Origin of the sequence: Streptomyces sp. NPDC058678 (genome assembly GCF_042714835.1) — a bacterium.
Taxonomy (GTDB): domain Bacteria; phylum Actinomycetota; class Actinomycetes; order Streptomycetales; family Streptomycetaceae; genus Streptomyces.
Genome location: NZ_JBHXSG010000020.1, coordinates 56,039 through 112,451, shown reverse-complemented (window position 1 = coordinate 112,451; position 56,413 = coordinate 56,039). Strand labels below are relative to the sequence as shown.

54 protein-coding genes and 1 pseudogene (2 of these 55 cut by a window edge) are annotated in these 56,413 nt (G+C 70.9%); 43 read left to right on the top strand and 12 right to left on the bottom strand.

Going from position 1 to position 56,413, the window contains the following annotated elements:
* The 4 genes from ACFWWR_RS20015 to ACFWWR_RS20000 form a co-directional block, all read left to right on the top strand.
* Positions 1 to 714: the 3' portion of a dihydrolipoamide acetyltransferase family protein gene (locus ACFWWR_RS20015; RefSeq protein WP_384304493.1), read on the top strand. It extends 618 nt beyond the left edge of the window; the window shows 714 of its 1,332 coding nt (coding positions 619–1,332); its start codon lies off the left edge, out of view; it ends in the stop codon at positions 712 to 714.
* An 81-nt stretch (positions 715 to 795) separates the two neighbouring features.
* On the top strand, positions 796 to 1,713 hold the full coding sequence (locus tag ACFWWR_RS20010) for an NTP transferase domain-containing protein (RefSeq protein WP_384304491.1): 918 nt from the start codon (positions 796 to 798) through the stop codon (positions 1,711 to 1,713).
* Complete coding sequence (locus ACFWWR_RS20005; protein WP_383862142.1) at positions 1,710 to 3,089, top strand: molybdopterin molybdotransferase MoeA; 1,380 nt, start codon at positions 1,710 to 1,712, stop codon at positions 3,087 to 3,089. The genes ACFWWR_RS20010 and ACFWWR_RS20005 overlap by 4 nt, the downstream gene beginning before the upstream one ends.
* On the top strand, positions 3,086 to 4,183 hold the full coding sequence (locus ACFWWR_RS20000; RefSeq protein ID WP_383862139.1) for a potassium channel family protein: 1,098 nt from the start codon (positions 3,086 to 3,088) through the stop codon (positions 4,181 to 4,183). Before ACFWWR_RS20005 ends, ACFWWR_RS20000 begins: the two co-directional genes overlap by 4 nt.
* Positions 4,184 to 4,201: 18 nt before the next feature.
* Here ACFWWR_RS20000 and ACFWWR_RS19995 read toward each other — a convergent pair whose 3' ends face one another.
* Positions 4,202 to 5,050, bottom strand: coding sequence for an ABC transporter permease (locus ACFWWR_RS19995; RefSeq protein WP_383862137.1), 849 nt, complete (start codon positions 5,048 to 5,050; stop codon positions 4,202 to 4,204).
* A complete protein-coding gene (locus ACFWWR_RS19990; protein WP_383862134.1) occupies positions 5,047 to 6,084 on the bottom strand; it encodes an ATP-binding cassette domain-containing protein in 1,038 nt (345 codons plus the stop codon). The genes ACFWWR_RS19995 and ACFWWR_RS19990 overlap by 4 nt, the downstream gene beginning before the upstream one ends.
* A 235-nt stretch (positions 6,085 to 6,319) precedes the next feature.
* Between ACFWWR_RS19990 and ACFWWR_RS19985 the strand changes: the two genes are divergently transcribed.
* Positions 6,320 to 7,300, top strand: coding sequence for an NAD(P)H-quinone oxidoreductase (locus tag ACFWWR_RS19985; RefSeq protein ID WP_384304488.1), 981 nt, complete (start codon positions 6,320 to 6,322; stop codon positions 7,298 to 7,300).
* A 3-nt stretch (positions 7,301 to 7,303) separates the two neighbouring features.
* Here ACFWWR_RS19985 and ACFWWR_RS19980 read toward each other — a convergent pair whose 3' ends face one another.
* Entirely contained in the window at positions 7,304 to 7,846 is a 543-nt protein-coding gene (locus tag ACFWWR_RS19980; RefSeq protein ID WP_384304486.1) for a hypothetical protein, read from the bottom strand.
* A gap of 147 nt (positions 7,847 to 7,993) precedes the next feature.
* Here ACFWWR_RS19980 and ACFWWR_RS19975 point away from each other — a divergent pair, with 147 nt between their 5' ends.
* The 13 genes from ACFWWR_RS19975 (at position 7,994) to ACFWWR_RS19915 (ending at position 21,347) form a co-directional block, all read left to right on the top strand.
* The gene (locus ACFWWR_RS19975) at positions 7,994 to 8,536 is read left to right on the top strand and encodes a bacterial proteasome activator family protein (protein ID WP_217242994.1); all 543 of its coding nucleotides are present in this window, start codon (positions 7,994 to 7,996) and stop codon (positions 8,534 to 8,536) included.
* Positions 8,537 to 8,675: 139 nt separating this feature from the next.
* Entirely contained in the window at positions 8,676 to 9,176 is a 501-nt protein-coding gene (locus tag ACFWWR_RS19970) for a hypothetical protein (RefSeq protein ID WP_384304484.1), read from the top strand.
* 219 nt (positions 9,177 to 9,395) lie between these two features.
* Positions 9,396 to 9,926: an EF-hand domain-containing protein gene (locus tag ACFWWR_RS19965; RefSeq protein ID WP_383877223.1), complete on the top strand. Its 531-nt coding sequence runs from the start codon at positions 9,396 to 9,398 to the stop codon at positions 9,924 to 9,926.
* A 160-nt stretch (positions 9,927 to 10,086) separates the two neighbouring features.
* Complete coding sequence (locus ACFWWR_RS19960; RefSeq protein WP_384304481.1) at positions 10,087 to 11,265, top strand: DegT/DnrJ/EryC1/StrS family aminotransferase; 1,179 nt, start codon at positions 10,087 to 10,089, stop codon at positions 11,263 to 11,265.
* A complete protein-coding gene (locus ACFWWR_RS19955) occupies positions 11,262 to 12,386 on the top strand; it encodes a DegT/DnrJ/EryC1/StrS family aminotransferase (RefSeq protein ID WP_383877227.1) in 1,125 nt (374 codons plus the stop codon). The genes ACFWWR_RS19960 and ACFWWR_RS19955 overlap by 4 nt, the downstream gene beginning before the upstream one ends.
* A 27-nt stretch (positions 12,387 to 12,413) precedes the next feature.
* Positions 12,414 to 13,391, top strand: coding sequence for a UbiA family prenyltransferase (locus ACFWWR_RS19950; protein WP_383877229.1), 978 nt, complete (start codon positions 12,414 to 12,416; stop codon positions 13,389 to 13,391).
* The gene (locus ACFWWR_RS19945) at positions 13,388 to 14,767 is read left to right on the top strand and encodes a protoporphyrinogen/coproporphyrinogen oxidase (RefSeq protein ID WP_383877230.1); all 1,380 of its coding nucleotides are present in this window, start codon (positions 13,388 to 13,390) and stop codon (positions 14,765 to 14,767) included. The genes ACFWWR_RS19950 and ACFWWR_RS19945 overlap by 4 nt, the downstream gene beginning before the upstream one ends.
* Before the next feature lie 11 nt (positions 14,768 to 14,778).
* On the top strand, positions 14,779 to 16,356 hold the full coding sequence (locus ACFWWR_RS19940; protein ID WP_383877253.1) for an AMP-binding protein: 1,578 nt from the start codon (positions 14,779 to 14,781) through the stop codon (positions 16,354 to 16,356).
* Positions 16,357 to 16,378: 22 nt separating this feature from the next.
* A complete protein-coding gene (locus ACFWWR_RS19935; RefSeq protein ID WP_384304478.1) occupies positions 16,379 to 17,206 on the top strand; it encodes a methyltransferase domain-containing protein in 828 nt (275 codons plus the stop codon).
* Entirely contained in the window at positions 17,203 to 18,963 is a 1,761-nt protein-coding gene (locus ACFWWR_RS19930; RefSeq protein WP_384304475.1) for a CoA transferase, read from the top strand. Before ACFWWR_RS19935 ends, ACFWWR_RS19930 begins: the two co-directional genes overlap by 4 nt.
* The gene (locus ACFWWR_RS19925; RefSeq protein WP_384304473.1) at positions 18,960 to 20,582 is read left to right on the top strand and encodes a class I adenylate-forming enzyme family protein; all 1,623 of its coding nucleotides are present in this window, start codon (positions 18,960 to 18,962) and stop codon (positions 20,580 to 20,582) included. Before ACFWWR_RS19930 ends, ACFWWR_RS19925 begins: the two co-directional genes overlap by 4 nt.
* Before the next feature lie 247 nt (positions 20,583 to 20,829).
* Positions 20,830 to 21,192: an SAM-dependent methyltransferase gene (locus tag ACFWWR_RS19920; protein WP_383877238.1), complete on the top strand. Its 363-nt coding sequence runs from the start codon at positions 20,830 to 20,832 to the stop codon at positions 21,190 to 21,192.
* The gene (locus ACFWWR_RS19915) at positions 21,183 to 21,347 is read left to right on the top strand and encodes a hypothetical protein (protein ID WP_384304469.1); all 165 of its coding nucleotides are present in this window, start codon (positions 21,183 to 21,185) and stop codon (positions 21,345 to 21,347) included. Before ACFWWR_RS19920 ends, ACFWWR_RS19915 begins: the two co-directional genes overlap by 10 nt.
* Before the next feature lie 548 nt (positions 21,348 to 21,895).
* Here ACFWWR_RS19915 and ACFWWR_RS19910 read toward each other — a convergent pair.
* Both ACFWWR_RS19910 and ACFWWR_RS19905 read right to left on the bottom strand, forming a co-directional pair.
* A complete protein-coding gene (locus ACFWWR_RS19910) occupies positions 21,896 to 22,354 on the bottom strand; it encodes a pyridoxamine 5'-phosphate oxidase family protein (protein ID WP_383877242.1) in 459 nt (152 codons plus the stop codon).
* Positions 22,355 to 22,751: 397 nt separating this feature from the next.
* Positions 22,752 to 23,129: a DUF805 domain-containing protein gene (locus ACFWWR_RS19905; RefSeq protein ID WP_383877244.1), complete on the bottom strand. Its 378-nt coding sequence runs from the start codon at positions 23,127 to 23,129 to the stop codon at positions 22,752 to 22,754.
* A 192-nt stretch (positions 23,130 to 23,321) separates the two neighbouring features.
* On the opposite strand from ACFWWR_RS19905, the gene ACFWWR_RS19900 reads away from it, so the two are divergent.
* The 19 genes from ACFWWR_RS19900 to hypE all read left to right on the top strand — a co-directional run bounded on the left by ACFWWR_RS19900 (position 23,322) and on the right by hypE (position 41,894).
* Positions 23,322 to 24,020 (top strand): TetR/AcrR family transcriptional regulator, encoded by a 699-nt coding sequence (locus tag ACFWWR_RS19900; RefSeq protein ID WP_383877245.1) that lies wholly within the window; start codon positions 23,322 to 23,324, stop codon positions 24,018 to 24,020.
* Positions 24,021 to 24,527: 507 nt separating this feature from the next.
* On the top strand, positions 24,528 to 25,544 hold the full coding sequence (denD, locus tag ACFWWR_RS19895) for a D-erythronate dehydrogenase (protein WP_384304467.1): 1,017 nt from the start codon (positions 24,528 to 24,530) through the stop codon (positions 25,542 to 25,544).
* Between the two features lie 616 nt (positions 25,545 to 26,160).
* Positions 26,161 to 26,475, top strand: a complete 315-nt coding sequence (locus ACFWWR_RS19890) for a DUF6400 family protein (protein WP_383877250.1) — start codon at positions 26,161 to 26,163, stop codon at positions 26,473 to 26,475.
* The gene (locus ACFWWR_RS19885) at positions 26,462 to 26,719 is read left to right on the top strand and encodes a hypothetical protein (RefSeq protein WP_383877251.1); all 258 of its coding nucleotides are present in this window, start codon (positions 26,462 to 26,464) and stop codon (positions 26,717 to 26,719) included. The genes ACFWWR_RS19890 and ACFWWR_RS19885 overlap by 14 nt, the downstream gene beginning before the upstream one ends.
* Positions 26,720 to 26,877: 158 nt before the next feature.
* Complete coding sequence (locus tag ACFWWR_RS19880) at positions 26,878 to 28,569, top strand: enoyl-CoA hydratase-related protein (RefSeq protein ID WP_383863621.1); 1,692 nt, start codon at positions 26,878 to 26,880, stop codon at positions 28,567 to 28,569.
* Between the two features lie 138 nt (positions 28,570 to 28,707).
* On the top strand, positions 28,708 to 29,796 hold the full coding sequence (locus ACFWWR_RS19875) for a hydrogenase expression protein HypE (RefSeq protein ID WP_383863618.1): 1,089 nt from the start codon (positions 28,708 to 28,710) through the stop codon (positions 29,794 to 29,796).
* Between the two features lie 87 nt (positions 29,797 to 29,883).
* Positions 29,884 to 31,668, top strand: a complete 1,785-nt coding sequence (locus tag ACFWWR_RS19870; RefSeq protein ID WP_383863615.1) for a nickel-dependent hydrogenase large subunit — start codon at positions 29,884 to 29,886, stop codon at positions 31,666 to 31,668.
* Entirely contained in the window at positions 31,665 to 32,201 is a 537-nt protein-coding gene (locus tag ACFWWR_RS19865; RefSeq protein WP_383863612.1) for a hypothetical protein, read from the top strand. The genes ACFWWR_RS19870 and ACFWWR_RS19865 overlap by 4 nt, the downstream gene beginning before the upstream one ends.
* Entirely contained in the window at positions 32,198 to 32,866 is a 669-nt protein-coding gene (locus tag ACFWWR_RS19860) for a DUF5947 family protein (RefSeq protein WP_383863609.1), read from the top strand. Before ACFWWR_RS19865 ends, ACFWWR_RS19860 begins: the two co-directional genes overlap by 4 nt.
* Positions 32,863 to 33,555, top strand: a complete 693-nt coding sequence (locus tag ACFWWR_RS19855) for a DUF6084 family protein (protein ID WP_383863606.1) — start codon at positions 32,863 to 32,865, stop codon at positions 33,553 to 33,555. Before ACFWWR_RS19860 ends, ACFWWR_RS19855 begins: the two co-directional genes overlap by 4 nt.
* Positions 33,552 to 34,985, top strand: a complete 1,434-nt coding sequence (locus ACFWWR_RS19850; protein ID WP_383863603.1) for a hypothetical protein — start codon at positions 33,552 to 33,554, stop codon at positions 34,983 to 34,985. Before ACFWWR_RS19855 ends, ACFWWR_RS19850 begins: the two co-directional genes overlap by 4 nt.
* Positions 34,982 to 35,527, top strand: a complete 546-nt coding sequence (locus ACFWWR_RS19845) for a hydrogenase maturation protease (protein WP_383863600.1) — start codon at positions 34,982 to 34,984, stop codon at positions 35,525 to 35,527. Before ACFWWR_RS19850 ends, ACFWWR_RS19845 begins: the two co-directional genes overlap by 4 nt.
* An 11-nt stretch (positions 35,528 to 35,538) precedes the next feature.
* A complete protein-coding gene (locus ACFWWR_RS19840; protein ID WP_374200275.1) occupies positions 35,539 to 35,643 on the top strand; it encodes a DUF6893 family small protein in 105 nt (34 codons plus the stop codon).
* Positions 35,644 to 35,768: 125 nt separating this feature from the next.
* Positions 35,769 to 36,164 carry a hydrogenase maturation nickel metallochaperone HypA gene (gene hypA / locus ACFWWR_RS19835; protein WP_384304465.1) on the top strand — a complete coding sequence of 132 codons (396 nt, stop codon included), beginning with the start codon at positions 35,769 to 35,771 and terminating at the stop codon, positions 36,162 to 36,164.
* A 3-nt stretch (positions 36,165 to 36,167) separates the two neighbouring features.
* Complete coding sequence (gene hypB, locus ACFWWR_RS19830; RefSeq protein ID WP_384304462.1) at positions 36,168 to 36,956, top strand: hydrogenase nickel incorporation protein HypB; 789 nt, start codon at positions 36,168 to 36,170, stop codon at positions 36,954 to 36,956.
* A complete protein-coding gene (gene hypF, locus ACFWWR_RS19825; RefSeq protein ID WP_384304459.1) occupies positions 36,953 to 39,346 on the top strand; it encodes a carbamoyltransferase HypF in 2,394 nt (797 codons plus the stop codon). The genes hypB and hypF overlap by 4 nt, the downstream gene beginning before the upstream one ends.
* A 31-nt stretch (positions 39,347 to 39,377) precedes the next feature.
* On the top strand, positions 39,378 to 39,698 hold the full coding sequence (locus ACFWWR_RS19820; protein WP_383863587.1) for a HypC/HybG/HupF family hydrogenase formation chaperone: 321 nt from the start codon (positions 39,378 to 39,380) through the stop codon (positions 39,696 to 39,698).
* A complete protein-coding gene (gene hypD / locus ACFWWR_RS19815) occupies positions 39,695 to 40,822 on the top strand; it encodes a hydrogenase formation protein HypD (RefSeq protein WP_383863584.1) in 1,128 nt (375 codons plus the stop codon). Before ACFWWR_RS19820 ends, hypD begins: the two co-directional genes overlap by 4 nt.
* The gene (gene hypE, locus ACFWWR_RS19810) at positions 40,815 to 41,894 is read left to right on the top strand and encodes a hydrogenase expression/formation protein HypE (protein ID WP_383863581.1); all 1,080 of its coding nucleotides are present in this window, start codon (positions 40,815 to 40,817) and stop codon (positions 41,892 to 41,894) included. Before hypD ends, hypE begins: the two co-directional genes overlap by 8 nt.
* A 112-nt stretch (positions 41,895 to 42,006) precedes the next feature.
* Here hypE and ACFWWR_RS19805 read toward each other — a convergent pair whose 3' ends face one another.
* Positions 42,007 to 42,390, bottom strand: coding sequence for a hypothetical protein (locus tag ACFWWR_RS19805; protein WP_384304456.1), 384 nt, complete (start codon positions 42,388 to 42,390; stop codon positions 42,007 to 42,009).
* 180 nt (positions 42,391 to 42,570) lie between these two features.
* Between ACFWWR_RS19805 and ACFWWR_RS19800 the strand changes: the two genes are divergently transcribed.
* Entirely contained in the window at positions 42,571 to 43,344 is a 774-nt protein-coding gene (locus ACFWWR_RS19800) for a response regulator transcription factor (RefSeq protein ID WP_384304454.1), read from the top strand.
* Positions 43,345 to 43,346: 2 nt separating this feature from the next.
* Positions 43,347 to 44,459, top strand: a complete 1,113-nt coding sequence (locus tag ACFWWR_RS19795; RefSeq protein ID WP_383863571.1) for a sensor histidine kinase — start codon at positions 43,347 to 43,349, stop codon at positions 44,457 to 44,459.
* A gap of 120 nt (positions 44,460 to 44,579) precedes the next feature.
* Here the strand turns inward: ACFWWR_RS19795 and ACFWWR_RS19790 are convergent, their stop codons facing one another.
* The gene (locus tag ACFWWR_RS19790) at positions 44,580 to 46,136 is read right to left on the bottom strand and encodes a carbohydrate-binding protein (protein ID WP_383863568.1); all 1,557 of its coding nucleotides are present in this window, start codon (positions 46,134 to 46,136) and stop codon (positions 44,580 to 44,582) included.
* Positions 46,137 to 46,427: 291 nt separating this feature from the next.
* On the bottom strand, positions 46,428 to 47,549 hold the full coding sequence (locus ACFWWR_RS19785; protein WP_384304451.1) for an arabinogalactan endo-beta-1,4-galactanase: 1,122 nt from the start codon (positions 47,547 to 47,549) through the stop codon (positions 46,428 to 46,430).
* Positions 47,550 to 48,041: 492 nt separating this feature from the next.
* Here ACFWWR_RS19785 and ACFWWR_RS19780 point away from each other — a divergent pair, with 492 nt between their 5' ends.
* From ACFWWR_RS19780 to ACFWWR_RS19765, 4 genes are all read left to right on the top strand, one after another.
* Entirely contained in the window at positions 48,042 to 48,533 is a 492-nt protein-coding gene (locus ACFWWR_RS19780) for an alpha/beta hydrolase (protein WP_383863562.1), read from the top strand.
* A 194-nt stretch (positions 48,534 to 48,727) separates the two neighbouring features.
* The gene (locus ACFWWR_RS19775; protein WP_383863559.1) at positions 48,728 to 50,404 is read left to right on the top strand and encodes a cellulase family glycosylhydrolase; all 1,677 of its coding nucleotides are present in this window, start codon (positions 48,728 to 48,730) and stop codon (positions 50,402 to 50,404) included.
* Between the two features lie 110 nt (positions 50,405 to 50,514).
* Positions 50,515 to 51,015, top strand: a complete 501-nt coding sequence (locus ACFWWR_RS19770; RefSeq protein WP_383863556.1) for a LysR substrate-binding domain-containing protein — start codon at positions 50,515 to 50,517, stop codon at positions 51,013 to 51,015.
* 404 nt (positions 51,016 to 51,419) lie between these two features.
* Positions 51,420 to 51,821 carry an SseB family protein gene (locus tag ACFWWR_RS19765; protein WP_383863553.1) on the top strand — a complete coding sequence of 134 codons (402 nt, stop codon included), beginning with the start codon at positions 51,420 to 51,422 and terminating at the stop codon, positions 51,819 to 51,821.
* A 138-nt stretch (positions 51,822 to 51,959) separates the two neighbouring features.
* Here ACFWWR_RS19765 and ACFWWR_RS19760 read toward each other — a convergent pair whose 3' ends face one another.
* The 4 genes and pseudogenes from ACFWWR_RS19760 to ACFWWR_RS19745 all read right to left on the bottom strand — a co-directional run.
* Positions 51,960 to 53,336, bottom strand: a complete 1,377-nt coding sequence (locus ACFWWR_RS19760; protein ID WP_384304448.1) for an FAD-binding oxidoreductase — start codon at positions 53,334 to 53,336, stop codon at positions 51,960 to 51,962.
* Between the two features lie 79 nt (positions 53,337 to 53,415).
* Positions 53,416 to 54,522, bottom strand: coding sequence for an acyl-CoA dehydrogenase family protein (locus ACFWWR_RS19755; RefSeq protein WP_383863548.1), 1,107 nt, complete (start codon positions 54,520 to 54,522; stop codon positions 53,416 to 53,418).
* Positions 54,519 to 55,517 (bottom strand): ABC transporter substrate-binding protein, encoded by a 999-nt coding sequence (locus ACFWWR_RS19750; RefSeq protein ID WP_383863545.1) that lies wholly within the window; start codon positions 55,515 to 55,517, stop codon positions 54,519 to 54,521. The genes ACFWWR_RS19755 and ACFWWR_RS19750 overlap by 4 nt, the downstream gene beginning before the upstream one ends.
* Positions 55,518 to 55,527: 10 nt before the next feature.
* A pseudogene (locus ACFWWR_RS19745) lies at positions 55,528 to 56,413 on the bottom strand (LLM class flavin-dependent oxidoreductase) (it continues 214 nt past the right edge of the window).

The window sequence follows — 56,413 nt, the reverse complement described above, 5'->3', positions numbered from 1 at the left end:
CCGACTCTCTCCCCGGCAACCGGGGGATCCACCCGCATCCCCCTCAAGGGCATCCGGGGCGCCGCGGCCGACAAGCTCTCCCGCAGTCGCCGGGAGATCCCGGACGCCACCTGCTGGGTGGACGCCGACGCCACGGAACTCATGAAGGCACGGGCGGCGATGAACGCCGCCGACGGGCCGAAGATCTCCCTCCTCGCCCTGCTGGCCCGCATCTGCACCGCCGCCCTGGCCCGTCACCCCGAGCTCAACTCCACCGTGGACATGGAGGCCAGGGAGATCGTCCGGCTGGACGACGTGCACCTCGGGTTCGCCGCGCAGACCGAGCGGGGCCTCGTCGTGCCCGTCGTACGGGACGCGCAGGCGCGGGACGCCGAGGCGCTGACCGCGGAGTTCGCCCGGCTGACCGAGGCGGCCCGCCAGGGCGCCCTCACCCCACGGGACCTCACCGGCGGCACCTTCACGTTGAACAACTACGGCGTGTTCGGCGTCGACGGCTCCACGCCGATCATCAACCACCCCGAGGCGGCCATGCTCGGCGTCGGCCGTATCGTCCCCAGGCCGTGGGTGCACGAGGGCGAGCTGGCGGTGCGCCAGGTGGTCCAGCTGTCGCTCACCTTCGACCACCGGGTGTGCGACGGCGGCACGGCGGGCGGCTTCCTGCGGTACGTGGCGGACTGCGTGGAACAGCCGGCGGTCCTGCTGCGCACACTCTGATCACCCGGTGATCGTGCCGCCCGTCCCGCGTTCCCTGTGATCGGCGTTCCCTGTGATCGCGGCGGCACGCATACTCGGGGGGTGACCGCAAACGAGCCGCCCCCCGCTGTCGCCGCGTACGACGCCGTCGTACTCGCGGGCGGCGCCGCCCGGCGGCTCGGCGGTGCCGACAAGCCCGCGGTGCGGGTGGGCGGACGGGCGCTGCTCGACCGGGTGCTGGCCGCCTGCGCCGACGCGCGCGGCACCGTCGTCGTCGCCGCTCCGCGCCCCACCGCGCGCCCCGTGACCTGGGCGCGGGAGGACCCGCCCGGCGGCGGGCCGGTGGCCGCACTCGACGCCGGGCTGCGCCGCACCACGGCCGACGAGGTCGTCGTCCTCTCGGCCGACCTGCCGTTCCTCGGCGAAGCGACCGTACGACGGCTGCTGACCGCCCTGCGGGCCACCGGCACCGAGGGCGTGCTGCTCACCGACGCCGACGGCCGCGACCAGCCTCTGGTGGCCGCCTACCGCGCGCCCGCACTGCGCCGGGAGCTGAGCACCCTGGTCGCAGCGCACGGCAGCGCCACGGGGCTGCCCCTGCGCCGGCTCATCGCCGGTCTCGACCTCACCCGCGTCCCCGACCCCGTCGCGTCCTTCGACTGCGACACCTGGGACGACATCGCCACCGCCAGGGCACGTATCAGGGAGCATGGGCTCGTGTTGGATGAATGGATTTCCGCAGTCAAGGACGAGCTGGGCATCGACCTCGACGTCGACACCGGTGTGCTGCTCGACCTCGCCCGTGACGCCGCCCACGGCGTGGCGAGGCCCGCGGCACCGCTGACCACCTTCCTCGTCGGCTACGCGGCCGCGCAGGCCGGGGGAGGCCCCGAGGCGGTGGCCGAGGCGTCCCGCAAGGCCGCCGCCCTCGCCCTCCGCTGGGCGGACGAGGACACCGCCGACGCCAAGCCGGACGTGGCCCCCGATGCCACGCCCGACACCCGCCCGGACGCCGGATGACCGCCCGCGCCGCCCGAACCGGCGAGGACGCCGACGACGCCGAGGACTTCGACGTCGAGGAGGTGCTCGCCCTCGTGAAGGAAGGCAACGGCCACCCCGCCGGTGATCACGTGCCCGCCCCGCAGGCCGGCCACCACGAGCCCGCCCACCAGCCGGACCCCCGCCACCGGGCTACCCCCTGGCCCGAGGCCCGCCGGATCGCCGAGCGCGCCGCCCGGTCCGCCGGCCGCAGCGCCCACCGCGCCCCCGTCTCCGTCACGCTCGACGACGCCCTCGGGCTCACTCTGGCCGCCCCCCTGACGGCTCTCACCGACCTGCCCTCCTTCGACACCTCCGCGATGGACGGCTGGGCGGTGGCCGGCCCCGGCCCCTGGGCCGTACGGGACGAGGGCGTACTGGCCGGGCACGCGGAGCCCGAGCCGCTCACCGACGGCGAGGCCGTCCGGATCGCCACCGGCGCCCGTATCCCCCTCGACACCACCGCCGTCCTGCGCAGCGAGCACGGCCGCACGGACGCGAAGGGGTACCTCCACCCGACCCGTGAGATGGCCCACGGACAGGACATCCGCCCGCGCGCACAGGAGTGCCGCAGCGGCGACCAGCTCCTGCCGGCCGGCACCCTCGTCACCCCGGCGGTGCTCGGCCTGGCCGCGGCCGCCGGATACGACACCGTCACCGCCGTGCCCCGCCCCCGGGTCGAAGTCCTCGTCCTGGGCGACGAGTTGCTCACCGAGGGCAGACCGCACGACGGGCTGATCAGGGACGCCCTCGGCCCGATGCTCCCGCCCTGGCTGCGCGCGCTCGGCGCCGAGGTGACCGCCGTACGCCGGCTCGGCGACGACGCCAAGGCCCTCCACAAGGCGCTCACCACATCCAAGGCCGACCTGATCGTCACCACCGGCGGCACCGCCTCCGGCCCCGTCGACCACGTCCACCCCATCCTGAAGCGCATCGGCGCCGACCTCCTGGTCGACGGCGTGAAGGTGCGCCCCGGCCACCCCATGCTGCTGGCCCGCACCAAGGGCGACCAGTACCTCGTCGGCCTGCCCGGCAACCCCCTCGCGGCCGTCTCCGGCCTGCTCACGCTCGCCGAGCCGCTGCTGCGCACCCTGGCGGCACGCCCCGCGCCGGAGCCGTACACGCTGCCGCTGCGTGACGAGGTGCACGGGCATCCGCACGACACCCGGCTCATCCCCGTGGTCCTGCGCGGTGACCGTGCCGTGCCCCTGCACTACAACGGCCCGGCGATGCTGCGGGGCATCGCGGCGGCCGACGCCCTGGCCGTCGTACCTCCGGGCGGGGCGCGGCCCGGTCAGGAGACGGAGCTGCTCGACCTGCCCTGGGCCACCGCCGGGATCGGGGTGTGTTTCACGTGAAACTTCCGGGCCAGGACGCGATCGCTCGGCAGGCGGACGAACATCTCGTGACCCATCGGGTGCTGCTCCCGAGGAAGGTGGTGGAGCACCCGTTCCGGCAGGTCGCCAAGAGGGTGCTCATGGCTCTGTTCCTGCTCGTGGCCACCGCGATGATCGTCTACGCCGACCACGACGGCTACAACGACAGCTCCGACGGCTCGGTCGACTTCCTCGACGCCTGCTACTACGCCACCGTCACCCTCTCCACCACCGGCTACGGCGACATCACCCCGGTCAGTGACGCCGCCCGGCTCACCAACATCTTCGTCATCACGCCGATGCGCGTGCTGTTCCTGATCATCCTGGTCGGCACCACGCTCGAGGTCCTCACCGAACGCACGCGTGAGGAGTGGCGTCTCAACCGCTGGAGGTCCACCTTGCGTGACCACACCGTCGTCATCGGCTTCGGCACCAAGGGGCGCTCGGCGATCCAGACCGTCTGCGCGACGGGGCTGAGGAAGGAGCAGGTCGTCGTCGTCGACCCCAGTTCCAAGGTGATCGACGCGGCCACCGCGGACGGGTATGCCGGGGTCGTCGGGGACGCGACGCGCAGCGACGTCCTGATGCGGGCCGAGGTGCACCGGGCCCGGAAGATCATCATCGCGACCCAGCGCGACGACACGGCCGTCCTCGTGACGCTCACGGCCCGGCAGCTCAACAAGCGCGCGAAGATCGTGGCCGCGGTGCGGGAGGAGGAGAACGCCCCGCTGCTCAAGCAGTCCGGCGCCGACGCGGTGATCACCAGCGCCAGTGCCGCCGGGCGGCTCCTCGGCCTGTCCGTCCTGAGCCCCGCGGCCGGCATGGTGATGGAGGACCTGATCCAGCAGGGCAGCGGCCTCGACATCATCGAACGGCCGGTCATAAAGGCCGAGGTGGGCATGCGCCCGAAGGAGACGGCCGACCTGGTGGTGAGCGTCGTACGCGGGCATCGGGTGCTCGGCTACGACGATGCGGCCGTCGGCACGCTGGAGCTGACGGACCGGCTGATCACGATCGTGCGGGCGACGCCGGGCTCGCAGATCGCGCCCGACGTCCGCCCGCTGCCCCAGGACTGATCGCGGTGAAGAAGCGGGCTACTTGCGGTTGTACAGCCGCATCGTGATCGGCCCGAAGACCAGCACGAACAGGCCCGCCCAGCCCAGCGACCAGGCGACCTCGTCGGTCGGCCAGTCGCCCGCCATCAGTCCGCGCACCGCCGACGCCAGATGGGTCACCGGGCTGTTGTTGACGAATGCCTGCAGCCAGCCCGGCATGGTCTTCGGGTCGACGAAGACGTTGGACAGGAAGGTCAACGGGAAGATCACCATCATGCTGACGCCCATCACCGACTTCTCGGTGCGCAGCATCAGTCCGAACATCGTCCAGATCCACGAGAACGCGAACGAGAACACCACCAGCAGCGCGATCCCGGCGAGCACTCCAGCCGCCCCGCCGTCCGGGCGGTAGCCGAGGATCATGCCGACCGTGAGCATCACGACGGACGCGATCGTGTAGCGCAGCGCGTCGCCGAGGAGATAGCCGACCATCACCGACGGCCGCCAGATCGGCAGGGTGCGGAACCGGTCGAAGACGCCCTTCTCGATGTCGGTGTTCACCGAGACGCCGGTGTACATCGTGATCATCACGACCGACATCACCAGGATGCCGGGCAGCAGGAACTGGATGTACTCCTTCGGGGACCCGGCCAGGGCGCCCCCGAACAGGTACGTGTACATCAGCACCATCATGATCGGGAACGCCGTGACGTCGAAGAGCTGCTCCGGCACGTGCTTGATCTTGAGGACGGCCCGCCAGCCGAAGGTCAACGAGGCCGACAGGGCGCTCGGGCGCGGCGGCCGCTCCCCGGCGACGAGCAGCGCGGCGAGGGATTCGGCACTGACCGGGGCGAGGTCCTTGGTCTCCGTGGTCGTCGCGGTGCTCATGCCGCCACCTCGTCCTTCGCGTCGTTCGAGTCGTCAGAGTCGTTCGGGTCCTGGCTGTCACGGGTGTCATGTCCGGTGAGGGCGAGGAAGACCTCGTCCAGGCTGGGCTGCCCCAGGGAGAAGTTGTCGACGACGACCCCGGTTCGGGCCAGCTCGGCGAGCGCGCGGGCCGCCCGCTCGGCCGCACCCTGCCCGTTCGCCGCCCCGTCCCCGACACGGGCCGTCAGCGCGACCGGATCGGGCTCCAGCTGCACGTCCGCGCCCAGGGTCAGCCGCAGCACCTCCTCGGCCTGCGGCCGCTGTGCGGGATCACGCAGTCGCAGATGGACGGACCCGGCGCCCACGGACGCCTTCAGCTCGCCCTTGGTGCCCTCCGCGATCACCTTGCCCTGGTCGATGACGGCGATCCGGGACGCCAGCTGGTCGGCCTCGTCCAGGTACTGCGTGGTCAGCAGCACCGTGGTGCCCTGGGCGACGACCGCGCGCACGATGTCCCACACCTGGTTGCGGCTGCGCGGGTCGAGGCCGGTCGTCGGCTCGTCCAGGAAGAGCAGCTCGGGGGTGTTGAGGATGGATGCGGCGATGTCGATGCGGCGCCGCATGCCGCCGGAGTAGTGCTTGACCTGCTTCCCGGCCGCGTCCGTGAGGCCGAAGGCCTCCAGCAGCTGCGCGGCGCGCTCCCGCGCGGCGTTCTTGTGGTGACCGAGCAGCCGGCCCAGCAGGACCAGGTTCTCGGTGCCGGTGAGGTCCTCGTCCACCGACGCGTACTGGCCGGTCAGGCTGACACGGGCGCGGACCTCGTCGGCCTGCCGGACGACGTCGTGCCCGAAGACATGGGCCTGACCGCCGTCCGGCCGCAGCAGGGTGGCGAGCATCTTGACCGTGGTCGTCTTCCCCGCGCCGTTCGGACCGAGAACGCCGTAGACGGTGCCGGCCGGTACCGAGAGGTCGACTCCGTCGACGGCACGTGTCTCGCCGAACGTCTTCACCAGGCCTGCGGTCTCGATGGCCAGGCCGGACGTGTGCTGGCTCATGGTGGGTTGTCCTTCCGCGTACATGGGTTACGCATGGGGAGACCTTTACGGTCGCGCAAACTCATCGCTCGCGCACAGGAATTTCCGGGGGACCGGTCGAAGGACCGACGAGGATCCGACCAAGGGCCGACGGGGGTCCGACAGAAGACCGAGGAGGGTGCGGCCAAAGGCCGAGGACGGTGCGGCCAAGGGCCGAGGAGGGTCAGGCCGAGGGCCGCCGGGTAGCGTCCCCTTCATGCATGCGATCACGATTCCCGAACCTGGTGGGCCCGAGGCGCTGGTGTGGGACGAGGTCCCGGATCCCGTGCCCGGCGAGGGCGAGGTGCTGGTCGAGGTGGCGGCCAGTGCCGTCAACCGCGCCGACATCCTGCAGCGGCAGGGCTTCTACGACCCGCCGCCCGGCTCCTCCCCCTACCCCGGCCTGGAGTGCTCGGGACGGATCGCCGAGGTCGGCCCCGGTGTCACCGGCTGGAGCGTCGGCGACGAGGTGTGCGCGCTGCTCGCGGGCGGCGGCTACGCCCAGAAGGTCGCCGTGCCGGCCGGCCAGCTGCTGCCGCTGCCCAAGGGCATGGACCTCACGCGGGCCGCCGCGCTGCCCGAGGTGGTCGCCACGGTCTGGTCGAACGTCTTCATGATCTCCCACCTCCGCCCAGGCGAGACCCTGCTCGTGCACGGCGGCTCCAGTGGCATCGGCACCATGGCGATCCAGCTCGCCAAGGCCGTGGGCGCCAAGGTCGCGGTCACGGCCGGCAGCAGGGAGAAGCTGGACCGCTGTGCCGAACTGGGCGCGGACATCCTGGTCAACTACCGCGAACAGGACTTCGTCGTCGAGGTCGAGCAGGCCACCGACGGGGCCGGCGCCGACGTCATCCTCGACAACATGGGGGCCAAGTACCTCGACCGCAACGTCAAGGCCCTCGCCGTCAACGGCCGGCTCGCGATCATCGGCATGCAGGGCGGCATCAAGGCCGAGCTGAACATCGGCGCCCTTCTGCGCAAGCGGGCCGCGATCAGCGCGACCTCCCTGCGCGCCCGGCCCCTCGGCGAGAAGGCGGCGATCGTCGCGGCCGTGCGTGAGCACGTCTGGCCGCTGCTCGACGCCGGTCACGTCCGCCCGATCGTCGACCGCGAGTTCCCGATGAGCGACGCGGCCGCCGCGCACCGGGTCGTGGAGGAGAGCGGCCACATCGGAAAGGTCCTGCTCGTCACGCCGTAGACCTCAGGAGGCGGCCCGCCGTACCCGGAGCGCCACGAAGGCGAGGCCCAGACCGAGCCCGACGAGGATCAGCCCGCCGCCGAGGGGCATGATCGGCAGTCCGGGCTCGGCGGGGCGGGCGGCGCTCTGCTTCGCGGGGCGCCTCGGGTGTCCGGGGGGCAGCCCAGCGGTCTCGCGTGGCGGTTCCGGTACGGCGGTGACATCGCCGTCCCCACCACCGTCGACGGTTCCGTCCGCGTCCTCGTCCGCCGTGTCCTCGTCCTCCGGCACGGCGGCTTCGGTGTCCACCCGCTCCGCTTCCTCCGCCTCGTTCCGCCGCCCCGGCCGCTCCCGCCCCTCACCCGGCCGGCTCCCGGCCCGGGAGGGCTCGACGGCGGACGCGGGTGCGGAGGCGGGCGGGGAGGCGCGTGCGAAGGCGGGCGGGGTCGCAGGGGGCGACGACTCGGCCGCGTGGGCCCACTCACCCCCGTACGGCGGCACGACCGTCCCCGCCGCCACCACGATCAGCAGCCCCGTCACGCGCAGCGATCGCAGCAATGAAGTCACGGAACAAGCCTGACATTCACCAGCACTCCCGGCATTCCGGGCTGGTCCGTAGGGTCTATTTCCGGGTCGATGTCTGTGTGAACGGTGGATCAGCCCTTACCGGGGGCACCACGGTGATGAGGTGTAGGGGTGCGAGAGAATGGCGGCATGGAGATGCCGAGGAACGAACGGTCGCCGGAGAACCCACAGATCCTGGTCGTCGGGCAGGACGGGATGGCTCTCGGCGGCGGAGGCGACGAGGACTCCCGCGAGGTTCCCGTGACGGAGATGGTCGAACAACCCGCGAAGGTCATGCGGATCGGAAGCATGATCAAGCAGCTGCTCGAAGAGGTCCGCGCGGCTCCCCTGGACGAGGCGAGCCGGGTCCGTCTCAAGGAGATCCACTCCAGCTCGGTGAAGGAGCTGGAGGACGGTCTGGCCCCGGAGCTCGTCGAGGAGCTGGAGCGGCTGTCGCTGCCGTTCGCGGACGAGGCGACCCCGAGCGACGCGGAACTGCGGATCGCGCAGGCCCAGTTGGTCGGCTGGCTGGAGGGGCTCTTCCACGGGATCCAGACCACCCTGTTCGCCCAGCAGATGGCCGCGCGCGCCCAGCTGGAGCAGATGCGCCGCGCCCTTCCGCCGGGTGTCGGGGGCCACGAGGACGGTGACGACCCGCGTACGGTCGGCCGCTCGGGCGGCCCCTACCTGTAAACCCGGGGACAGCCGGCCCACCGGCCACGGAAGGGGGGGGGGCCGGGGCCGGGGGGGGGCCGCCCCCCGGCGGGCGCCCCCCCCGCCCACCCCCCGTCCGCGGACACTGATGGCCCCCGCGGGTCCCGGGGGCGGGCTCATGCCCGGCGAGTCCCGCGAAACCGGTCGACGGACCGATGCGGTAGCGCCGGCGACCAGGCTTCTCCTGGTACGCGCCGCACTGGTGCTGCTGTCCCTGGGCCAGGGGGTGCCCGGAGCGTGGGCTCTCTTCGCGCCACGATTCTTCTACGACGGGTTCCCGCTCCCGGCTCTCGCGTGGGTGACCAAGTTCCCGCCGTACAACGAACACCTGGTCCGCGATCTCGGCGCCCTGTCGCTCGGTCTGACGACGGTCCTGCTGATGGCCGCTGTTTCCCCCGAGCGGCGTCTGGTGCGGGCGGCGGCCTTCGGCTGCCTCGCCTTCACGGTTCCGCACCTGATATTCCACGCGGCGCATCTCGGACGCTTCGACACCGTGGACGTGGTCGGGCAACTCATCTCCCAGGTGGCCCCGATCGCCGTATCGGGACTGGTTCTCCTGCTGAGTCGGAAAAGTCATCGGCCGGGCGCATCAAGGGACGCGCATAACAAAGAGAAATAGCTTTCTCCCACGGTCGTGCACAGGTATTTGTAGCCGCTCCGGATCCAGTAGTCCGGGGCGGCTTGAATGCGTGTTCTCCCGCCGCCCCGGAAGGTGTTCCGACCATGCGTAGAATTTTCTGGCGCGATTCTTTCTCACTCGTAAGAGTGGGTTAGCGCGGCCTGTTCCGGTAAGTATCTGAATCGCAGGTCCCGAGAAGGCAATACGAAAGGAAGAAGCGTGAGCACTTCCGTACAGGAGCAGCGACTGCGTCGCCGTTTCGACATGTGGGACAAGAACGGCGACGGCACCATCGATCGCAGTGACTGGGCAGGCGAGGTAAAACGCATCCTGCTCTCCTTCGGGGAAAACGAGAGTTCCCCGAAGGGCCGGGCTCTCGCCGAGGCGTACCTCGGTATGTGGGAGTACCTGGCGGGCCAGGCCGGAGTCGGCGTCGACGGCGCGCTGGGCTTCGAGGAGTTCAGGGGCGTGGCGGCGGAGCAGGTGCTCGACCGCGGGCAGGCCGGCTTCGACCAGGTGCTACGTCCGACGATCAGCGCGATCGCCGGCCTGTGCGACACCGACGGTGACGGACAGGTCAGCCCCCAGGAGTTCCAGCGCTGGATCGGTGCCATCGGCAGTGACGAGTCCACGGCGGACACGGCGTTCAAGTTGATCGACACGGACGGCGACGGTCAGCTGTCGGTCGAGGAGCTGATCGCGGCCGTACGCCGCTACCACTCCGGTGAGCTGGAGTTCTCCCTGCTCTGACCGTCTGTGATCCACCCGGTCCTGCGTCCGGCGCTCCCCGGCACACGGGGGGGAGCGCCGTCGTAGCCCGCCCGCCGAGGCCCTGATGGCCTTCGCCACCACCGCCACGAGAGGACACATGCACAACGCATCCTTAGGACAGGGGAACGGTGGGCACGGCATGGCGACCGAGGACGGCACCTCGGGCCCGGTGCCCTTCTTCACGCAGGCCCGGACCTTCGAAGCGCTCTGGCCGGACATCCGGGCCCGGCTGACCGAAGTCATCGACAACGGCAAGTTCTCGCACGGCCGGCAGGTCGCCCGCTTCGAAGAGGCACTGGTCCGGTGGACCGGCGCACGCTATGCGGTGGGCGTGAACAGCGGCACCGACGCCCTCGTGCTGTTGCTGCGCGCCTGCGGCCTGCAGTCCGGCGACGAAGTCATCGTCCCCGCCTTCACCTTCGTGGCCTCGGCTTCCTCCGTCGTACTGGCCGGCGGCCGCCCGGTCTTCGCCGACATCGACCCCGTCACCTACACGATCGACCCCAAATCAGCGGCCGACTCGGTCACTTCACGCACGCGCATGATCATGCCCGTCCACCTGTTCTGCCAGATGGCCGACATGGACGCGCTGCTCGAAGTCGCTCACCGTCACCGGCTGACCGTGGTGGAGGACAGTGCGGAGGCCATCGGGATGCGGTGGGGCGGCGTGCACGCCGGGCTGCTCGGAGCCGGTGGTGTGCTCTCGTTCTACCCCACCAAGACGCTGGGGGCCATTGGCGATGCCGGCGCGATTCTGACCGACGACCGTCAACTCGCCGAGGCGGCAGCGGCCTTGCGCCACCACGGGCGCTACGGCCGGACGCTGGCTCACTTCCCGGGAATCAGCAACGAGACCACCGTCAACGGCGTCAACAGCAAGATGGACGACATCCAGGCGGCCGTCCTCCTCGCCAAACTGACCCGGCTGCACGAGGACATAGCCCGCAGGTCCCGACTCGCCGCCGCCTACACCGAACGGCTGGCCGGCATGCCCGGCGTACTCCGGCTGCCCACCGTCGTGCCCCGCACAGCGCAGACCGACCCCGTCTTCTACGTCTACCTCGTCGAGGTCGAGCGGCGTGACGAACTGGCCGGGTTCCTGGCCGAGCACGGCGTGGGCACCGAGACGTACTACCCGGCCCCGCTGCACCTCCAGGAGTGCTTCGCCCATCTGCGATACCGCCGGGGCGACTTCCCGCACGCCGAGAGGGCCTGTGAGCGGACGATCGCCCTCCCGCTGTACCCCGACATGAGCGTCGACGACGTCGACAGGGTGTGCGACCTCGTCCGCCGCTTCACGACGAGGGGGCCGGCGTGACGGTTCCCTTCTTCCCCCCAGACCTCTTCGAGGACGACCGGCAGGTGCTCATGGACCTTGTCCACGACATCGGCACCGCACCCGAGCAGAGGTTCCTGCTCGGCGAGCACACCGCCCGCTTCGAGGAGGCCCTGCGCGCCTCGCTCGGCGCCGCCGACGTCGTGGCCTGCTCCAGCGGCACCTCCGCGCTGACCCTCGTCCTGCACGCCATGGGGGTCGGACCCGGCGACGAGGTGGTCGTACCGGCCTACGGCTGTGCTCCGCTGGCCAATACCGTGGCAGGGCTGCGGGCGACGCCGGTGTTCGCGGACGTCGACCCGTGGACGATGGTGGTCGACCCGGACGAGGTGGAACGGGCGATCACCGATCGGACCAGGGCCATCATGCCCGCGCACATGTTCTCGGTGATGGCCGACATGCCTCGCATGCGTGAGATCGCCCGGCGACACCGCGTGCGCCTCGTCGAGGACTCGGCAGTTGCCCAGGGCGGCGTCCTCGACGGCCGCCCCGCCGGGACGTGGGGCGAGGCCGGCGTGTTCTCCTTCGTCCAGGTCAAGACCTTCGGAACGGCCGGCGAGGGCGGCGCCGTCGTCACCATGGACCCCGAACTCGCAGGCGTAGTGCGAACGTTGCGCAATCACGGGCAGAGCGAGCGGTTCATCTACCCGCGCACCGGATACAACAGCCGGTTCGACGAAGTGCTCGCCGCCTTCCAGCTCCACCGACTCCCCGGCTTTCCCGAGCTGCTGGAGCGCCGGGCTGGCATCGCCGACTACTACACCGAACGCTTCACGCCGCTCGGCGAGCGTGGTGTGCTGCCCCCTCCGCCGGGCCGCAACGGCCGCTGCTTCTACGTGTACTCGCTGCTCGTGGACGAGCGGGACGAACTGAAGCGGTATCTGGCCGACCGAGGGGTCGAGAGCCACGTCTACTACCCCCTCCCGCTGCCGCACCAGGCCGCCTTCAACCGGTTCGCGCCCGCGGACCGGAGCTGGCCGCACGCGGAGAGCGCCAGCCGACGCCAACTGGCCATCCCGGTCCACCCGCGCCTCACCGACGCCCAGGTGGAGCACATCGCCGACACCGTCTGCGCCTACGCAGGGCTGAGCGACAGCCGCTGACCGAACACACTCGAAGGAGTGGAGCAGATGACGATCCGCACTGAAACCGGACCGTTCACGTCCGGAACGGCACGTCCCGAGAGCAAGCTGCGCAGCTACGCCCGGCTGGGCAAACTCGACGTCTACGACTACTACCCGAGCGTCGCCGTGGCACTGTCCGCGGTACTGCTGCCCGTCTCCCGTCTGCAGCCCGCGACGATCGTGACCCTCACCCTGTTCCTCTTCGGCGCGGTCTGCGTCATCGTGGCGATGGTCGCCCTCGACGACGTGACCGGCTATCGCGACGGCAGCGACGCCGCGAACTACGGCCCGGACGACCCGCTGCGCAACAAGCTGCGCAAGCCTCTCGTGGCGGGGACCCTGACACTGCGCGAAGCGCTCGGTTTCGGGTGGGCCACTGCCACGGCAGGCGCCGTCCTGTGGGCCGCCGCCGTGTCGACCGCCCCGCACCGGCCCACCTGGACCGTTGTGCTGATCGTGGTGCTGTTCGTGGTCTCCGTCCAGTACTCCTACGGTCTGAAGATCAGCTATCACGGTTTCCAGGAGATCTTCATCGCCGGGCTGGGCGCGGCGTTGGTGGTGGGGGCGTACGGGCTGGCGGCCGGGCAGTTCTCCGGATTCGTGTTGGTGCAGGGCGTGCTGTTCGGTTTTGGACCGCTGTTGTTCGGCGTGTACTCCAACACCAACGACATCCCCGGCGACCGGGCCGTCGGGCGTCGGACCGTGGCGTGCCTGGTCTCGCCGAAGGGCAATGCCATCTTCATCGGTTCGCTCTCCGTGGCGGAGTTCCTGACCGGCGCGGTCGCCTCCGCCGTCGGCATCGCCCCGTGGTGGTTCGTGTTCCTGATGCTGCCGGTCACCGTCCTGCGCGTACGGCAGTACCGCACCGGCTTCCGCGAGGGGGACATCATGCGCGCCCGCAAGCTCGGGTTCCCCGCGCACCGGGTCAGCACCGTGCTGTTGATCACCGCGAACCTGATCGTCGGCGCGGGGGCCGCCGGATGAGCCCTGATCTCGACGTGGCCGTGGTCGGCGCGGGCATGGCCGGGCTGACCGCCGCACACGAACTGCGGCGCGCGGGCCTCGAAGTGCGGGTCTTCGAGCAGCAGGAGCACGTCGGTGGCCGGATGCGCAGCTTCAGGCATGACGGCTACACCATCGACGAGGGTGCCGAACAGATCTCGGAGCAGGGCTACCGGGCGACGTGGGAACTGCTCTCGCGGCTGGGCGTGCCGGAACACGACGTGCCGCGCATCGGCAAGTCGGTCGGGGTGTGGCGCGGCGGACGGGCCCACCCCGGCGTGGCGGACCCCTCCGCGGTGCTCACCGGTGCCGGGCTGTCGCCCCGTGCCCGGTTCGATCTCGCCCGGATCCTGGCCTGGACGGGGTCGCACCGCCGGCAGTTCGACGCGGACCACCCCGAGCGGACCCCTGCAGGGACCCTGACGGTCAGGGAGTTCGCGCGTCGGTACCACCGGGACGTGCACGACTACCTGCTCCAGCCGGTCGCCGGCAGCTTCTTCGGCTGGGACACCGCGCGCTCCGCGGCGGCGCCGATGCTCAGTCTGCTGCTGGCGGTGGGTCCGGCTGCCGGCTGGCGGACGTACCGCGGCGGCATGGACCTGCTGGCCAGACGGCTGGCCGAGGGACTCGACGTGGTCACCGGCAGGCAAGTGCACGAGGTCGTCACCGAGGAAGGCCTCGTGCGGCTGCGCGTCGGGAGTGACAGCTTCACGGCGCGCTCGGTGGTCCTCTGCGTGCCCGCCCCGGTCGCGGCGCGCCTGCACGTCAACGCCCCCGCCGACGAGCTGCCGTTCCTGTCGGCCTGCACCTTCACCCCCACGCTCAAGGTCAGCTGCCTGCTGGACCGGCCGCTCGCGCCCCCGACCCGCAAGCCGCTGTACGTCCTGCTGACGCCGGACGCGGAGGACGACGTGCTCTCCGCGATCATCGTGGACCACGCCAAGTATCCGGACCGGGCGCCCGCGGGCAAGGGACTGCTGACTCTGATGGCCGACGCCCGCAGGATCCCCGAACTGCTGACCGCGCCGGAGCGGCAGACGGCCGACCGGCTCGTGCGGGCAGCCACCCGGTACGTCCCCGGTCTGGAGACGACCGCCGGCCGCCACTTCGTCCACGCCTTCACCCACGGCCTGCCCGAGGCGACTCCCGAAGCCCTGCGCAGACGCGGGCGGTTCATGGCGCGTGCCGCACGGCCGGTGGAGTACGCCGGGGACTGGGTGATGCTGCGGCCGGCCAGCGAAGGCGCCGTGCGCGCGGGCGCGCTCGCGGCCTCTCGCGTCCTCAGCCGGCTGCGGCCACCGCGGCCGGTCGGACGGACGCGCCCTACCTCCCGCCCCACCGAGGAGAACGTCTCGTGAAACCGCACGACATGGGCGTCCTGTTCGACGAGTGCGCCGAACACGGGGTCGGCACGCAGGTCCACCTGGACCGGCCGTTCGGCATCGACGCGGGAGCCCGGACCCACCACACGCTCCCTCGACTCGCCGCGCTCGTACGGGAGGCGGCCGGCTGGCTGGCCGCCGCCGGTGCGGGCCCCGGCGACCGGGTGGCGATCGTCAAGGACAACCACTGGGACTACGACCTGCTGGCCTGCGCCGCCGTGCGCGTCGGCGCCGTGCCCGCGCAGTTGTCCGCGCACCTGTCCGGTGAAGTGCTGGGGACGCTGCTGGCCCGGCTCGGCCCCGCTCTGCTCGTCACGACGGCACAGGTGCTGGAACGCGGCTGTAAGGAAGGCGCCGACCTGGCCTCGACCGCACAGGTCACCCTGGTGCTGGACGGCGCCGTGCCGGGCACGCTGGGCATGGACGACGTACGCGGACACACCGCCCCCGGGCCCCACCGCAGACACGACGACGAGCCCTTGGTGATCAACCACACGTCGGGTACCACCGGTGTGCCCAAGCTGGTGGTGCACTCGACCCGCACGATCATCGGGAAGCTGGCGCGGTTCGAGAGCGTGCGGTTGCCGCGGATCGGCCTGCGCCGCGGCGATGTCCTGGCCAACGCGAGCGCGTTCGCCCATGGCAGGACGTTCTGCTGGACCGCGAGCGCCCTGTGCATGGGCCCCGCCGTGATCTCGATCATCACCACGCAGGATCCGAACCTCGCCGACCCCGTGCTGCGTGCCCATCCACCGACCGTCCTGGAGGCGCTGCCCGCCTCGTTCGTGCGCCTTCAGCCGCTGACCGAAGGGCTGGACAACCCGTTCCGGCGCGTCCGCATGGTCATCAGTACGTACGACGCGGTGCATCCCCCCACCGTTCGTGCCTACCTCAGGGCGAGCCGGCACCGCAGTCCCGTGTGGGTGGAGGGGTGGGGGCAGACCGAGACGGGACCGCTGACCTTCCGCTTCCACACCCGGCAGTCCGTCCACAAGGCGTCGGATGGGACCGGCACCCGGAACCTCGGACGTCCGGTGCCCGTGAAGACGCGGCTGCGGGTGGTCGATCCCCACACCTACCGGCCTCTGCCACGGGGGCAGGCCGGCCTGGTACTGGCCAGGACCGCCGCCTGTGCCCTGGGCTACGTCGGCGAGGAGGACCGCTGGTCGGCCAAGCGCCACGGCACCTGGTGGAACACCGGCGACATCGGCGCCCGCAACCGCGACGGAAGCATCGAGCTGCTCGACCGCGAGGTGGACCGCGCCCCGCAACTCAGCTGTCTGCGGACCGAGGACCTCCTCGAGGGCCGGCTGCCGCAGGCCCTGGAGTGCGTGGTCCTCGCCGAGCCGGGCCGGGCCCCGCTGCCTGTCGTGGTCACCGACGACGGCGTGCTGGACCAGGCCCACTGGAAGGAAGCGGTGCGCGACCTGCCACCCCTGCGCGAGCCGGTCGCACTCACCTGGGACGAGGTGCCGCGTACCGGCACCGGCAAGGTGCGGCGCAGGGAGCTGCTGCACCGTCTCACCGGACGAACCGACACCTACGGCTCCGGCCGGTGGACCTGAGACCGGACAAGGGGGAGACGACATGCGCGAGAGCCAGGGCCGCGCCCCGGGGTGCGCCTTCGACAACGACAGCGAGCACAGCGACGAGCTGCACCGCTGCCTCACCGACGCCTACGACACCATGACCTTCGACAGACTCGCCGAGACCGGCGTCACGACCGGGTGGCGGTGCCTGGACATCGGCTCCGGGAGCGGAAGCGTGGCCCGGTGGCTCGCCGAACGCGTCGCTCCCACCGGCGAGGTCGTAGCCACCGACATCAAACCGCACCACATCCAGGAAGGGCCGTGCCTGACCGCGGTCGAGCACGACGCGGTGACCGATCCGCTCCCCGAGGCCGCCTTCGACCTCGTCGTCGCCCGTCTTGTCCTCCAGCACCTGCCCGAGCGGCTCGCCGTCCTCGACAAACTGGTGCGCGCCCTCAAGCCCGGAGGGTGGCTGCACATCGAGGAGTTCGACGCCTCCTACGAACCGCCCCTGCTCACCCCGGACGAGGAATCCGCGCGGCTCTACACGGCCTTCCTCGACGCCAAGTGCGCCGTCATGCGGGCCGGTGGGGGAGATCCCCACTGGGCCCGGAACGCGCCGGCCGCCATGCGTGCCGCGGGGCTCGTCGACATCGACCCGCGACCCCGCATCGAACTGCGCACCACGGGGTCGCCGGGCCTGCGGATGCAGCTCAACCACACGTACCACCTGCGGGACGGGCTCCTGGCCGCGGGCATGACCGAGGCGCAGCTCGCGGACGTCCGGGCGCTGATGCGGGATCCGTCGTTCTGCGCCGCGTCCAGCGTCGTCTACTCGGTACACGGCCGGCGCCCGTTGACCGGCGAGCAGGAAGGCGCCCGATGACGGTCTGCGTGCCGCGCGCCGGGGTCCCGGCCACGGCGCCGGTGGCCGCCGGGGTCGCGGCACACCTCCTCGACCTGGTGGGCGACCCCGCCACCGCCACCGTCGGCTGGGACATCGACTGGCAGGGCCCGCTCTCCGTCCCCCTGGCCGACGAGCGTGGCGTCCAGGCAGCCTGCGGGATCATGCACGTCCACGGCCGGGCGGCCGGACACCCGGTCCCGCTCGCCGTCGACTACGCCTCCACGGTGGCGGGCGTCCTCGCGGCCCAGGGAGTCTGTGCGGCACTCCTCGCGCGGGCCGCCGGCGCCGACGTGACGCAGGTGCGGACGTCGGTGAGCCAGGCCGCCCTGCTGGCCCTCGCCCAGTACCTCGCGGCAGCGACCGCCGACGGCGACGACCCGGAGGACGGCCTGCTATCACGTCCCGGCACGGAGGGAGAGCCCGTGCCCGTCGGCTGCGCGTTCGTCTCCGCCGACGGCGTGCGCTTTGAACTCGAAGCCCTCGACGCCGAGCGATGGCTGGACTTCTGGCAACTGCTCGGCGCGGACCGTGCCGACACCGGTCGCGGATGGCGGTCGTTCCAGCGGAGGTTCGCCACGGCCGTCTGCGCCCTGCCTCCGGCGCTGTCCGCGACCGCGCGGCGCACCCCGTTCACGGCCATCCGGTCGGCGGCGGACCGGTCGGGAGCCGCCGTGCTGCCCGTACGGGAAGACCCCTTCCCGCCAACGGTGACACCGCTGTGGACGCTCACGCCGTTTCCCGAGCCGGGCGGCATCAGGATCGGCAGGACGGCCCGGACGAGCGACGCCCACCGCACGGCCGGGGCACCCCTGGAAGGCCTGCGGGTCGTCGAGTCGGCACGACGCGTCCAGGGGCCCATGGCCGGACATGTCCTGCGACTCCTGGGCGCCGACGTCGTACGGGTCGAACCGCCGGGCGGCGACCCGATGCGCGGCATCCCCCCGCTCGCGGGCGCCTGTTCGGCCCGCTTCAGCGCCCTCAACGCCGGGAAATCCGTCACGGAGATCGACTTCACCTCGTCCGCGGGACGGCGGGCGGTCCGTGAGCTCGTGTCCGAGGCCGATGTTTTCCTGCACAACTGGGCGCCGGGCAAGGCGGCCAGGCTCGGGCTGGACGCCGAGGACCTGCGGCCGGCACGCCCCGGGCTGGTGTACGCGTGGGCGTCCGGCTGGGGCGACGCCCTGGGGCCGGCACCGCCGGTGGGGACCGACTACCTGGTCCAGGCGCACGGCGGTTTGGCCGCAGCCCTGCGCACCGCGAACGAGCCACCCGCGCCCTCGCTGATGACGCTCACCGACGTCCTCGGCGGGCTGGTCTGCGCGCAAGGCGTACTGGCGGCACTGCTGACTCGGCTTCGCACCGGAAGAGGGAGCCGCGTGGACTCGTCCCTGTACTCCGCCGCCGGGCTCGTTCCCCGCGGGCGGCGACGGCACGAAGCGACGGACCGTCCGCTGCGTACGCGGGACGGATACCTCTCGCTCGAACCGCAGGCCCGCGAGCGGCCGGACCGCCTCGCGCGGGCGCTCGGCCTCGGCGTCTCGGCGGGCGAGGACGCGATCGCCTCCCGGGCCAAGACGCGGCGCACCGCGGCCTGGCTGCCCAGGCTGGCGGCAGCGGGCGTGGCCGGCACGCCGGTGTGCACCAGCCTCGCGGACCTGGCCCGCGACCCACGGTTCGCTCCGGCGCTGTCCATCGGGCAGTACGCCGCCCCCCTCGCACCCTGGGAGTTCTCATGAGGGCCGGATGGACATCGAACGCCGGCGTCGAGATCCGTGACCCGGTGCCCACCCCGGTGCGGCGCGCCTGGGCCGAACAGGGCCACTGCCCCGACCGCGACCTGTACACGCTCTTCTCCGGACACGTACAGAGTCACCCCGGCCGGACGGCCGTCATCGACTCGGCGGGCACGGTGGACTACGCCGGGCTCGACGTCCGGGTACGGCACATCGCCGCCCGGCTCGCCGAACGCGGCCTGGGCGAACGGGACATCATCGCCGTACGGATGCCGAACGGGCGCGACGCGGTGGCCGCGGAACTCGCGGTCGCCGCAATCGGCGCGGTGGCACTGCCCTATCCGCCGGGGCACGGCAGCCGGGGCCCGGCGAGCCTGCTCGCCCGCGCCCGCGCCCGCGCGGTCATCGTCACCAATCCCTCCGACGCGGTGTCACACGCTCACCTCCCCTACCTCGAAACGGTGTTCACCTTCGGGGAGGGCCACCGGACCGCGCAGTCACTCGCGGCGCCCGCGCGGCAGCCCTTCGTTCCCCGTCCCGTCGCACCCGAGGCGCCCGCCCGGATTCTGGTCTCCTCCGGCTCCGAGGCCGAACCCAAGATGGTCGCCTACTCCCACAATGCGATGGCCGGCGGCCGCGCCACCTACGTACGCGCCCTGCATGCCGGGGACGGCCCGATGCGCAACCTCGTGCTGGTCCCGCTGGCTTCCTCCTTCGGCTCCTGCGGCACGTCGGTCACGCTAGCCGCCCTCGGCGGCACGCTGCTGCTGCAGGAGTGCTTCGACCCGGCCGCGGCGCTCCGCGTCATCGTCGAGCACCGTCCCACGCACGTCTTCGGCGTGCCCACGATGCTGCACCGCATCGCCGAACAACCACCCACACCCGGGGAGGACTTCACCGGTCTCCAGGCCGTCGTCTCCAGCGGCGCGGCCCTCCCGGACGCCACCGCCGAGGCGTGCCGCGACCGGTTCGGCTGCCGTGTCATCACCGTCTACGGATCATCCGACGGCGTGAACTGCCACACAGCCACCACCGGGCTCAGCCCCGAGGCGGGCAACGGACGTCCCGACCCGGCCGTGGCGCGGATCCGCATCATCGACGACACCGGTGCCGCCGTTCCGACCGGACAGTCCGGCGAGATCTGTGCCAGAGGTCCGATGACACCGCTGTGCTACGTGGCCGACCCCGGTCTTGACGCCCGGTACCGGACTCCGACCGGCTGGGTCCGCACGGGCGACCGCGGGCTCCTGGACGAACACGGCAGGCTCCACGTACTGGGCCGCATCAAGCAGATCGTCGTGCGAGGCGGCTACAACATCAGCCCGGCGGAGGTGGAACGCGAACTCGCTGCGCATACCGCCGTGGCCGAGGTGGCCTGCGTCGGTGTGCCCGACCCGGAACTGGGGGAGCGCCTGTGCGCATGCGTCCGAGAGATGCCGGGCGCGCCCGCACCGGACCTGCAGGAACTCACTGTGTTCCTGGAGTCCCAGCGCGGCCTCGAACGCCGAAAGCTCCCCGAACTCCTGTTGCGCGTCAGGGAAATGCCCCTCGGCCCCACCGGGAAAATCTGCCGCAGGACCCTTGCCCTGCTGGCTGCCCGTGAGACCTCCGACATCCGCTGACCGTCCACGACCGAAGGTTCTGCCCGCATGACGACTACGACCGGAGAACAGAACGCGGTGGTCCGCAGTGACTACGAGCGCCTGCTGAAGAGCTACCGGGGCACCAAGACCACGGACGACATCAACTGCTCCCGGGGGCGGAGGACGGTCTCTACCACCATCACTACGGCGTGGGCGACTACGATCCCCGGGTCCTCACAGCAGCCCCGAGCACCGGGACGCGCTCATCCTCCGCGAACTGCACCGCATGGAGAACGCGGAGACCGAACTCGTCCTCGACGCACTCGGTACCGTTCCCGACGCGCGCGGCATGGACGCCGGGTCGGGGCGCGGGAGCACCCCCTTCGTGATCGCCCAGCGGTTCGGCTGCCGTATCGACGGCATGAACTTCTGTGAGCATCACATCGAGTTCGCGGAGCGGGTGGCCAAGGGGCGCGGCTGGGACGGCAGTGTGCGCTTCCACTTCGGCAACATGCTGGAACCGCCCTTCGAGGACGAGACCTTCGACTTCATCGTCAGCAACGAGACGACGATGTACGCGGACCTCCGCGACCTGTTCCGCCGGTTCGCCCGGCTGCTGCGGCCGGGAGGACGCTATGGGTGGTGGTGACGTGGTGCCGCAACGACTCCGTCGATGCCCGCTCGTCCGCCTCGCACGGCATCGACGACCACTACGTGTGCAGGATGCACAAGCCCAGCACCTACGTCGAGGCGCTCGCCGCCAACGGACTCGCCCCCTACCGGGTGAACGCGTCACACCGATGAGGCCATCCCCAGATTAGCCGGTGGCCGTTCATCTATGCGGGCACCATCCCGATGCCCGGAGCAGACCCCCGGATCAGGTCGAACCCGTACACCATCTCCGTGGACGCAACCTGTGACCACGCGCGAAGCAGGTGAGTCAGCACCGAGTCGGCATGCCACCGACCCCGGTGCTGGTTCCGTGCTGACTTCGGCGGCTGGAATCATGGAAAACCGCAGGTCCTAGCTCTGTTCGAGTGGGTGGTCGTATACCAGTCGATGGTGGTGCCGACGAGGCTGGCGGCGAGGCGCTTGAGGCTGGCGGGGGGATGGGGTAGCGGTCGCGGGGGAGGACATCGGCACCACTTCCCATTCCAAGCGGTTGGCGGGGACGTTCGTGTCGCCATACCGTAGGAATCCGCAGGTCAGTGGCACATGTGGTGGGACACCATAGTTCTGCGTGCGTGCGGGCACCCTGATGGCGCCGTCGGGACCTCTACTGGCACCGCCAAGTGCGGTCTCCGCCGCGAACACGCTCGTGTCGCGAGGACGGATGAGGTGGCCCGTAGTCGTTACAGCTTGCGGAAGTCCCAGGAGGCTGTCTTGGACGGTGTCAGGCGGATCCACGCATGCCGGCCATCGTGCGGCATTGCCTCCAGACCGAAGTTCTTGAGGGCGAACAATGGTTCCAGCGCGTCGAGTTCGCTGCATGGTTCTCCGATTCGGGGGGCCTCGCCCACGAACTCCGCAGTGCCCGACAGTTCGACCCCGCGCAGTTCCCCGTACCCCTCGCCGGAGTCGACGACGATCGCGACGCGTGGGTCGTGACGAAGGTCGGCCCATCGCTTGCTGCGCACGAGGGAGTACAGCCACAACGAGGTCCCATCCCATGCGAACCAGAGGGCACTGACATGCGGGGCGCCGTCGCTCGAGACGGTGGCGATCCGGCACGTGCGCTGGGTGGCGAGGAACTCGTCCAGTTCGTCCGGAGTCATCATGATCTTCCGGCTCCTGCGCTGAGTTGCAGCCATGCGGGCCCTCTTCTCTTGCGTCAGGGGAAGGGTGGTTTCTGCCGTAGCGGCAGAAGCATGGGCCGTTTTCCATGAGTCTGCAATGGCTGAGGGCTTTCCTTCCGGCCTCGACGTCGATCACCGTGGCTGGAGCACCACTGCGCCGGTATCGGCATGGTGCCGGGGTCGCTGGTTGCCGGTGCTCCGGGCGCGGTGCTGGACCGGAGCTGAAGAATCCGGCGAAGGGGTGCAGCGGTCCTGGCCGCTGTCCCATGCCCAGCTCGACCGGAAAGGGCCCGGTCATGCTGCGGAAACGCGCGGCGAGGACGGTGACTCGGCATGCTTGAAGGCGTCGACCTGCAACCGGGTGTCCTCGCAGCTGAGGAGATTCCTCGGGTTCGTCCGGCGGATCACCGGCTCAGCCGACGGGGTGGGCGACGGCCTTGGGGGAGGGGCCGTACCGGTTGGCGTCCGGGGTACCGTCCACTGTCATGCCCACGAGGTAGGCGATCGGCCCGACGACAGGGATCAGGGCGATGAGCATCCTCCAGCCTGATTTGCCGGTGTCGTGCAACCGGCGGACGGAGACGCTCAGCATCGGCACGACGAACGGCAGCAGGAGGACGCTCAGCAGCGGGGCACTGAACGCGAAGCTGATCCCGACGAGCGCGACGGTGGCGCTCATGTACACCGCCGAGAACCACCAGTACTCCGCGCGCCGGGCGCGACCGGAGAACGTGGCGTACTTGGTGGTGAGGCACGTGCGTGCCGCGTCGGCGAAGGACAGGTTGGTCATGGCGATCCCTTCGTAGAAACGTCATGGGGCACACGGGGGATCGGGCGGCGACGGGGCGCGGCCGTGTGGACCACCGAAACCCATTGGGATAGGTCTATCTATTTGGCCGATCCGGATAGCGCCTTCCGGTTCCAGGTGGGCCACCGTACCACCAAAATTGGATAGGTCTATCCGATTGCTATACTGGCCGGTATGACCCTTGGTGCCCAGGACCCCGACGACATCGCCGCCCAGCCGCTGCGCAGCGACGCCGAGCGCAACCGGGGGCGGATCATCGCTGCCGCGCGCCGGGTGTTCGCGCGTGACGGTCTGAACGCCTCCATGGCTTCCGTGGCCCGTGAGGCAGGCGTCGGGATCGCCACGATCTTCCGCCGCTTTCCCACCAAGGAGGAACTGGTCGCCGCCGTCTTCGCCGACCGCATGGACGCCTACGCCGACGCGGTCGCCGTCGCGCTCGACGACCCCGACCCCTGGCACGGTTTCGTCGGCTACATCGAGGCTGCCTGCGCGATGCAGGCCGCCGACTACGGCTTCGCCGATGTGCTGACCATGACCTTCCCCACCGCCAGGTCCATGGAAGAACGCCGCGACGAGGCATACCGGGGCATGGTGGAGCTCATCGGCCGCGCGAAGGCGGCGGGGCGGCTGCGGGAGGACTTCGACCCCTCGGATCTGGTGCTGATCCACATGGCCAATGCCGGTGTCGTCAACGCCTGCGGCGATGCCGCCCCCGACGCCTGGCGACGCGTCGTCGCCCTGACGATCCAGTCCTTGGAGGCCCCCGCCCGCGGCCCTCTGCCTGACTCGCCCGCGCACGACGCTCTCTACAAGGCCATGCGCCGCGCCAGTCCGGCGGGCCCCACCGGAGCGGAGCCGGACGCGAGCGACTGACCTCAGGATCGAAGCCACACCACCTCACCCCACACCTCCCGCCGTGGCACGTCGGCACCAAGTCGGGGGTGGGCGGCCCGGGCAATGCTTCCCGGATCGGGGATCATCTTGGGGGATTCGTCCGTCAGGCCGCTTGCGTGCCCGTCCCGGAATGCAGAACCCGCCCGGCGGGCGCGGCTGCTGTGCGGCGAGGATGCGGTCGACGCCGAGTGGCGACGTGCCGCGTCCCCCGGGCAAGGCCGAGCGGCCTGCGGGAGCTCCCGCAGGCCACCGGACGGAAGTTCGTCGAGCTTGTCGCGGTAAGTCATGACTGTACACGGAGGCTGGTGGGGCCTTGCACACGCCCGAAGCGGGCAGAACGTCGACTGCCTCGCCGTCGGCTACAGGCGGTGATCTGACACGGCATCACAAAAGGCCTCGTCGGGGGCCGAGCCTCTGGGTGGGCTTTCGGTGGTCTGGCTGGGTGCGGGATCGTGGTGGCGTCGGTCGCTGAGTGAGGGGTGCGGGGTGAGGATCGCTGTTACAGGGGCGTCCGGGTTCCTGGGGCGTCTGTTGGCCGAAGCGCTGCTGAAAAGGCGGGTGTTCGCCGGCGTGCCGATCACCCGGCTCGTGCTGGTCGACCGTGTCGTGTGGCCCGACACATGGTGGGCGGCTGATCCGCTCGTGGAGGTGGTGCACGGTGACGTGGTCGACCGCCTGGCCGAGGTGTTCGCGGCGCCGCTGGATGTGGTGTTTCACCTTGCGGCGGCGGTGTCGGCCGAGTGCGAGGCCGACTTCGACCTCGGCATGCGTGCCAATGTGGATGCCACCCGGGCGGTGCTGCAGGCGGCGCGGGCGCAGTCGGCGGCCGGCGGCCCGGTGGTGCGGGTGGTGTTTGCCAGCAGTCTCGCCGTCTACGGCTCTCAGCCCACAGGCGGGTCGGCGCCCGTGGTGAGCGAGTCGACGCTGCCGATGCCGCGATCGAGCTACGGAACGCAGAAGCTGATGTGCGAGTACCTGATCGCGGACCTCACGCGCCGCGGCTTCATCGACGGGCGGGTCGCCCGGCTGATGACCGTCGCGGTACGGCCGGGCAGACCGAACGCGGCCGCCTCCGGCTTTGTCTCCGCCATCATCCGCGAGCCGCTCGCGGGACTGCCGGCCGTCTGCCCCGTCGACCCCGGCCTGCGGGTGGCCCTGTCCTCGCCGCGACGCACCATCCAGGCCATCCTGCGCATCGCCGAGGCCGAACGCGGCACCGGGCCCGGGTGCCTGGACAGCACGATGCCGGTCAACCTGCCCGCCCTGACCGTTTCGGTCGCCGAGATGCTCGCCACACTGCGGCAGGTGGCCGGCGACATGGCCGCCGACCTGGTGACCATCGTCCCCGACCCGGCAGTGCAAGCCGTCGTCGGCTCGTGGCCGGCCGTCTTCGACAACCGGCGCGCCGCCGGGCTCGGTCTGCAGCCAGACGCCAGTTTCGTGTCCGTGATGCGGAACTACCTCACCGATCACCCCGACGCGGTCACCGGCGCGGCGCATTGATGGCCGGCGGAGTGCGTCTCGGGGCTGTAAGGCCACCCTGCAGGAGTGCGCGTTCGCCTCGCCCGCCGGCACGTGCGGGTCCGACCTGCGCCACACTCGCACGACCACTGGCTGAACAACGGTGCCGGGCCGGTCCAGGTCGCCGCGTGGGCCGGTATCAGCGTCCCCGTTCTGCTCGCCACGCATGCCCTCTGTGCCACGGGCAGGCTTCCCGTACTCCGGGCTGTCGTCCAGTCGTCCAGTCGGCGACGGCAACCCCGTATCCGCGTGCGAGGGCGTCGAGGCCGTGGTCGGAGCCCTGGCCGACGGCGCGTAGGCGCCAGGCTCGTGCCGGTCTGGTCGTGCCGGTCGGGTCGGTACCGCATCCGTCTGCGGGCGCCGGCCGCGCCTCGGCCGCAGCGGCCGGCGGCTGTGTTCCGACCGGCGTGATCGTCACGTGTCGGGAACCGCAGATGCCGTCGAGCCGCCCGTGCCCGGACCGGCGCGATGCGGGCGCCCTGGTGACGCGGAAGCCGTTGATCGGCAGGCAGCGGGGTGTCGGAGCGGTCGCGGGCCCGTTGTGACTTCTCCCACCTGCTCTTGCCGGAGTGAGGACGGCTTACCTACGTTCGGTCGCATGTCCTCCCCTGGCCCCGCCTTTTCCGGCGAACCGGACGAACCCGCCGCAGCGAGCAGGCCCGCAGCGGACCGCCCGAGCGCCTCCGCACCGTTCGACCTTGCCGTCGACCTGAGCGCCCACGAAATGCTCCGGCGGGCCCATGTCCTGGCCGCTCTCGGCCCCGACTGGGACCCCGTCGCGGCGCTGCGGGGCGAGGAAGAGGCGTATGAGCTGCTGTACTCCGGCCTCAGCGCGGAGCAGCAGCGCCTGTACGACGAACTCGTCTCGGCCGGTGTGCTCCCGCGCAGAGGGGGTGGCCATGCTGCCGCTTGACCCGCAGGCCGACGTCGGGCGCCGCGCCTGGGTGGCCTGCCCGAGCTGTGCCGACCACCGCGGCTGCGCCACCTGCGAGCAGCGGCGTACCTGCTCCGAGCACTGGCGCTATCTGCTCTCCAACACCGGCAGCCTGCTCCACCTGCAGTGCCCCTCGTGCACCCACATCTGGACTCACGAGACGCATTTCGGCGTCACCCGCTCCTCATGGGCACGCATTGCCGGCGGCCCGTGGTCCCGGTGATGACTTAGGAGCCGTTGTCCGTGATGAGGCCGGACGGCGGATCGACACCTGCTTTCGGATGACCCCACCGTCTGTTGCCGGGGTGGGCGGGCTGACGTACTTGAGGATCGAAGCCGGCAGGTCATCCCTGCCTGCCGTTCGTCCGCCCGGAGGCAGCTGTGCACATCCTGCTCGTAGCCAGCGCGTTCAACAGCCTCACCCAGCGTGTCCACGCCGAACTGCGCGACCGCGGTCACAGTGTGGCGGTGGAGCTCGCCCTGCAGGGCGGCCCGTTGCCGGATGCCGTACATCGGCACGCCCCCGAGCTCATCGTGGCGCCGATGCTGAAGACGGCGATTCCCGAAGAGGTGTGGGCAGCGCACACGTGCCTCATCGTCCATCCGGGGCCCCTGGGCGACCGCGGGCCGTCCTCCCTGGACTGGGCGATCCACGAGGGCGCCGGTGACTGGGGCGTCACCGTGCTGCAGGCCGACGGGGAGTTGGACGCCGGCGATGTCTGGGCCTGCGTACCGTGCCAGGTGCCTCCGGTGGCCAAGAGCGACCTGTATCGGGGAGAGGTCGCCGACGCCGCCCTCGCGGCCGTCCTGCTCGCCGTCGAGCGCTTCGCGGGCGGACGCTACGTTCCGCTCAAACAGGAGGAAGCCCACCCGCGCGTCCGTCCCTACCTCGACCAGAGCGTCCGGCGGATCGACTGGGCCGAGGACTCCACGCGGACGGTGGTCCGCAAGCTGCGGGCGGCGGACTCGCAGCCCGGTGTGCTGGATGTGCTCCTGGGGGGTGAGTGGTACCTCCACGGAGGTCACCCCGAGAACGCGTTGCGCGGCCGGCCGGGCGAACTCCTGGCCACCCGGGCCGGGGGGATCTGCCGGGCCACCAAGGACGGCGCCGTGTGGATCCCCGAGTTGAGGCCCCGGCGGACGCCCGGGCAGCCGCCCACCTTCAAACTGCCCGCCGTCCAGGCCCTGGGCGACCGGCTGCCGCCGCTGCGTGAGCACGCCCTGCCCGTGTTGCCCGACGCGGGGCACCGCACCTGGGCGGACATCCGTTACCGGGAGGACGGGAGCGTGGGCTTCCTCTCGTTCTCCTTTCCCGGCGGCGCCATGAGTACCGCGCAGTGCCGACGCCTGCTGGACGCCTACCGGGAAGCGTGCGCGCGCCCCACCTCGGTGCTGGTGCTGGGCGGCGAACGCGACTTCTTCTCCAACGGGATCCACCTCAACGTCATCGAGGCGGCGGACGACCCCGGTACCGAGTCCTGGGCGAACATCAACGCCATCGACGATCTGGTCGAGGCGGTCCTGACGACGACGGACCGGCTGGTGGTCGCGGGGGTCGGCGGCAACGCCGCTGCGGGCGGAGTGATGCTCGCTCTCGCGGCGGACGAGGTGTGGTGCCGTGCGGGGGCCGTACTGAACCCGCACTACCGTCTGATGGGCCTTTACGGCTCCGAGTACTGGACGTACACCCTGCCACGCAGGGTGGGTGCCGCGACCGCCGAGCGGCTCATGCGCGAGGCGCTGCCGGTGAGCTCGGCGAGGGCCCTGAGCCTCGGACTCGTCGACCGGGTGGTCGACTGCGGCCCGCAGGAGTTCGCCGCGCGGGTCGGCGTCCTGGCCGCTCGCCTGGCCTCACTGCCGGCCACGGCGTCACGGATCACCGCGAAGAAGACCGAGCTGGACCGGCAGGAGAGCGTGACTGCGTTGGCGGTCTTCCGGGAGCGGGAGCTGGCCCGGATGCGCCGTACGTTCGACGACCCGGACGCTCCGTTCCACGCTCTGCGTCGCGCGTTCGTCCGCAAGGAGCGGCCACAGTGCACTCCGCCGCACCTGAACCAGGCCTCGGTCGCGTAAACGGGTCTCGCCGCTTCGGACTCCCACGTCACCGGAATGGCCCTCGATCAGGTCTCATCACAGCCGAGCCGCTGATACGAAGAAGCATGGCGGCCGAAATATCGGCCTTCATCCCATACCTCCCCAGGAGGCGGTCCCATGACTGAGGCGACGCCGGACACGGTCGGCGCTGCGGACGCCGGAGGCGCGCCCGCCGACGAGACACCCACGATCCACATTCTCTGGATCAACGCGGGGCTGAGCTGTGACGGCGACTCGGTCGCGTTGACGGCGGCCATGCAGCCCAGCATCGAAGAGATCGTGCTCGGCGTACTGCCGGGCCTGCCGAAGATCGCCGTCCATTGGCCGCTCATCGACTTCGAGTGCGGCCCGGTCGGCGGCTCGGACACGTTCATCGAGTGGTTCTTCAAGGGCGAGCGTGGCGAGATCGACCCGTTCGTGCTGGTCGTCGAGGGCTCCATCCCCAACGAGGCGATCAAGCCGGAGGGCTACTGGTGCGGCTTCGGGGACAACCCGGAGACCGGCCAGCCGATCACGACCAGCGAGTGGATCGACCGGCTCGCGCCGAAGGCCCTGGCCGTCGTCGCCATCGGCACCTGCGCCACCTACGGCGGCATCCACGCCATGGCGGGCAACCCGACCGGCGCGATGGGCGTGCCGGACTACCTCGGCTGGGACTGGAAGTCCCACGCCGGCATCCCCATCGTGTGCGTGCCCGGCTGCCCGATCCAGCCGGACAACTTCTCCGAGACGCTCACGTACCTGCTCTACCAGGCAGCCGGCGCCGCCCCGATGATCCCGTTGGACGACAAGCTGCGTCCGACCTGGCTCTTCGGGGCCACCGTGCACGAGGGCTGTGACCGCGCGGGCTACTACGAGCAGGGCCAGTTCGCCCTGACGTACGACTCTCCCAAGTGCCTCGTCAAGCTCGGCTGCTGGGGCCCCGTCGTCAAGTGCAACGTGCCCAAGCGCGGCTGGATGAACGGGATCGGTGGCTGCCCCAACGTCGGCGGCATCTGCATCGCCTGCACCATGCCCGGGTTCCCCGACAAGTTCATGCCGTTCATGGACGAGCCCCCCGGCGCGAAGGTGTCGAGCAATGCCAGCGGCGCCTACGGCGCGGTGGTTCGCAAGCTGAGGTCCATCACGGCCAAGACCGTGGACAAGGAGCCCAAGTGGCGGCAGACCGGCGACAAGATCACCACCGGTTACCGGCCGCCGTGGTAATGCCCCGCCGCAAGTGATCCACCCCCGCGACTCGTTCACCCCCCCCACACACACACCTCCCGCGCAACGAAGGGCACGGCACCAACGATGGCAGCGACGACGAAGGCGGCCGGCGACGGCAGTGGCCTGGTGGAGATGGCCTGGGACCCGATCACACGGATCGTGGGCAGCCTGGGCATCCACACCAAGATCGACTTCAAGCAGAAGCGGGTCGCGGAGTGCTACAGCACCTCGTCGGTCTTCCGCGGCTACAGCGTCTTCATGCGCGGCAAGGACCCCCGCGACGCCCACTTCATCACCAGCCGCATCTGCGGGATCTGCGGGGACAACCACGCCACCTGCTCGGTGTACGCGCAGAACATGGCGTACGGCGTGAAACCCCCGCACCTCGGTGAGTGGATCATCAATCTCGGCGAGTCCGCGGAGTACATGTTCGACCACAACATCTTCCAGGAGAACCTGGTAGGCGTCGACTACTGCGAAAAGATGGTCAAGGAGACCAACCCCGGTGTCCTCGAACTGGCCGAGCGCACCGAGGCGCCGCACGCCGGAGAGCACGGCTACCGCACGATCGCCGACATCATGCGGTCGCTGAACCCGCTCGAGGGCGAGTTCTACCGCGAAGCCCTCCAGGTGAGCCGCTACACCCGGGAGATGTTCTGCCTCATGGAGGGCCGCCATGTGCACCCCTCCACGCTCTATCCGGGCGGCGTCGGAACCATCGCATCCGTGCAGCTCTTCACGGACTACCTCAGCCGCCTGATGCGGTACGTGGAGTTCATGAAGCGGGTCGTGCCCCTGCACGACGACCTGTTCGACTTCTTCTACGAGGCCCTGCCCGGGTACGAGGAGGTCGGCCGGCGCCGCGTCCTGCTCGGCTGCTGGGGAGCGCTCAACGACCCCGAGTACTGCGACTTCACCTACGCGAACATGACCGACTGGGGCCGGCGCATGTTCGTCACGCCCGGCATCATCGTGGACGGCAAACTCGTCACCAACGACCTCACCGAGATCAACCTGGGCATCCGCATCCTGCTGGGCAGCTCCTACTACGAGGACTGGCAGGGGCAGGAGCAGTTCGTCACCCACGACCCCCTCGGGAACCCGGTCGACCCGCGCCACCCGTGGAACCAGCACACCATCCCCGCCCCGCAGAAACGCGACTTCGACGGCAAGTACAGCTGGGTCATGTCGCCCCGCTGGTTCGACGGCAAGGACCACCTCGCCCTGGACACCGGCGGCGGCCCCATCGCCCGACTGTGGTCCACCGCCCTGTCCGGGCTCGTCGACACCGGGTACGTGAAGGCCACCGGCCACAGCGTGGTCATCAACCTGCCCCGCACGATGACCAGGCCCGAGACCAGCTTCGAGTGGAAGATCCCGAAGTGGAGCAACGCGCTGGAACGCAACCGCGCGCGCACCTACTTCCAGGCCTACACCGCCGCCGTCGCCCTGCACTTCGCGGAGAAGGGGCTGGAGGAGGTCAGGGCCGGACGCACCCAGACCTGGGAGAAGTTCGAGGTTCCGGACGAGGGCATCGGCGTCGGATTCACCGAGGCGGTGCGCGGTGTCCTCTCGCACCACATGGTGATCCGCGACGGCAAGATCGCCAACTACCACCCGTACCCGCCCACCCCCTGGAACGCCAGCACCAGGGACACCTTCGGCACGCCCGGTCCTTACGAGGACGCGGTGCAGAACACGCCGATCTTCGAGGAGAACTCCCCGGAGAACTTCAAGGGCATCGACATCATGCGCGCGGTCCGCAGCTTCGACCCCTGTCTGCCCTGTGGTGTCCACATGTACGTCGGCGGCGGCAAGACCGTGCAGAAGATGCACGTGCCGACCGGCCTGAGCGGACTGGGTGGATGAGCGCGGTGACGGGGACGCGCCCCGTGAACGCGGAGCAGACCGGCCGCCGTGTCGAGGAGGTCCTGGACCGTCTGTCGGGTGCCGGTGATCCGACGGCCACCGCGGCCGCGGAGGAACTCGTGCGGTCCCTCATGGACTTCTACGGCTCCGGCCTCGCCCGCATCCTCCAGTTGCTGCCCGCTTCCGGCGAGCCTCTCGCGAAGCTGCTCGACGACGAACTCGTCGCGAGCCTCCTCGTCCTGCACGACCTGCATCCCGAGGACCGTGACACCCGTATCGCCCGGGCCGTCGACAGCGTTCCGGACCACGCCCTGGAAGTGGTGGACTTCGACGAGGGGAGCGGCACGTTGAGGCTGCGGACGCGGGCGAGCGGCGGCTGCGGCTGTGGCACCGGCGAAGGCGCCCGGCGGGCCGCGGAGGACGCGCTCGCCTGCTTCGCGCCGGAGGTCAAGGCCGTCGACGTACAGGACGCACCCGCGGAGCCCGCCCTGCTCCAGATCGGCACCGGGCCGGTGCGGGCGACGACCCGATGAGCGCGTCCCCGGCGCCCGTCAGGCCACCCGGTCCAGGCCCGCGGAAATCGGGCCTGCGCAGGTTCCTGACCGAGCGTCCGCCGCAGCCGGAGCGGTGCGAGCTGTGTGCGGTGGCGGTGCCCGAGGAGAACCACCGCCACCTGGTCGACATCGAGAAACGCGCCCTCGCCTGTGCCTGTGTCTCCTGCGCCCTGCTCATGGAACAGCCGGGCGCCGCGGCGGGCCGATTCCGCGCGGTCCCGGCCCGCTACCTCACCGACCCCGGCCACCGTCTCGACGACCGCGCGTGGGAGTCGTTGCAGATCCCGGTCGGCGTCGCCTTCTTCTTCCGCAACGCGGCGCTGGACCGGCTGGTCGCTCTCTACCCGAGCCCGGCCGGGGCCACCGAGAGCGAGCTCGAACCGTCCACGTGGACGGAGGTCCTCGGCGGCAGCCCGCTCGCGGAGCTGCTCGAACCCGACGTGGAGGCGCTGCTGCTGCGCCGCACCGACGGCCGCTGCGACTGCTACCTCGTACCGATCGACATCTGCTACGAACTGGTCGGCCGCATGCGCCTGTTGTGGCAGGGCTTCGACGGCGGGGCCGAAGCACGCGCCGCCCTGGACGCGTTCTTCGCGGACGTCGCGCGACGCGCCCGGCCGGTGGGCGAGGTGGGACCGTCGTGACCCAGTTCTCGTTCGCCTGTACCGGTGTCCGCGCCGACCGGTACGCCGCCGGACCGACCCTCGTCTTCCGGCTGCGCGTCACCGCGGCCGACAACGCCCGCGTGCACGCGCTCGCGCTGCGCTGCCAGATCCGTATCGAACCCGCCCGTCGCGGCTACGAATCCGCCGAGGCCGACGGACTCGCCGATCTCTTCGGCGAGCGCTCGCGATGGGGCAACACCCTCAAGCCGGTGCAGTTCGCCCAGGTCTCGGTGATGGTCCCCGGCTTCACCGGAGAGATCGAAACCGACCTCGTCGTGCCCTGCACCTACGACATGGACGTCGCCGCCAGCCGTTACCTGGCCGCGCTCACCGGCGGCGAGGTTCCGCTGCTGATGCTCTTCTCGGGCACGGCGTTCACCGGCGCGGGCGGTTTCCAGGTCGAGCCGGTCCCGTGGGACCGCGAGGCGGCCTTCCGGATGCCGGTCGCCGTATGGCGGGAGATGGTCGAGCAGCACTTCCCCGGCTGCGGCTGGATCCGGCTGCCCCGGGACACCATGGACGCCCTGCTCGCCTACCGCTCCCGGCACGCGCTGCCCTCCTGGGAGGCGACCGTGCGGGCCCTGCTCGACGAGAGCGGCGCCGCGGACCCGCCCGGAACGGACCCGTTTCTCGCACTCACCGGCACCACCGGAAGGACGGATCCGTGACCGTGACCGCGTTCGCCCCCGAGACCGAGGAGCGGTTCGCCCTCGCCCGGCAGGTGGCCGACGCCGTTCTCTTCGAGGGCTACGTGCTCTACCCGTACCGGGCCTCGGCGGCCAAGAACCGGCTGCGCTGGCAGTTCGGGGTGCTCGTGCCGCCCGCCTGGGGCGCCGAGTGCGAGGAGCACGACTTCCAGCACACCGAGTGCCTGATGGAACCGAAGGCGGGCGCGACCCTGTCGGTCGAGCTGCGCTTCCTGCACGCCCGGCGGCGGACCGTGCAGCGGGTCCGCCCGGACGGCGGCTACGACACCGTTCCCGAACTGAACCTGGAAGACCGCGTGTTGGTGCCCTGGGACGAGGGAGCCGAGGAGCGCGTCGAGGTGGTCGCGACGGTGGACGAGCTGCTGGGCGACGGCGTCACGTTTCCCTTCGAGCGACCCGCCCGCGAGGACACCGAGCCGGTTGTGGACGCGGCCGGCCGGACCGTCGGCCGACTGGTCCGGCGATGCGAGGAGATCAGCGGCGCGGTGCGCCTGTCCGCCCGCGAACTCGACGGGCCCTACCGGGCGTTGCGTTTGACGGCCATCGTCGAGAACACCACCCCCTGGACACCCCCTGAGGGCCGAAGCGCCGACCGGGACGCGGCGCTGCCGCACTCCCTGGTCGCCGCGCACCTCCTCATGGCCCTCAGCGCCGGATCGTTCCTGTCGATGACCGATCCGCCCGAGTGGGCCAAGGGAGCGACCGCCGGCTGCCGCAACCTGCACACCTGGCCCGTACTCGCCGGTGAACCCGGCCGCGCCGACCTCGTGCTGTCCTCGCCGATCATCCTGGAGGACCACCCGGCCATCGCACCGGAAAGCCCCGGCGCGCTCTACGACGCCACCGAGATCGACGAGATCCTCGCGCTGCGGACCGCGGCCCTCACCGACGAGGAGAAGCGCGAGGCCCGGGGCACCGACGAACGGGCGGCAGCCGTGATCGACCTCGCGGACTCGATGCCGCCCGAGGTTCTGGAGCGCCTGCACGGCGCGGTACGGAGCCTGCGGGAGGTGACCGGCTCCGACGCGGCCCCTGCCGCCGCGGACGGGTTCCCGGACGAGAACGGAGTGCCGCGCCCGGACACCCCGTGGTGGGACCCGGCGAGCGACGCCGGCTTCGACCCGGCACAGGACCGAGTCGTCGTGGACGGCAGGTCCCTGGGCGCGGGCAGTCGCGTGCTGCTGCGACCGGGCCTGCGGCGCACCGACGCACAGGACCTGTTCCTGCAAGGGCGCAGCGCGAGGGTCGAGGCGGTGCTGCACGACGTGGACGGCGGGGTACACCTGGCCGTGACGGTCGAGGGCGATCCGGGCGCCGACATCCGCCGGGAGCAGGGCCGGTTCCTGTACTTCCAGCCCGACGAGGTCACACCGCTGGAGGACGACGCGTGAACCTTCCCTCACAGGCGGGTCCGAAGACCCTCGTCGCCGGCATCGGCAACATCTTCCTCGGGGACGACGGATTCGGCGTGGAGACCGCGCGCAGCCTCGCCGAGCGGCAACTGCCCGCCCACGTCGAGGTCGTGGACATCGGCGTGCGCGGGGTCCACCTCGCATACCAGCTCCTGGACGGCTACGACACCCTCGTCCTCGTGGACGCCACAGCACGCGGCGAAGCACCCGGCACGCTGTATGTGATCGAGTACGACGGCCCGCGCGCGGGCGACCCCCAGGACGCCCCCGCGATCGACGGCCACCGGATGACCCCCGACACCGTCCTGGCACTGCTGGGCACGCTCTGCGCCGGGACCGGCGGCGAACCGCCGCGACGCACCCTGATCGTCGGATGCGAACCGGCCACGGTGGAGGAGGGCATCGGTCTCAGTCCGCCGGTGTCCGAGGCCGTACCCGAGGCCGTACGGCTGATCGACGAGATGCTGCGGGACGGCGAGCCGTCCGTGGCACGTGCCATGACCACTGAGTCATCGAAGTGAGGAGAGACGGGATGAAGAAGACCATCGTCGGTGGGGCGGCCCTGGCCGCCGCGGCCGCACTTGTCGCACAGGTACTTCCCGACATCAGGCGCTACCTGCGGATCCGACGCATGTGACCCCGGTCCACGACGAGCGCTCCACGACGTTGCGTCGAACGGCGTACCCGGCCGGCGGCGACGGCGTGCCGGGCCGTCGAACCCGGGCCCCTCGCCTCTAATGACGGCTGGGAGGACACAGACCCATGCACGAGATGTCCGTCGCGCTCGCCGTGATCGACCAGGTGGAGAAGGCCGCTGCCCAGGCCGGTGACGTCACGGCGGTGCGATCGGTGCGGCTTCTGGTCGGTGAACTGGCCGGTGTCGTGCCCGACTCCCTTTCCTTCTGCTTCGAACTGGCCTGCGCCGGAACCGTGCTGGAAGGCGCCGAGCTCGTCACCGAAGCGGTGCCGGGCCGGGCCCGCTGCACGCCCTGTGGGCACGAGTGGGCTGTCGGCATGCCGCCCCGGCTGAGCTGTCCCGAGTGTGGCGGGGTCAGCACCGACCTGCTCTCGGGCCGGGAACTCCAGATCGCCAGCGTGCACTGGGAGGACGGCCGGACGCACGCGCAGACCCGCGAACCGATCTCCGAGGAGCGCTGAACCATGTGCCGTGTGGTCGACCTGCAGCAGGCCGTACTCGCCAAGAACGACGCGACCGCGCACACCCTGCGCGCCCACCTGGCAGCTCGCGGCACTGCCGTCGTCAACCTGCTGTCCAGCCCGGGCAGCGGGAAGACCGCGCTGCTGGAACGCGAACTGCTGCTGGCCCGCGAGCGGTCCGTTCCGGTCGCCGCGCTGACCGCCGACCTCGCCACCGAGAACGACGCGACACGCCTGGCGCGTTCGGGTGTGCCGGTCAAGCAGGTCCTCACCGACGGGCTCTGCCACCTGGAGGCGGGGATGCTCGGCGGCCACCTCGAGGGCTGGCTGCCCGACGACACCCGGCTGCTGTTCGTGGAGAACGTCGGCAACCTGGTCTGCCCGGCCTCCTACGACCTGGGTGAGACGCTGAGAGTCGTCCTCGCCTCCGTGACCGAGGGCGAGGACAAGCCGCTGAAGTACCCCACCGCCTTCGGCCTCGCCCACCTGGTCGTGGTCACCAAGACCGACATCGCCGAGGCCGTCGCGTTCGACGAGAACGCGTTCCGCGCGAACGTGGAACAGGTCAACCCGGGCGTCGAGGTGCTCCTGACCTCGGCACGCCGGGGCAAGGCGATCGGCGCGCTGCTCGACAGGGCGCTGGCGGCGGCGGACGGGGCGCCTCTCCACACCCCTGTCATGGCCCGCAGGCCCGACGTCTTCGGAGCCGGGGACCCCGCACCTCACCACCACGACGGCCGTGGGCACGCCGTCCCGGACGGCTCCGGCTCCATGGCCCAGAGCCGCTCGTGAGCGGTCCGCAGCCCTCGACCGTCGTCGCGGGCGACCCGCCGCTGCGCCGTCGGGTGGTCGTTCGAGGAGTGGTGCAGGGCGTGGGCTTCCGGCCGTACGTGTACAGCCTCGCCACCGAGCTCGCCCTGGCCGGACACGTGACCAACACCCCGGAGGGCGTCGTCGCCGAAGTCGAGGGAACCGCCTCGGCCGTGGCCCGGTTCTGCGACCGGATCGCCGTACAGGCGCCCCCGCTGGCCCACGTTGAGTCCGTCCACCACAAGGAACTACCCGTCACGGGCGGCGACGCGTTCACCATCCTCGCCTCCCGTACCGACGGACCGGCCCGCACCCTGGTCTCCCCGGACACGGCCACCTGCGCCGACTGCCTCGGTGAACTGGCCGATCCCGCCGACCGGCGATACCGCCATCCCTTCGTCAACTGCACCCACTGCGGACCACGCTTCACGATCGTCACCGGTGTTCCCTACGACCGGGCGAACACCACCATGGCCGGCTTCCCGATGTGCTCCGACTGCGCCCGTGAATACGCCGATCCCGGAGACCGCCGATTCCACGCGCAGCCGGTCGCCTGCCCCGCCTGCGGTCCGCGGCTGCGTCTGCTCGTGCCCCAACAGCCGCTCGGCGGACGGCCGGAACACGTCGGCGGGGCGGACCCGGTGGCCGAGGCCCGCGCGCTTCTCGCCCGGGGCGCGGTCCTCGCCGTGAAGGGCCTGGGCGGCTACCACCTGGCCTGCGACGCCTGTGACGCCGACGCCGTCAGCCTGCTGCGGCGCCGCAAGAGCCGGGGGAACAAGCCGTTCGCCCTCATGGCCAGGAGCGTGGACGACGTCGAGCACCTCGTCCGGGTGAGCCCCGAAGAGCGGGTCATGCTGGAGGGCGGCACCAGGCCGATCGTGCTGCTGCGCCGCCGTACGGACCCTTCGTACGAGACAGGGGCCGTGCGGCCGGCTGAGGCGGTCGCGCCCGGCAGCCCCGACCTCGGCGTGATGCTGCCGTACACGCCCCTGCATCATCTGCTCCTCGGCCTGCCCGGCGACGTCGAGGGCCCCCGACTGCTGGTCATGACCAGCGGCAATGTGGCCGGTTCACCGATCGTGACCGACGACGAGGAGGCGCTGGAGCGGCTGGCGCCCCTTGCCGACGCCTGGCTCACACACGACCGGCCGATCCATGTGCCGTGTGACGACTCCGTGGTCCGCGTCAGCGACGGGAGGCCGCTGCTGGTGCGGCGGGCTCGCGGCTATGCCCCGATGCCGGTCACCCTCCCGCTGCCCGTCCCGCTGGGCCTCGCGGTCGGCGGCGACCTCAAGAACGCGTTCTGTCTCGGGGAGGGGCGTCGCGCCTGGCTGTCCGCGCACATCGGTGACATGGACGACCTGGACACGCAGCGAACCTTCGAGCGTGCCGTGGCGCAACTGGAGTCCATCACGGGCGTGCGTCCCGAGGCCCTGGTCGCCGACCGGCATCCCGGCTACCGCTCCGCCCGGTGGGCGGAGAGGAACGCCCACGGCCGGCCCGTCGTGCGCGTCCAGCACCATCACGCCCACGTCGCCGCGGCGATGGCCGAACACGGCCTGGACGGCACCCGGCCGGTGATCGGCGTCGCCTTCGACGGCACGGGCCACGGCGACGACGGCGCCGTATGGGGCGGGGAGATCCTGCTCGCGGACTACGACGGCTTCACCCGGTTCGGGCATCTCGCCTACGTCCCGCTCCCCGGTGGGGACGCGGCGGTACGCAGGCCGTACCGGATGGCTCTGGCCCACCTGCGCGCGGCAGGGATCGACTGGGCGGACGACCTCGCCTGTGTCTCCGTCTGCCCGCGCGACGAACTCAACGTGCTGGACCGGCAGTTGCAGCGCAACCTGAACTGTGTCCCCACGTCCAGCATGGGCCGGCTCTTCGACGCCGTGTCCTCCCTCGCCGGTGTGTGCCACCGCGCCGGATACGAGGCCCAGGCAGCCGTCGAGCTGGAAGGCGCCGCGCTGAACGCGCCCGCCGAGGACACCACCACCTACGCGTTCGCCCTCCGCCCCTCGGAGCCGGACGGGGACGGCGCTGTGCGAGCCGACCCGGCACCCGTCCTCGCGGCGATCGTCACTGATCTGCGGGCGGGTCTGGAGCCGGCCGTGGTCGCGGCCCGCTTCCACCGGGCCGTGACCGGCCTGGTGCACCGGATCTGCGTACGGGCGCGAGAGCACCACGGGCTGGACACCGTCGCCCTGACCGGAGGCGTGTTCGCCAACACCCTGCTCTCCTCGGCCTGCGCCGACGCCCTGCGCGAGGACGGCTTCACGGTCCTGCGGCACCACCTGGTCCCGCCGGGCGACGGCGGACTGGCGCTCGGCCAGCTCATCGTGGCCGCCCGTGCCACTGCCGCCCACTGACCCACGCCCCACCCACAGCAAGGAGAGGCCCATGTGCCTGGCGGTACCCGGCCAAGTGCTCGACATCGAGGAACGGGACGGCACCCGCATGGCCACCGTCGACTTCGGCGGCGTGGTCAAGGAGGTGTGCCTGGAGTACCTGCCCGACCTCCAGGTCGGCGAGTACGCCATCGTCCATGTCGGATTCGCCCTGCAACGCCTGGACGAGGAGTCGGCGAAGCAGACGCTCGAACTCTTCGCCGAACTCGGCATGCTGCAGGAGGAGTTCGGTGACCCCTGGGAACTGGCCGCGGAAGCGGGACCGGCCGCCGGGCACACGGGCGAGGACACCGTCGAGGAGGTGCGGAAGTGAAGTACATCGACGAGTTCCAGGACCCCGAACTGGCCCGCCGGCTCCTCGACGACATCCACGCCACGGTCACCCGGCCCTGGGCACTGATGGAGGTCTGCGGAGGACAGACGCACAGCATCATCCGCCACGGCATCGACCAGCTCCTGCCGGATGAGGTCGAACTGATCCACGGTCCGGGCTGCCCCGTCTGCGTGACCCCGCTGGAAGTCATCGACAAGGCCCTGGAGATCGCCTCCCGCCCTGACGTGATCTTCTGCTCCTTCGGCGACATGCTCCGTGTGCCGGGTACCGGCCGGGACCTGTTCCAGGTGCGCAGTGAGGGCGGCGACGTACGCGTCGTCTACTCGCCGCTGGACGCCCTGCGGATCGCGCAGCAGAACCCGGACCGCGAAGTGGTGTTCTTCGGCATCGGCTTCGAGACGACGGCTCCCCCCAACGCCATGACGGTCCATCAGGCGCGCCGCCTGGGCATCCCGAACTTCAGCCTGCTGGTGTCCCACGTCCGCGTGCCGCCCGCCATCGAGGCGATCATGTCGGCGCCGAAGTGCCGGGTGCAGGCCTTCCTGGCTGCCGGGCACGTGTGCAGCGTGATGGGCGTGGGGGAGTACCCGGAACTGGCCGAACGCTTCCGGGTGCCGATCGTCGTGACCGGATTCGAGCCGCTGGACATCCTCGAAGGCGTACGCCGGACCGTCCGCCAGCTGGAACGCGGCGAGCACACCGTCGACAACGCCTACGCCCGCGCCGTCCGTCCGGAGGGCAACCCGGCCGCCCGCGCCATGCTGGAGGACGTCTTCGAGGTCACCGACCGGGCCTGGCGGGGCATCGGCGTGATCCCCGACAGCGGCTGGCGGCTGGCGGAGAAATACCGCGACCACGACGCCGAGTACCGCTTCTCGGTCGACGGCATCCAGACCCGCGAACCGGCCGAGTGCCGCAGCGGCGAGGTCCTGCAGGGACTGCTCAAGCCGCACGAGTGCGAGGCCTTCGGAACCCTCTGCACGCCCCGCACCCCCCTGGGCGCCACCATGGTCTCCAGCGAGGGCGCCTGCGCCGCGTATTACCTCTACCGGCGCCTGGACCTGACCACCACCACGGACCGGGAGGCGAGCCCCGTTGTCTGACACCACCGACCTCACGGCCACGGCGGTTGACCCCGCCGCCTGGACGTGCCCGGCCCCGCTGCGCGACCGCCCCCGTGTCGTCATGGGCCACGGCGGCGGCGGGGCACTCTCCGCCGAACTGGTCCAGCAGATCTTCGCGCCCGCCTACGGGGGAGAGGCCCTCGCCCAGATGGGTGATGCCGCCGCTCTCTCGCTGGGCGGCGCCCGGCTCGCGTTCTCCACCGACTCCTTCGTGGTACGGCCGCTGTTCTTCCCCGGCGGCAGCATCGGCGACCTCGCCGTCAACGGCACCGTCAACGACCTCGCCATGAGCGGTGCCCGCGCTGCCTACCTCTCCTGCGGATTCATCCTGGAAGAGGGCGTCGAACTCGAGGTCGTCTCCCGGGTGGCCGAGGCGCTCGGCGCGGCGGCCCGCACCGCCGGCGTCGAGGTGGCGACCGGCGACACCAAGGTGGTCGAGGCCGGACACGGTGACGGGATCTTCATCAACACAGCCGGCATCGGCCTCATCCCGACGGGCGTCGACCTGCGTCCTCAGCGGGTCGTCCCCGGCGATGTCGTGATCGTCAGCGGTGCCATCGGCGTGCACGGCGTGGCGATCATGAGCGTCCGTGAGGGCCTGGAATTCGGGGTGGAGATCGAGAGTGACTGTGCGGCGCTCGGCGGTCTGGTCGACGCCATGCTCGCCGTCACCCCGGACCTGCGTGTGCTGCGCGATCCCACCCGAGGCGGCCTGGCCGCCGCGCTCAACGAGATCGCGGCGGCCTCCGGCACGGGGGTGGTCATCAGGGAGCGCGACGTCCCGGTGCCGCCTGTCGTGGCCAATGCCTGCGCCATTCTGGGCCTGGACCCCATGTACGTCGCCAACGAGGGCAAGCTGGTGGCCTTCGTCCCGCGCGAGCACGCCGACGCTGTCCTCGAAGCGATGCGGGCCCATCCGCTGGGTGCGCACTCCGTGATCATCGGCGAGGCCGTCGAGACGCATCCCGGCATGGTGGTGGCCCGGACCGGGCTGGGAGGAACGCGGGTGGTCGATCTGCCGATCGGGGAGCAGCTGCCGCGGATCTGCTGAGACGAGACTCGCGGATCTGGTGATACGAGACTCGCGGATCTGCTGATACGAGGGCCGAGGGCCTGATCCACGGGGACAGGCCCTCGGCCCGGTCGGCGCTCGGGGACAGCCCCTAACGCGGTCGGCGCTTGGACGGCGGGTCCTGCGGGTCCACGCCGGTGAACGCGGAAGCGTCCTTCGTGCCGCTGGGGCGCTGGGAGCGGCCCTTGCGTCCGGTGTCCCGCATGCCCTTTTCGTTCTCGCCGGCGTACTCCTCGCCCCGCGCACTGTCACTTTCGACCGTGTCACCGGGAACGGACTTCTTCTCCTCTTTGGACTTCGTCCGGCCCCGCCCCTTGTCACCGGCCTGCTCGGCGTCGAAGGAGCGGCGAGCGCTCGGGTTGTCCTGCTGCCGGGTCTCATCCACATCAGGCGACCAGCCGTGCTGCCCGGTGCCCTGATGACGGCTCGGGCCCTTTCCGTGTGAGGGCTCGGACGAAGGTGTTTTCTTCGGCATGGGCCGACCTGCCTGTTCAGTGGGGGGACGCCGGTCACGCGTCGCCGCGGTAGGGCAATTATCCCCCTTTGTCATATTTGCGGCATGTCGTGCCCGATGCCGGTCCGAGTGTTCTTACGAAACAAGGACATCGGGGCCGGCCCTCCGTACGGAAGCGAGGCCGGTGGGAGGGTGGGGGGCATGCAGCAGTCGTACGAATCCCCTGGCCCCGGACTCGCTCCGCGTGGGCACGCGGGCACGGGCCGCGTTCTCGTGGTGGATGACGACCCCACCGTCGCCGAGGTCGTCTCCGGCTGTCTCGACCGCGCCGGATGCGAGCTGGACCGGGCCGAGGACGGGCCGTCCGCCCTCGCCCGGGCCGCCGCGCACCGGCCGGACCAGGTGGTGAGGCCGCCCGGCACGGACGGCCTGGACCTGGAGGTGTGCCGCCGGATACGGGCCCGCGGCCGCGGACCGGTCATCAGGCTCATCGCCCGCGGGCCGGTCATCAGGCTCATCGCCCGCTGCGACGAGGGCGACCGGATCCTGGGCCCGGAAGTGGGCGCCGACGACTACGTCACGAAGCCCTTCGGTCCCCGTGAACCGGTGCTGCGGATCGAGTCGGTGCTGCGCCGGAACCGGCCCGCCGTCGCGGCTCACCCCGTGCACGCGGCCGGCCTCACCGTCGACCCGGCCGCCCGCCGCGCCACCAAGAACGGCACCGCACTCGGCCTCACCCCGCACGACTGCGACCTCCGCGCCTTCCCGCTGCGCAACCACGGGCGCGCCCACAGCCGCGAAAGGCTGATGCGTGAGGTGTGGGCCCGGGACTTCGGCGACCTGTCCGCCGTCACCGTCCATGTGCGCCGGCTGCGGGGCAAGGGGGAGGGCGACCCGGCCCGGTCCCGGTTGATCCAGACGGTGTGGGGAGTGGGCCACCGCTTCGACGCCACGCCCCGAGAGGAGGCGGTCTGACCATGCGCGACACCCTCCTCATCGCCCTCTTCGCCTTCCTCGGCGCCGTCGCGGCCGGGCTGCTCGGGGCGGGCGCGCTGTGGCTGATCCGGCGCCGCTCGCTGACCGCGTCCCTCGCCGTGGTCTCCGCCGTGGCCGTGACGGCCATGCTCGCGGGCACGCTGGCCGTGGCGCAGGCGATGTTCCTGTCCTCGCACGACCTGAGCGTCGTCACGACGGTCGTCGCGATGGCGGCGGTCGTCTCCCTGGCCACCGCGCTGCTGCTCGGCCGCTGGGTCGCCGCCCGCAGCCGGGCGCTCACGGCCGCCGCCCGTTCCTTCGGTGACGGCGGTCATTTCGCGGCCCCCACCGAACCGGCGACCGCCGAACTCGCCGCGCTCAGCAGGGAGTTGGCCGCCACCAGTGCCAAGCTGGCCGAGTCCCGCGATCGCGAGCGCGCCCTGGAGACATCGAGACGCGAACTCGTCGCCTGGATCTCGCACGACCTGCGCACGCCCCTCGCCGGGCTGCGCGCCATGTCCGAGGCCCTGGAGGACGGCGTCGCCGCCGACCCCCAGCGCTACCTCCGCCAGATGCGCACGGAGGTCGAACGCCTCAACGGCATGGTGGGTGACCTCTTCGAGCTCTCCCGCATCCATGCCGGGGCGCTCGCCCTCTCCCCTTCCCGCATCTCGGTGTACGACCTCGTCGGCGACGCCCTCGCGGGAGCGGACGCCCTCGCCCGCGAGTACGGGGTGCTGCTGGTCGGCGACCGCATCGAGCCGGTACCGATCGAGGTGGACGGCAAGGAGATGAGCCGAGTGCTGGGCAATCTGCTGGTCAACGCGATTCGCCGGACCCCCTCCGACGGTACGGTCGCGGTCGCTGCCGAGCGATCCCTGGACGGGGTGGTCCTGTCCGTCACCGACGGCTGCGGCGGCATCCCGGAGGAGGACCTGCCGCGGGTCTTCGACACCGGCTGGCGCGGTACGCATGCCCGTACCCCACCCGCCGGCGCCGGACTGGGCCTCGCCATCGTCCGGGGCATCGTGGAGGCCCACCGCGGCCGGGCCGCCGTGCGCAACGTCCCCGGCGGCTGTCGCTTCGAAGTGACACTCCCCGCGGCCGAGGCCTGACCAGAGAGGCTCGCTCGGCCAGGAAGTCCCGCACGGGACACCGACCGACCACCGACTGCCCGGTGCCGGCCCTTTCCGTACGGGTCGGCACCGGGCAGTCGTCGGAATGACACCCTCCAACTAGCCGAAGGTCACGACGAGGCGGCCGTCCGAGGCGAAGGACCAGTGCAGCGCGCCGGAGTAGGAGGAGCACCGGGATCCGTTCGAGCCGGACCAGAACTGGTTGGAGCTGTCGGAGTTGCCGATGATCCGGTCGTTGGTGCCGCTGCCGCTGCGGCACGAGGTGTTGTTGCGGAACACCGAGGTGCCGGCGTCGAAGTTGAAGTTGCGCTGGACGTTGTCGATGCTGATGTTGTCCGACACCGTCATCGAGCCGGGGTTGCTGTTGTAGGTGAACCCGTGCTTGCCGTTGTGGTAGGCGATGCTGCGCCGGACGATGTGGTTCACCGCGATGTCGTCGCCGCCGAGCTTGTAGCCGTTGCGGTCACCGTTGCCGGCCTGGGAGCCGTCGGTGAGGGTGCCGTTGTCGTAGGCGAGGGAGTCCTCGATGGTCACCGCGCCGATGGGTCCGGTGTCGGGCTTGGTGTAGAGGTCCCAGCCGTCGTCGATGTTGTTGTGGGCCACGGCGTAGCGGAACACGTTGCCGGGTCCGGAGGTGAGCTTCGCGGCGAAGCCGTCGGCGTCCTCGCCGTCGGAGTCGGCGTTGTCGTGCGACTCCGCGCTCAGGATGAGGTTGTTGGAAGGCCACTGGCTGCTGGGCGTGCTGGAGAGCATCCGTGAGAGCTGCAGGCCGGTGTCCCGGTTGAAGCGCGTCACCGTGCGCTCGAAGATGTTGTTGCTGCCTCCGACGAAGATCCCGTTGTCACCGGCACGTTCGACGACGAGGCCCTTGACGTGCCAGTACGAGCCGTTCACGGCGAGCCCGCGGTTCGCCGGGTCCTCGGCCTGGGCGGAGAAGTTCAGTACCGGGGTCTCACCCGGGTAGGCGGACAGTTCCGTACGGTCGCTCGCGGTGCCGTTGTTGCCCGCCGGGATGGTGACCGTCTGCGAGTAGCGGTAGGTGCCGCCGCGCATGTAGATCGTTCCGCCGGGGGTGATCCGGCTGATCGCCGAGGTGAGAGTCGTCGGGGCCGCCTGCGTTCCCGCGGCGCCGTCGGTGCCGCTGGGTGCCACGTACAGCGCGGAAGCCGACGGCGGCGTGGTGGTACCGCCCACCTCGGCATCGAGGTAGTCGATGTTGGGCAGGCCGACGGCGGCGGTGGGGCTGAGCCGGATCGTGTTGCTGCCCGAGTTCACCGGCACCGTCAGGGTCTTGGTCGTCCACCCGCCCCAGGTGCCGGTGGACTCGAACGACGCCGTCGTGGCCGTGGAGCCGTTCACGATGACGTTCGCGGGCCGTGCGGTGGTGGTTCCGTTGGCGAAGCGGACGCTCAGTGTCGCCGTGCCCGATGCGGGTGCGGTCACGGTGAACTGGGCATACGCGCCGACCGCGTTGTTGGCGTTGCAGAATCCGCTGCCCGAGTAGCCGGCCCAGTCGGAGTCGATGGTGCCGGTGCAGACCGCCGGGGAACTCTCGGCCTCGTAGCGGGTGGGAGCAGCCTGCGCCGTGGTGCCGGAAACCGCGACCAGTGTGCCGGTCAGCAGGCTGATGGACGCGATGACAGGTCTCAGTTGCATCGTTCGTCTCCAGGTTGGTTGTCTCGTCCGACCAGGGGCGGCTCGGTGAACGGGGCCAACCGGGTGCCGTGAGGCGGCTTGTTCGGCATCATGAATGGGGCAGTACGCCGAACCTTGCACCCAGCTGGGAGAAAGCGCTTTCCCCGGACGTTAAGGGGGGCGCTGTGAACGCGTCAACGGTCGTGTACATGATCGTTGTTCACATTGATGAACTTCAGTGTGGTCAGTCGTGGGCAAACGAAAAGGCACCGTCCGCAGACGGTGCCCTTCGCTACTACTGGCTTACGGGGACTACGGCGTCCACTTGACGTTGGGGTTCACCTGGCCGGTCCAGTTGAAGATGGCCATGTTGTCCCAGCCGTTGCCGCTGTTGTTGATGTCGGCCGGATCCCAGCCGTTGCCCTTGACCGCGTACCAGGTCGGTTCCCAGTAGAAGACGCCGATCGCGCCGGCGTTGCGGGCCGTGTTCTGTACGGCGGTGAAGTTGTCGGCCTGCCCCTGCCAGGTGAGGGGATAGCCCGAGCAGCCGGAGGTGATCGAGTTGCTGGTGCTGTCCGCGTTCGCCGAGGTGAAGGGGTACGCCGTCTCGGCGATGACCACGTCCTTGCCGTAACGGGACTTCATGTCGGACACGACGCTGCCCATGTTGGCCAGCGTGCCGTGCCACGGGCAGTAGTAGGACAGCCCGGTGATGTCCCAGTTGACGCCCTTGGCTGTGATGCCGTCGTAGAACCAGCGGGCATGCGCGTCGCTGTCCGAGTTGGCGGTGTGGATGATCACCTTGGTGCCGCTGTTGCATGACTTGGTGGCGTTGTAGCCCGACTTGAGGAGCAGGCTGAGGTTGGTGAAGTCGTTGTTCACCACCTTGCCCTCGTTCCACAGCATGCCGACGTTGATCTCGTTGCCGATCTGCACGCTGTCCGGGGTGGTGCCCTGGGACTTGAGGCTGTTGCAGACGTCGTACGTGTAGTTGTAGACGTCCGTCTGCAGCTGGCTGATGTTGTGGCTGGACCAGGCCGCCGGCTTGTACTGCTTGCCGGGGTCGGCCCAGGTGTCGGAGTAGTGGAAGTCCACCAGCAGCTTGAGGCCCTTGGCCTTGACCTGCTTCGCGTACGCCAGCACCTTGGCCTTGTTGTTGTAGCCGCTGGCCGGGTTGTTCCAGACCCGCAGGCGGACGTAGTTGACGCCGGCGCCCTTGAGGACGTCGAGCGGGTCCTTGGCGGTGCCGCTCGCGTCGTAGTACTTGGCGCCGAGATCGAGGGCGCGTTGCGCGGTCGAGACGTCGGCGCCGAGCATGGTGAGCGTGCCCGCGGCGGAGGCGGTCGTGGGGGTGGTGAGCAGGGACGCGGGCAGGGCGACGGCTGCCATGAACAAGGCGGCCTTCACTGTGCGACCTGGACCGTTCACGGTCATCCCGAACTCCTTTGATCGAGACGTGCGAAGCCGAGCTGAGCGCTTGGCATGCGCATGTAGCGGTTTCCGTGAACGTTCACAGTAGGGGAGGTAACAAGGGCTGTAAATATGTGTGTCGCGGGGATTTCATACAGGTCGGAGGCCTGGCCTTTGCGCTGGATGATTGGGTACGTGCACAGCAGTGGATCACTCGATAGACGAGGTGTCCTCGGCCGTCATCGGCCCCTTCACCTGATTGGTCATCAGTTTCCTTGTTCTGCAAGGAGGTTCGGGCCATGCTGTGATCCGTCTGTGAACTCCTGATTCATGGAGAAATATTTGTGCCGTCCAACCCCCCACCGACCTCACGCTCCACAGGCCGCCGAAGACTGGCCGTAGGAGCCCTGGTCACCGCGCTGTTCGGCCAGTTGCTCGCCCGAACCGCCGCCGCAGCACCCCGGCCAAGACGCCGTCACCCGGGCCAATAGCCTGGCAACCCTGTGACTCCCGGTGATGTGTCAGGGCTACGACTTCGACGTACCGTCGTACGGCACGCTCGCCCGCTTCGAACGCGAACTGGCCCGCCTCGCCCCGGTCACCCGGCTCAGCTCCCTCGCCTGGACGGACCTGACCGGCTGCCAGAACTGGCCGACCGAGGTGACCAACCCGCCCCACCGGCTCCGTGTCGACGGCACTCCGCCGATCCTGGTGACCAGCAGCCGTTACGACGTGGCCACCCCGCACTCCTGGGGCTCCAGCGCGGCCCGTCAGATCGGCCGCGAGGCGGTCTTCCTCACGTACGACGGTGTCGGGCACGGCGACTACTGGCTGAGCCCGTGCGCGCGCGACGCCATCGACACCTACCTGCTGACCCTCAAGACGCCCCGCAGGGGCACCCACTGCCCCGCGGTCCGGCCGACCGGACCCTCCGTCCAGCGCCAGTCGCCGAGCGGAGATCTCGTCAACCCGCTGCCCGAGTTGCTGGGGACGGGGGCGCGCCGGTGAGCCGCGTGACGCGGCCTGATCCGACGCGGTCGTGAGTGAGGGGGCGCGGTCCCGGTCGGGCCGCGCCCCTTCGTTCGCCAAGTGACGATGCGTGCGCCATGTCTTGACGTGTACTTGGCATAGGTGGCTTCATGGGAGCGCTCCCATGACACTTCTGATGCCTGAGTTTCTCGGCGCTCAACCCTGGAGTCGCAATGAGAACGAGAAGAAGCACGTCACGAAAGGACCCGTTGGGCCGTCTGCTGACCGGCCTCGCCACCCTGCTCGGCCTCGTGGTGCTCGGCGTCCTCTGTCCCGTCGTTGCCCAAGCCCAAGTGCAGGCACAGGCGCAGGCCCGAGTCCAGGCCACCGGCCTTCACATCAGTGACGGCCGCCTGCTGGAGGGCAACGGCAACGACTTCGTCATGCGCGGCGTCAACCACGCCCACACCTGGTACCCGGGCGAGACGCAGTCGCTGGCCGACATCAAGGCGCTGGGTGCCAACAGCGTCCGCGTCGTCCTCTCCGACGGCCACCGCTGGACCGAGAACAGCCCTGCCGACGTGGCGAACATCGTCGACCAGTGCAAGGCGAACCGGCTGATCTGCGTACTGGAGGTGCACGACACCACCGGCTACGGCGAGGAGGCCGCGGCCGGAACGCTCGACCACGCCGCCGACTACTGGATCGGCCTCAAGGACGTGCTCGCCGGCGAAGAGAACTACGTCATCATCAACATCGGCAACGAGCCCTGGGGCAACACCGACCCCGCCGGCTGGACCGACCCCACGATCGCCGCCGTGAAGAAGCTGCGCACCGCCGGGTTCGAGCACACGATCATGGTGGACGCGCCCAACTGGGGCCAGGACTGGCAGGGTGTCATGCGCGCCAACGCCAAGTCCGTCTACGACGCCGACGTCACCGGGAACCTGATCTTCTCGATCCACATGTACAGCGTCTACGACACCGCCCAGGAGATCACCGACTACCTGAACGCCTTCGTCGACGCCGGACTGCCCATCCTCATCGGCGAGTTCGGCGGACCGGCCGACCAGTGGGGCGACCCGGACGAGGACACCATGATGGCCACCGCCGAGCAGCTCGACCTCGGCTATCTGGCCTGGTCCTGGAGCGGAAACACCGACCCGATCCTCGACCTGTCGATCGGCTTCGACCCCGACCGGCTCAGCTCCTGGGGCCAGCGCATCTTCAACGGCGCCAACGGCATCGCCCAGACCTCCGAGGAAGCCACCGTCTTCGGCGGCGGAACCCCGGGGGACACCCAGGCCCCGACCACTCCCGGCACCCCGACCGCCTCCTCCGTGACGGCCACCTCCGCCGCCCTCACCTGGACCGCGGCCACCGACAACGTCGGCGTCGTCGGCTACGACGTGGTCCGCGTCAGCGGCGGCACCGAGACCAAGGTCGCCGCCTCCGCCACCAACTCGGTGACGGTGACCGGCCTCACCGCCGCCACGGCGTACACCTTCGCCGTCTACGCCCGGGACGCGGCCGGGAACCGTTCGGCCCGCTCGGCCACGGTGAACGTCACCACGGGCAGCGCCCCGAGCGGGAACTGCTCCGTCGCCTACCGCGCCACCAACGAGTGGTCCGGCGGCTTCCAGGGCGAGATCGTCATCCGCAACACCGGCACCACCGCCATCAACGCCTGGACGCTCGTCTTCAGCTTCGCCAACGGCCAGACCGTGGCCAACATGTGGGGCGGTACGCCCACCCAGAGCGGCGGCACGGTGAGTGTCGCCCCCGCGTCCTACACCTCCACCATCCCGGCCGCCGGCTCGGTCACCCTCGGCTTCATCGCCAACAAGGGCGCCACCAACACCGCGCCGACCGCGTTCACGCTCAACGGGACGGCCTGCGCCACGGCTTGACCCGAGAGGTTGGGGCCGGCCTGGTCGGTCTCCCTGTGGCAGTCGTCATGGACGTGCGCGGAGTGCGTCCATGACGGTGCTGCTGATCGCCCGGGCGCCGGCCGGGATTGATGGAGCAGGCGCATCAGGTACTGGTGGAGCCGGTGCGCCGGGACGACCGGACGGTGGGCCTCGCCGACGGCTCCGTGGATGCGGGCCTGGTGTGGGGCCGTGTCGACGACCCGCGGTACACGGCCGTGGAGGTGCTGCGCGAGGAACGGGTGGGGGCGATCTCACGCCGCTCCGGGCTCGCCCTGCGCGACTCGGTCACCTGGCGTGGATTGGGCCGCCGTTGCCTGGTGCTGAACACAGTCAGCGGAACCCTCACCCCGGACGACTGGACGACCGGGGCCAGGCCCGAGATCGGCGCGGAGGCAGCCAACCTCGACGAGCTACCTGCACGCCGTCGCCGCCCGCCGCGGCGTCGGCGCGCTGCCCGCCTCGGTCGCGGCCGGGAACGCGGACCCCGACGTCCGGTACCTCCCGGTCACCGGCGCCCCGCCCGCCGTCCTCGTACGTGCGTCCGCGCACCAACCCCCATCCGCACGCCGCACACCTGGCGGCCGCGCTGACCGAGAGCACCGCCCGCCGCACCGGGAGCAACATCGGTACGGTCGGCTCCGGCGCCCGCACGCCGTGACCACCTGCCGGAACCGGTCGTTCTGGCTCGGCCGAGAACTGGTGCGGGGCAGCACGATGGCGGACAACGCCAGGCGGGGCCGGGTCCCGAGTTCTGCTTCGTGGGCGGCGGCGACAACCAGGACGACGCCGGTCTGCTGATGCCGGGCACGTACACATGCGCAAACACCTGCCCGCCCCTACCGTTCCGGGCACGCCGACCCTTGAGCCGCCCCGTCATCCGCCGAGATTTATATGAATGCTCCGGCCACGGTCGGGTACGCGAGCAGGACCGCACTCGGGGCGATCTTGCCCCACGCGGGCCGCACGACCGCCGCTATCAGGGGAATCATCACTCATGGAAACACCCGCGTACGACAACACCGTCACACCTGCCCGGCGGGCGCTGGACGCGCTGGCCGAGAACACCGAGGACACGGCGGCACTGGCCACCCTCGCGAGCAGCGAGGTGCTGGTGCCGGTGCCCGACGACGCCGGTCAGGAGGAGGCCACTGATTCCAGTGTGGTGGCGCTGCCGGTCCTCGAGCAGCCGGACGGGGCTCCCGTGGTGCCCGTCTTCACCTCCGAGCCGGAGATGGCCGAGCTCCTGCCATACGTCTCCCGCTACCGTCTGGTCCCGCTGGGCGCACTCGCCGCACAGTGGCCGGCCGACGACCTGTCCCTGACCATCGACGCGAACTCCGCGCATCCGCTGACCCTCACGTCGGAGGGCGTCCGCACCCTGCTGGCGAGGCCGTAGGGGCGAGCGGAACGGGCCCGGCCACCGCTCAGCGGCAGGGGGATCGGCCGGGCCAGGACCGGTACGCGCGACCGGGGTGCGGGCAGGCTCTTGCCTCCGCACCCCGGTTTTCGCCCGCCCGGGGGCGAACAGCGTGCCTCACAGGCACTTGCCGGGATTGAGGATCCCCCGAGGATCGAACACCTCCTTCACCCGCCGCTGCAGCGCGTGGGCCGCGGGCCCGAGCTCCTCGGCGACCCACTGCCGCTTCAGCAGGCCCACCCCGTGCTCGCCGGTCAGGGTCCCGCCCAGCCGCAGCGCCAGGGCGAAGATCTCACCGGCCGCCTCCCACGACGCCTCCGGCAGCCGGTCCAGGGACGGGTCCACGACGAGGATCGGGTGCAGATTGCCGTCCGCCGCGTGGGCGAGGGTGAACACGGGCACGTCGTGGCGTGCGGAGATCGCCCGTATCTCGCGCACCGCCTCGGCCAGCCGTGAGCGCGGGACCGCGATGTCCTCGATGAGCGGACGACCGAGCCCTTCCAGCGCGGGCAGCGCGAGGCGACGGGCCGCCAGCAGGGCCTCCGCCTCGGCGGGGTCCTCCGTCGTCTCCACCGTCGTGGCCGACGGAGCGACCAGCCGGGCCACCGCCGCGGCCTCGGCCGCCGCGCCCGCGCCGTCGCACTGCACCACCAGCAGCGCCGCCCCCCGCTCCCGCAGCGCCGGGTCGATGGCCCGCAGCACGGGCCCGTCCACCAGCTCCGCCAGAGCGGGCTCCACCCCCGCCCGCGTGATCGCGTACGAGGCCTCGGCGGCCTTCTCGAAGGACGCGAAGTAGGCGGCCAGCGTGGATGTCGCCACCGGAACGGGCCGCAGTCGCAGCGTCGCCGAGGTGATCACCGCGAGGGTGCCCTCCGAGCCGGTGAGCAGGGCGGTCAGGTCGTAACCGGTGACGCCTTTGACCGTACGGCGGCCGGTCCTGACCACTGTCCCGTCGGCGAGGACCGCCTCCAGACCCAGGACGCTGTCCCGGGTGACCCCGTACTTCGCGCACCGCAGACCGCCCGCGTTGGTCGCGATGTTCCCGCCGATGGTGGACAGCGCCGCGCTCGCGGGGTCGGGCGCGTATCGCAGGCCGTGCGCACCCGCCGCCCGGTCCAGATCGGCCGTGACGACGCCGGGTTCGACGACGGCGAGCTGGTCGGCGGCGTTGAGTTCGAGGATGCGGTTCATTCCGGACAGGTCCAGGACCAGGGAGCCCTCGTTCGCCGTGGCCCCGCCCGAAAGACCGGTACCCGCGCCGCGCGGCACCACCGGCACGCGCAGCGCGTGCGCGTGCCGGAGGGTGACCGTCACGTCCTCCGTCCGCCGGGCCTGCACGACGGCCAGTGCCTCGCCGTCGGGACGGCTGCCGGAGCGGTCGGTGGCGTGCGCGGCGAGGACGGCGGGGTCGGTGGTCAGCCGGTCGGGCGGCAGGTCGCGGGCGAGCAGCCCGAGGAGCTGGGCCGAGGCGGTTCGTTCCGGTGCGGTGGTCATCGGTCCAACACCTTCGTCTCCGGTGCGGTGGTCAATGGGTCAGCGCTTGCGTTATCCAGGCGTTGCTCGTTCGTCCTGGTCATTCGTCCAGGACCCGCGTTCCGATCGCGATCAGCGAGATGTCCTCCTGGGGCGCGTGCACGGGCGCGCACTGGATGTCCCGGAAGTGCCGCTCCAGCGGGTTGCCGCGGGCCAGCCCAGGGTTGCCCAGCAGCCGTACGGCCAGCTCCACCGCCCGCACGCCGTGCCGGTCGGCCAGCACCCGCGCGCCCAGGGCCTGTTCGGGGCGGTACGAGGTGTCCCCGGCGCCGACCCGCGCGGCCCCGTCGAACACCAGTTGCTCGGCGGCGGCGAGCAGCACCTCGATCTCCCCGGCGGTGCGCCGGAAGCGTTCGGTACGGGCCACCGGGTGACCCAGGTTGGCGGGGACGCGTGTGCGGGCGAAGGCATGGAAGGCGTCCTGCGCGGCGCGGGCGACGCCCAGGTAGAGGGCGGCGAGCGGCAGATGCAGGGCGGCGCCCGCCCGGTTGTCCTGTTCGGCGGCCGGCCCGTGCGGGCCGATGCCGACTACGTGCTCGTACGGGATCTCCACGTTGTGGAAGGTCACGTCGTGGCTGCCGCTGGCGCGCAGTCCCAACTGGTCCCAACGTCCGGTGATCTCGATGCCGGGCGAGCCGCCGGGCACCAGAAAGGTGCCCACACGCGGCTCGGATTCGTCGGTGCTCGCCCACACCAGGAACCAGTCGAGCCCTTCGGCGCCGGTCACGAACCGCTTGGTGCCGTCGAGGGACCAGCCGTCCGCCGTGCGGCGGGCGAGGGCGGCGGGCAGGCCGCCCCGCGCGGGGGAGCCCAGCTCGGGCTCCACGCGCGCGTGGTTGATCAGGACGGGACGCTCGATGGACTCCTTGACCACACGCGCGTACAACTCCTCCGGCCAGTGCGGCTCGACGGCCTGCCGGGCGTGCGTGTTCAGCGTCATCGCCGTGATGAGGGCGACGGACGGGTCGGACCGCCCCAACGTGTGCAGGATCCGGGCGATCTCCTCGACGCCCGCGCCCCGGCCGCCGTACCGTTCGCCGATCGTCGCGGTGAGCAGCCCCGCCTCGTGGGCGATGCGGAGGGACTCGGCGGGAAAGGCGGCCGAACGGTCGTACCCGGTGGCGAGTTCGGCGATGCGGTCGGTCACAGGGCCTTCCTCAGGTCGGCGTCGAGTCCGGTGGACCAGAACGACTTCACGTCCACGTGCTCCTTGAGTGCGCCGAGTTCGGCGAAGGCGTCGGCGACCTTCTGCTGCGAGGCGATGGTGTCGGCGCCGACGGTCCGGGCCTGTGTCGGACGCTGGGCCTGGGCGTCGACGAGGTCCTTCCTGGCCTGGGCGAGCGGCTGGTGGGTGGCGTCGGCGGTGACCTGGGCGAAGCCGTCCTCGTGGCCGTCACGGACATAGGCGTACGCCCGGGTGATCCGCGCGATCAGATCGGCCGCGGCCGCCTTCTGCTCCGGGCTCTTCAGCACGTCGTCCCGCGCCGACCACAGGAAGTTGCCGGACAGGATGTCCTTGCCCGAGCCGACCGTGGTGGCGCCCTGCTGGTGGGCGGTGACGACCGACGTCCCGTAGGAGGCGAAGGCGTCGATGCTGCCGCCGTTCAGGGCCGCCAGGCCGTCGTTGGGAAGGAGGGGTGTGGCGTCGATGTCGGACCACTTCAGGCCCGCCTGCTTCAGCAGCTCGTACAGGAAGTAGTGGGCGGTGGTGTTCTGGACGTAGCCGACCTTCCTGCCCCTGAGGCCGGCGATGTCGGTCACCTTCGACCCCTTGGGGACGACGACTTCCTGGTTGAGGGTCGCCCCTCGCTGCACCGCGACCACCTTGAAATTGGGATCGCCGTCGGCGGCCGCGAAGACCGGCGGGATCTCGCTGGAGGAGGCGAGATCGAGGGCCCCGGCGCGGATCGCCTGGAGCTGCTGGTCGCCGCCCTGGAACTGGCTCCACTTCACTTTGTACGGCGTGTCGTCGAGACCGGCGTACTTCAGAACCGCCTCTTCGACCTTCCAGCCGGTGGCGCCGACCCGGAGGGTGACGGTGGACGAGGATTCGGCCTGTGCCTGGGTCCCGCACGCCGCCGCGAAGGGCAGGAGCAGGGCGAGGGCGGCGGCGGACGTGCGGAGGGTGCGACGGAACAACACGGGATCTCCATCAGGCGGCTTGGGCCGTGGCGGCGCGGTGGGCGAGTTCCTGACGCACCAGCGGCAGGACGTGACGGGCGTAGTCGATCGCGTCGTTGAGCGGGTCGTAGCCCCGGATGGACAGCAGGTCGCAGCCGATGTCGACGTAGTCGAGCAGCGCCTTCGCCACCGTCTCGGGCGAGCCGACCAGCGCGGTGGAGGCGCCGGCCGCGTTGGTGGCCGCCGCGGGGGCGGTCCACAGGCAGCGGTCGTGCACCTCGCCGCGCTCGGCGATGTCCAGCAGGCGCTGCGAACCGACGTTGTCCGGGCGGCCGCTGGTGCGGTAGTGGCGCAGCAGCTCGGTGTTGCGGGCCTGGTCCTTGAGCAGGCCCAGGGTGCGGTGCGCCTTCTCCCAGGCCAGTTCGTCGGTGGGCGCGATGATCGGGCGGAACGACACCCAGATACGGGGACGGGGGCGCCCGGCGGCATCCGCGACCGCGTTGACGGCGGCGATCTGCTCGGCCGTCTCCTTCAGCGGCTCGCCCCACAGCCCGAAGATGTCGCCCTGCTGACCGCCGACCCGGTACGCGTCCGGGGACGAGCCGCCCACCGAGACGGGCACCAGCCCGTTCACCGGCTTCACGTCCGAGTAGTAGCCCTCGAAGGTGAAGTACCCGCCCTCGTGCGAGACCGGTCCGTCGGCCTGCCACACCTTCCGCAGGATCTGGATGTACTCGTCCGAACGCGCGTACCGCTCCGCCTTGCCCAGGTAGTCGCCCTCCCGGCGCTGCTCCTCGTCGCTGCCGCCGGAGATGATGTGCACGGTCAGCCGGCCGTCGCTGATCCGGTCGAGGGTGGCGAGGGCGCGGGCCGCGTGCGTCGGGAAGATCACACCCGGCCGGTGCGCCAGGATCGGG

What these genes read in the sequence shown, in the direction of transcription:
- ACFWWR_RS20005 (WP_383862142.1), top strand. Translation starts at nt 1,710, where the DNA reads ATGACCGCCCGCGCCGCCCGAACCGGCGAGGACGCCGACGACGCCGAG.
- ACFWWR_RS19995 (WP_383862137.1), bottom strand. Translation starts at nt 5,050, where the DNA reads ATGAGCACCGCGACGACCACGGAGACCAAGGACCTCGCCCCGGTCAGT.
- ACFWWR_RS19990 (WP_383862134.1), bottom strand. Translation starts at nt 6,084, where the DNA reads ATGAGCCAGCACACGTCCGGCCTGGCCATCGAGACCGCAGGCCTGGTG.
- ACFWWR_RS19985 (WP_384304488.1), top strand. Translation starts at nt 6,320, where the DNA reads ATGCATGCGATCACGATTCCCGAACCTGGTGGGCCCGAGGCGCTGGTG.
- ACFWWR_RS19975 (WP_217242994.1), top strand. Translation starts at nt 7,994, where the DNA reads ATGGAGATGCCGAGGAACGAACGGTCGCCGGAGAACCCACAGATCCTG.
- ACFWWR_RS19970 (WP_384304484.1), top strand. Translation starts at nt 8,676, where the DNA reads ATGCCCGGCGAGTCCCGCGAAACCGGTCGACGGACCGATGCGGTAGCG.
- ACFWWR_RS19960 (WP_384304481.1), top strand. Translation starts at nt 10,087, where the DNA reads ATGGCGACCGAGGACGGCACCTCGGGCCCGGTGCCCTTCTTCACGCAG.
- ACFWWR_RS19950 (WP_383877229.1), top strand. Translation starts at nt 12,414, where the DNA reads ATGACGATCCGCACTGAAACCGGACCGTTCACGTCCGGAACGGCACGT.
- ACFWWR_RS19945 (WP_383877230.1), top strand. Translation starts at nt 13,388, where the DNA reads ATGAGCCCTGATCTCGACGTGGCCGTGGTCGGCGCGGGCATGGCCGGG.
- ACFWWR_RS19940 (WP_383877253.1), top strand. Translation starts at nt 14,779, where the DNA reads ATGGGCGTCCTGTTCGACGAGTGCGCCGAACACGGGGTCGGCACGCAG.
- ACFWWR_RS19935 (WP_384304478.1), top strand. Translation starts at nt 16,379, where the DNA reads ATGCGCGAGAGCCAGGGCCGCGCCCCGGGGTGCGCCTTCGACAACGAC.
- ACFWWR_RS19930 (WP_384304475.1), top strand. Translation starts at nt 17,203, where the DNA reads ATGACGGTCTGCGTGCCGCGCGCCGGGGTCCCGGCCACGGCGCCGGTG.
- ACFWWR_RS19925 (WP_384304473.1), top strand. Translation starts at nt 18,960, where the DNA reads ATGAGGGCCGGATGGACATCGAACGCCGGCGTCGAGATCCGTGACCCG.
- ACFWWR_RS19920 (WP_383877238.1), top strand. Translation starts at nt 20,830, where the DNA reads ATGGAGAACGCGGAGACCGAACTCGTCCTCGACGCACTCGGTACCGTT.
- ACFWWR_RS19910 (WP_383877242.1), bottom strand. Translation starts at nt 22,354, where the DNA reads ATGGCTGCAACTCAGCGCAGGAGCCGGAAGATCATGATGACTCCGGAC.
- ACFWWR_RS19905 (WP_383877244.1), bottom strand. Translation starts at nt 23,129, where the DNA reads ATGACCAACCTGTCCTTCGCCGACGCGGCACGCACGTGCCTCACCACC.
- ACFWWR_RS19900 (WP_383877245.1), top strand. Translation starts at nt 23,322, where the DNA reads ATGACCCTTGGTGCCCAGGACCCCGACGACATCGCCGCCCAGCCGCTG.
- ACFWWR_RS19890 (WP_383877250.1), top strand. Translation starts at nt 26,161, where the DNA reads ATGTCCTCCCCTGGCCCCGCCTTTTCCGGCGAACCGGACGAACCCGCC.
- ACFWWR_RS19885 (WP_383877251.1), top strand. Translation starts at nt 26,462, where the DNA reads ATGCTGCCGCTTGACCCGCAGGCCGACGTCGGGCGCCGCGCCTGGGTG.
- ACFWWR_RS19875 (WP_383863618.1), top strand. Translation starts at nt 28,708, where the DNA reads ATGACTGAGGCGACGCCGGACACGGTCGGCGCTGCGGACGCCGGAGGC.
- ACFWWR_RS19870 (WP_383863615.1), top strand. Translation starts at nt 29,884, where the DNA reads ATGGCAGCGACGACGAAGGCGGCCGGCGACGGCAGTGGCCTGGTGGAG.
- ACFWWR_RS19865 (WP_383863612.1), top strand. Translation starts at nt 31,665, where the DNA reads ATGAGCGCGGTGACGGGGACGCGCCCCGTGAACGCGGAGCAGACCGGC.
- ACFWWR_RS19860 (WP_383863609.1), top strand. Translation starts at nt 32,198, where the DNA reads ATGAGCGCGTCCCCGGCGCCCGTCAGGCCACCCGGTCCAGGCCCGCGG.
- ACFWWR_RS19840 (WP_374200275.1), top strand. Translation starts at nt 35,539, where the DNA reads ATGAAGAAGACCATCGTCGGTGGGGCGGCCCTGGCCGCCGCGGCCGCA.
- hypA (WP_384304465.1), top strand. Translation starts at nt 35,769, where the DNA reads ATGCACGAGATGTCCGTCGCGCTCGCCGTGATCGACCAGGTGGAGAAG.
- hypB (WP_384304462.1), top strand. Translation starts at nt 36,168, where the DNA reads ATGTGCCGTGTGGTCGACCTGCAGCAGGCCGTACTCGCCAAGAACGAC.
- ACFWWR_RS19820 (WP_383863587.1), top strand. Translation starts at nt 39,378, where the DNA reads ATGTGCCTGGCGGTACCCGGCCAAGTGCTCGACATCGAGGAACGGGAC.
- ACFWWR_RS19805 (WP_384304456.1), bottom strand. Translation starts at nt 42,390, where the DNA reads ATGCCGAAGAAAACACCTTCGTCCGAGCCCTCACACGGAAAGGGCCCG.
- ACFWWR_RS19800 (WP_384304454.1), top strand. Translation starts at nt 42,571, where the DNA reads ATGCAGCAGTCGTACGAATCCCCTGGCCCCGGACTCGCTCCGCGTGGG.
- ACFWWR_RS19795 (WP_383863571.1), top strand. Translation starts at nt 43,347, where the DNA reads ATGCGCGACACCCTCCTCATCGCCCTCTTCGCCTTCCTCGGCGCCGTC.
- ACFWWR_RS19790 (WP_383863568.1), bottom strand. Translation starts at nt 46,136, where the DNA reads ATGCAACTGAGACCTGTCATCGCGTCCATCAGCCTGCTGACCGGCACA.
- ACFWWR_RS19785 (WP_384304451.1), bottom strand. Translation starts at nt 47,549, where the DNA reads ATGACCGTGAACGGTCCAGGTCGCACAGTGAAGGCCGCCTTGTTCATG.
- ACFWWR_RS19780 (WP_383863562.1), top strand. Translation starts at nt 48,042, where the DNA reads ATGTGTCAGGGCTACGACTTCGACGTACCGTCGTACGGCACGCTCGCC.
- ACFWWR_RS19775 (WP_383863559.1), top strand. Translation starts at nt 48,728, where the DNA reads ATGAGAACGAGAAGAAGCACGTCACGAAAGGACCCGTTGGGCCGTCTG.
- ACFWWR_RS19770 (WP_383863556.1), top strand. Translation starts at nt 50,515, where the DNA reads ATGGAGCAGGCGCATCAGGTACTGGTGGAGCCGGTGCGCCGGGACGAC.
- ACFWWR_RS19765 (WP_383863553.1), top strand. Translation starts at nt 51,420, where the DNA reads ATGGAAACACCCGCGTACGACAACACCGTCACACCTGCCCGGCGGGCG.
- ACFWWR_RS19760 (WP_384304448.1), bottom strand. Translation starts at nt 53,336, where the DNA reads ATGACCACCGCACCGGAACGAACCGCCTCGGCCCAGCTCCTCGGGCTG.